The 55,433-nt window shown below is 64.9% G+C and carries 54 protein-coding genes (2 of these 54 cut by a window edge); 27 read left to right on the top strand and 27 right to left on the bottom strand.

The features are described 5' to 3' along the window. Nucleotides 1-272, top strand: the final stretch of a protein-coding gene (gene guaB / locus ACZK4H_RS09565) for an IMP dehydrogenase (protein ID WP_005416248.1). It extends 1,186 nt beyond the left edge of the window; only the last 272 of its 1,458 coding nucleotides appear in the window; its start codon lies off the left edge, out of view; it ends in the stop codon at nt 270-272. A 110-nt stretch (nt 273-382) separates the two neighbouring features. After that, nucleotides 383-1,948, top strand: a complete 1,566-nt coding sequence (gene guaA, locus ACZK4H_RS09570) for a glutamine-hydrolyzing GMP synthase (RefSeq protein ID WP_005413109.1) — start codon at nt 383-385, stop codon at nt 1,946-1,948. A 244-nt stretch (nt 1,949-2,192) separates the two neighbouring features. Here guaA and ACZK4H_RS09575 read toward each other — a convergent pair whose 3' ends face one another. The 3 genes from ACZK4H_RS09575 to ACZK4H_RS09585 all read right to left on the bottom strand — a co-directional run bounded on the left by ACZK4H_RS09575 (nt 2,193) and on the right by ACZK4H_RS09585 (nt 8,321). Continuing rightward, nucleotides 2,193-6,167, bottom strand: coding sequence for a DUF4365 domain-containing protein (locus ACZK4H_RS09575; protein WP_099552914.1), 3,975 nt, complete (start codon nt 6,165-6,167; stop codon nt 2,193-2,195). Between the two features lie 333 nt (nt 6,168-6,500). Then, nucleotides 6,501-6,857, bottom strand: a complete 357-nt coding sequence (locus tag ACZK4H_RS09580) for a hypothetical protein (RefSeq protein WP_099552913.1) — start codon at nt 6,855-6,857, stop codon at nt 6,501-6,503. Nucleotides 6,858-7,397: 540 nt separating this feature from the next. After that, entirely contained in the window at nt 7,398-8,321 is a 924-nt protein-coding gene (locus ACZK4H_RS09585; protein WP_099552912.1) for a LysR family transcriptional regulator, read from the bottom strand. 96 nt (nt 8,322-8,417) lie between these two features. On the opposite strand from ACZK4H_RS09585, the gene ACZK4H_RS09590 reads away from it, so the two are divergent. Together ACZK4H_RS09590 and ACZK4H_RS09595 are read left to right on the top strand one after the other, a co-directional pair. Next, nucleotides 8,418-9,257, top strand: coding sequence for a type 1 glutamine amidotransferase domain-containing protein (locus ACZK4H_RS09590; protein ID WP_099552911.1), 840 nt, complete (start codon nt 8,418-8,420; stop codon nt 9,255-9,257). Between the two features lie 98 nt (nt 9,258-9,355). Then, on the top strand, nt 9,356-10,093 hold the full coding sequence (locus ACZK4H_RS09595) for a hypothetical protein (RefSeq protein ID WP_099552910.1): 738 nt from the start codon (nt 9,356-9,358) through the stop codon (nt 10,091-10,093). Between the two features lie 69 nt (nt 10,094-10,162). Here the strand turns inward: ACZK4H_RS09595 and ACZK4H_RS09600 are convergent, their stop codons facing one another. The 3 genes from ACZK4H_RS09600 to ACZK4H_RS09610 form a co-directional block, all read right to left on the bottom strand. Then, the gene (locus tag ACZK4H_RS09600) at nt 10,163-12,046 is read right to left on the bottom strand and encodes a DUF2075 domain-containing protein (protein ID WP_099552909.1); all 1,884 of its coding nucleotides are present in this window, start codon (nt 12,044-12,046) and stop codon (nt 10,163-10,165) included. After that, entirely contained in the window at nt 12,043-12,417 is a 375-nt protein-coding gene (locus ACZK4H_RS09605) for a nucleotide pyrophosphohydrolase (protein WP_087922329.1), read from the bottom strand. The genes ACZK4H_RS09600 and ACZK4H_RS09605 overlap by 4 nt, the downstream gene beginning before the upstream one ends. A 151-nt stretch (nt 12,418-12,568) precedes the next feature. Continuing rightward, the gene (locus ACZK4H_RS09610) at nt 12,569-13,948 is read right to left on the bottom strand and encodes a gluzincin family metallopeptidase (RefSeq protein ID WP_099552908.1); all 1,380 of its coding nucleotides are present in this window, start codon (nt 13,946-13,948) and stop codon (nt 12,569-12,571) included. Between the two features lie 166 nt (nt 13,949-14,114). Between ACZK4H_RS09610 and ACZK4H_RS09615 the strand changes: the two genes are divergently transcribed. Further along, nucleotides 14,115-14,594, top strand: a complete 480-nt coding sequence (locus ACZK4H_RS09615; protein ID WP_099552907.1) for a tetratricopeptide repeat protein — start codon at nt 14,115-14,117, stop codon at nt 14,592-14,594. Nucleotides 14,595-14,654: 60 nt separating this feature from the next. Further along, a complete protein-coding gene (locus tag ACZK4H_RS09620) occupies nt 14,655-15,437 on the top strand; it encodes a 3-hydroxybutyrate dehydrogenase (protein ID WP_099552906.1) in 783 nt (260 codons plus the stop codon). Here ACZK4H_RS09620 and ACZK4H_RS09625 read toward each other — a convergent pair. From ACZK4H_RS09625 to ACZK4H_RS09640, 4 genes are all read right to left on the bottom strand, one after another. Further along, the gene (locus ACZK4H_RS09625) at nt 15,434-16,198 is read right to left on the bottom strand and encodes a COG4705 family protein (RefSeq protein ID WP_099552905.1); all 765 of its coding nucleotides are present in this window, start codon (nt 16,196-16,198) and stop codon (nt 15,434-15,436) included. The two genes, ACZK4H_RS09620 and ACZK4H_RS09625, sit on opposite strands and share 4 nt — an antisense overlap. Nucleotides 16,199-16,295: 97 nt before the next feature. Then, nucleotides 16,296-16,763 carry an SRPBCC family protein gene (locus ACZK4H_RS09630; RefSeq protein WP_099552904.1) on the bottom strand — a complete coding sequence of 156 codons (468 nt, stop codon included), beginning with the start codon at nt 16,761-16,763 and terminating at the stop codon, nt 16,296-16,298. Between the two features lie 2 nt (nt 16,764-16,765). Continuing rightward, nucleotides 16,766-17,098: an ArsR/SmtB family transcription factor gene (locus ACZK4H_RS09635; protein WP_099552903.1), complete on the bottom strand. Its 333-nt coding sequence runs from the start codon at nt 17,096-17,098 to the stop codon at nt 16,766-16,768. A 10-nt stretch (nt 17,099-17,108) separates the two neighbouring features. Continuing rightward, nucleotides 17,109-17,564, bottom strand: a complete 456-nt coding sequence (locus ACZK4H_RS09640; protein ID WP_099552902.1) for an SRPBCC family protein — start codon at nt 17,562-17,564, stop codon at nt 17,109-17,111. Nucleotides 17,565-17,729: 165 nt separating this feature from the next. On the opposite strand from ACZK4H_RS09640, the gene ACZK4H_RS09645 reads away from it, so the two are divergent. Next, nucleotides 17,730-18,254, top strand: coding sequence for a GNAT family N-acetyltransferase (locus ACZK4H_RS09645; RefSeq protein ID WP_099552901.1), 525 nt, complete (start codon nt 17,730-17,732; stop codon nt 18,252-18,254). Between the two features lie 26 nt (nt 18,255-18,280). Here the strand turns inward: ACZK4H_RS09645 and ACZK4H_RS09650 are convergent, their stop codons facing one another. Further along, entirely contained in the window at nt 18,281-19,120 is an 840-nt protein-coding gene (locus ACZK4H_RS09650) for an oxidoreductase (protein WP_099552900.1), read from the bottom strand. Between the two features lie 102 nt (nt 19,121-19,222). Here ACZK4H_RS09650 and ACZK4H_RS09655 point away from each other — a divergent pair, with 102 nt between their 5' ends. From ACZK4H_RS09655 to ACZK4H_RS09665, 3 genes are all read left to right on the top strand, one after another. Further along, nucleotides 19,223-20,173 carry an AraC family transcriptional regulator gene (locus ACZK4H_RS09655; protein WP_239503742.1) on the top strand — a complete coding sequence of 317 codons (951 nt, stop codon included), beginning with the start codon at nt 19,223-19,225 and terminating at the stop codon, nt 20,171-20,173. 122 nt (nt 20,174-20,295) lie between these two features. Continuing rightward, nucleotides 20,296-20,883 (top strand): TetR/AcrR family transcriptional regulator, encoded by a 588-nt coding sequence (locus tag ACZK4H_RS09660; RefSeq protein WP_099552899.1) that lies wholly within the window; start codon nt 20,296-20,298, stop codon nt 20,881-20,883. Between the two features lie 91 nt (nt 20,884-20,974). Beyond that, nucleotides 20,975-21,469 (top strand): hypothetical protein, encoded by a 495-nt coding sequence (locus ACZK4H_RS09665; protein ID WP_099552898.1) that lies wholly within the window; start codon nt 20,975-20,977, stop codon nt 21,467-21,469. A 34-nt stretch (nt 21,470-21,503) separates the two neighbouring features. Here the strand turns inward: ACZK4H_RS09665 and ftrA are convergent, their stop codons facing one another. Further along, nucleotides 21,504-22,505: a transcriptional regulator FtrA gene (gene ftrA / locus ACZK4H_RS09670; protein WP_099552897.1), complete on the bottom strand. Its 1,002-nt coding sequence runs from the start codon at nt 22,503-22,505 to the stop codon at nt 21,504-21,506. A 262-nt stretch (nt 22,506-22,767) separates the two neighbouring features. Between ftrA and ACZK4H_RS09675 the strand changes: the two genes are divergently transcribed. The 9 genes from ACZK4H_RS09675 (at nt 22,768) to ACZK4H_RS09715 (ending at nt 33,360) form a co-directional block, all read left to right on the top strand. Continuing rightward, a complete protein-coding gene (locus tag ACZK4H_RS09675) occupies nt 22,768-25,344 on the top strand; it encodes a TonB-dependent receptor plug domain-containing protein (protein ID WP_099552896.1) in 2,577 nt (858 codons plus the stop codon). A gap of 52 nt (nt 25,345-25,396) precedes the next feature. Then, nucleotides 25,397-25,978, top strand: coding sequence for an FMN reductase (gene msuE / locus ACZK4H_RS09680; RefSeq protein WP_099552895.1), 582 nt, complete (start codon nt 25,397-25,399; stop codon nt 25,976-25,978). A 156-nt stretch (nt 25,979-26,134) separates the two neighbouring features. Then, nucleotides 26,135-26,497 carry a DUF3088 family protein gene (locus ACZK4H_RS09685; protein WP_032960011.1) on the top strand — a complete coding sequence of 121 codons (363 nt, stop codon included), beginning with the start codon at nt 26,135-26,137 and terminating at the stop codon, nt 26,495-26,497. Nucleotides 26,498-26,511: 14 nt separating this feature from the next. Continuing rightward, the gene (locus ACZK4H_RS09690; protein ID WP_099552894.1) at nt 26,512-27,489 is read left to right on the top strand and encodes an MsnO8 family LLM class oxidoreductase; all 978 of its coding nucleotides are present in this window, start codon (nt 26,512-26,514) and stop codon (nt 27,487-27,489) included. Nucleotides 27,490-27,507: 18 nt separating this feature from the next. Further along, entirely contained in the window at nt 27,508-28,851 is a 1,344-nt protein-coding gene (locus ACZK4H_RS09695) for an LLM class flavin-dependent oxidoreductase (protein WP_478473080.1), read from the top strand. A gap of 4 nt (nt 28,852-28,855) precedes the next feature. Beyond that, entirely contained in the window at nt 28,856-30,076 is a 1,221-nt protein-coding gene (locus ACZK4H_RS09700) for a M20 aminoacylase family protein (RefSeq protein ID WP_099552892.1), read from the top strand. Next, nucleotides 30,073-30,624: a GNAT family N-acetyltransferase gene (locus ACZK4H_RS09705; RefSeq protein ID WP_099552891.1), complete on the top strand. Its 552-nt coding sequence runs from the start codon at nt 30,073-30,075 to the stop codon at nt 30,622-30,624. The genes ACZK4H_RS09700 and ACZK4H_RS09705 overlap by 4 nt, the downstream gene beginning before the upstream one ends. Next, entirely contained in the window at nt 30,621-32,366 is a 1,746-nt protein-coding gene (locus ACZK4H_RS09710; protein ID WP_099552890.1) for an amino acid ABC transporter permease/ATP-binding protein, read from the top strand. The genes ACZK4H_RS09705 and ACZK4H_RS09710 overlap by 4 nt, the downstream gene beginning before the upstream one ends. Nucleotides 32,367-32,382: 16 nt before the next feature. Next, on the top strand, nt 32,383-33,360 hold the full coding sequence (locus tag ACZK4H_RS09715) for an ABC transporter substrate-binding protein (protein WP_099552889.1): 978 nt from the start codon (nt 32,383-32,385) through the stop codon (nt 33,358-33,360). Nucleotides 33,361-33,433: 73 nt separating this feature from the next. On the opposite strand, the gene ACZK4H_RS09720 is transcribed toward ACZK4H_RS09715, so the two are convergent. Continuing rightward, on the bottom strand, nt 33,434-36,553 hold the full coding sequence (locus tag ACZK4H_RS09720; RefSeq protein WP_099552888.1) for a discoidin domain-containing protein: 3,120 nt from the start codon (nt 36,551-36,553) through the stop codon (nt 33,434-33,436). A gap of 223 nt (nt 36,554-36,776) precedes the next feature. Here ACZK4H_RS09720 and ACZK4H_RS09725 point away from each other — a divergent pair, with 223 nt between their 5' ends. Next, nucleotides 36,777-37,076: a hypothetical protein gene (locus tag ACZK4H_RS09725; protein WP_143567647.1), complete on the top strand. Its 300-nt coding sequence runs from the start codon at nt 36,777-36,779 to the stop codon at nt 37,074-37,076. A 78-nt stretch (nt 37,077-37,154) separates the two neighbouring features. On the opposite strand, the gene ACZK4H_RS09730 is transcribed toward ACZK4H_RS09725, so the two are convergent. Next, on the bottom strand, nt 37,155-38,231 hold the full coding sequence (locus ACZK4H_RS09730) for an MBL fold metallo-hydrolase (protein WP_099552887.1): 1,077 nt from the start codon (nt 38,229-38,231) through the stop codon (nt 37,155-37,157). 104 nt (nt 38,232-38,335) lie between these two features. On the opposite strand from ACZK4H_RS09730, the gene ACZK4H_RS09735 reads away from it, so the two are divergent. Next, nucleotides 38,336-38,947, top strand: coding sequence for a TetR/AcrR family transcriptional regulator (locus ACZK4H_RS09735; protein WP_049449635.1), 612 nt, complete (start codon nt 38,336-38,338; stop codon nt 38,945-38,947). On the opposite strand, the gene ACZK4H_RS09740 is transcribed toward ACZK4H_RS09735, so the two are convergent. Then, complete coding sequence (locus tag ACZK4H_RS09740; RefSeq protein WP_099552886.1) at nt 38,944-40,890, bottom strand: EAL domain-containing protein; 1,947 nt, start codon at nt 40,888-40,890, stop codon at nt 38,944-38,946. The genes ACZK4H_RS09735 and ACZK4H_RS09740 overlap by 4 nt on opposite strands. Before the next feature lie 63 nt (nt 40,891-40,953). Beyond that, nucleotides 40,954-41,937, bottom strand: a complete 984-nt coding sequence (locus tag ACZK4H_RS09745) for a LysR substrate-binding domain-containing protein (protein ID WP_239503744.1) — start codon at nt 41,935-41,937, stop codon at nt 40,954-40,956. A 39-nt stretch (nt 41,938-41,976) separates the two neighbouring features. Between ACZK4H_RS09745 and ACZK4H_RS09750 the strand changes: the two genes are divergently transcribed. After that, on the top strand, nt 41,977-43,488 hold the full coding sequence (locus ACZK4H_RS09750) for an MFS transporter (RefSeq protein ID WP_099552884.1): 1,512 nt from the start codon (nt 41,977-41,979) through the stop codon (nt 43,486-43,488). Here ACZK4H_RS09750 and ACZK4H_RS09755 read toward each other — a convergent pair. From ACZK4H_RS09755 to ACZK4H_RS09765, 3 genes are read right to left on the bottom strand one after another with little or no spacing between them, the layout of a single operon-like run. Then, nucleotides 43,482-44,198, bottom strand: a complete 717-nt coding sequence (locus ACZK4H_RS09755) for an SDR family NAD(P)-dependent oxidoreductase (RefSeq protein ID WP_099552883.1) — start codon at nt 44,196-44,198, stop codon at nt 43,482-43,484. The genes ACZK4H_RS09750 and ACZK4H_RS09755 overlap by 7 nt on opposite strands. A gap of 28 nt (nt 44,199-44,226) precedes the next feature. Further along, nucleotides 44,227-44,955: a GNAT family N-acetyltransferase gene (locus tag ACZK4H_RS09760; RefSeq protein ID WP_099552882.1), complete on the bottom strand. Its 729-nt coding sequence runs from the start codon at nt 44,953-44,955 to the stop codon at nt 44,227-44,229. Between the two features lie 14 nt (nt 44,956-44,969). Beyond that, nucleotides 44,970-45,317 (bottom strand): rhodanese-like domain-containing protein, encoded by a 348-nt coding sequence (locus ACZK4H_RS09765; RefSeq protein ID WP_239503745.1) that lies wholly within the window; start codon nt 45,315-45,317, stop codon nt 44,970-44,972. On the opposite strand from ACZK4H_RS09765, the gene ACZK4H_RS09770 reads away from it, so the two are divergent. Then, nucleotides 45,309-45,524, top strand: coding sequence for a DUF2938 family protein (locus ACZK4H_RS09770; protein ID WP_239503746.1), 216 nt, complete (start codon nt 45,309-45,311; stop codon nt 45,522-45,524). The genes ACZK4H_RS09765 and ACZK4H_RS09770 overlap by 9 nt on opposite strands. Before the next feature lie 41 nt (nt 45,525-45,565). Further along, on the top strand, nt 45,566-46,369 hold the full coding sequence (locus ACZK4H_RS09775; RefSeq protein WP_099552881.1) for an APH(3')-II family aminoglycoside O-phosphotransferase: 804 nt from the start codon (nt 45,566-45,568) through the stop codon (nt 46,367-46,369). Here the strand turns inward: ACZK4H_RS09775 and ACZK4H_RS09780 are convergent. Then, nucleotides 46,342-46,767 (bottom strand): DoxX family protein, encoded by a 426-nt coding sequence (locus ACZK4H_RS09780; RefSeq protein WP_099552880.1) that lies wholly within the window; start codon nt 46,765-46,767, stop codon nt 46,342-46,344. The two genes, ACZK4H_RS09775 and ACZK4H_RS09780, sit on opposite strands and share 28 nt — an antisense overlap. 143 nt (nt 46,768-46,910) lie before the next feature. On the opposite strand from ACZK4H_RS09780, the gene ACZK4H_RS09785 reads away from it, so the two are divergent. The 3 genes from ACZK4H_RS09785 (at nt 46,911) to ACZK4H_RS09795 (ending at nt 49,639) form a co-directional block, all read left to right on the top strand. Next, the gene (locus ACZK4H_RS09785) at nt 46,911-47,501 is read left to right on the top strand and encodes a TetR/AcrR family transcriptional regulator (RefSeq protein ID WP_099552879.1); all 591 of its coding nucleotides are present in this window, start codon (nt 46,911-46,913) and stop codon (nt 47,499-47,501) included. Beyond that, nucleotides 47,498-48,532: a DUF418 domain-containing protein gene (locus tag ACZK4H_RS09790; RefSeq protein ID WP_099552878.1), complete on the top strand. Its 1,035-nt coding sequence runs from the start codon at nt 47,498-47,500 to the stop codon at nt 48,530-48,532. Before ACZK4H_RS09785 ends, ACZK4H_RS09790 begins: the two co-directional genes overlap by 4 nt. A gap of 99 nt (nt 48,533-48,631) precedes the next feature. Beyond that, the gene (locus tag ACZK4H_RS09795; protein WP_099552877.1) at nt 48,632-49,639 is read left to right on the top strand and encodes an aminoglycoside phosphotransferase family protein; all 1,008 of its coding nucleotides are present in this window, start codon (nt 48,632-48,634) and stop codon (nt 49,637-49,639) included. A 98-nt stretch (nt 49,640-49,737) separates the two neighbouring features. Here the strand turns inward: ACZK4H_RS09795 and ACZK4H_RS09800 are convergent, their stop codons facing one another. The 7 genes from ACZK4H_RS09800 to amaB form a co-directional block, all read right to left on the bottom strand. Continuing rightward, complete coding sequence (locus tag ACZK4H_RS09800) at nt 49,738-50,625, bottom strand: DMT family transporter (RefSeq protein WP_099552876.1); 888 nt, start codon at nt 50,623-50,625, stop codon at nt 49,738-49,740. A 32-nt stretch (nt 50,626-50,657) separates the two neighbouring features. After that, nucleotides 50,658-51,719, bottom strand: a complete 1,062-nt coding sequence (gene murB / locus ACZK4H_RS09805; protein ID WP_099552875.1) for a UDP-N-acetylmuramate dehydrogenase — start codon at nt 51,717-51,719, stop codon at nt 50,658-50,660. Between the two features lie 8 nt (nt 51,720-51,727). Next, complete coding sequence (locus tag ACZK4H_RS09810) at nt 51,728-52,783, bottom strand: quinone-dependent dihydroorotate dehydrogenase (RefSeq protein ID WP_099552874.1); 1,056 nt, start codon at nt 52,781-52,783, stop codon at nt 51,728-51,730. 8 nt (nt 52,784-52,791) lie between these two features. Continuing rightward, nucleotides 52,792-53,562, bottom strand: a complete 771-nt coding sequence (locus ACZK4H_RS09815; protein ID WP_099552873.1) for a class I SAM-dependent methyltransferase — start codon at nt 53,560-53,562, stop codon at nt 52,792-52,794. 5 nt (nt 53,563-53,567) lie between these two features. Further along, complete coding sequence (locus ACZK4H_RS09820) at nt 53,568-53,852, bottom strand: DUF4190 domain-containing protein (protein ID WP_099552872.1); 285 nt, start codon at nt 53,850-53,852, stop codon at nt 53,568-53,570. A 184-nt stretch (nt 53,853-54,036) separates the two neighbouring features. Continuing rightward, a complete protein-coding gene (locus ACZK4H_RS09825; protein ID WP_099552871.1) occupies nt 54,037-54,840 on the bottom strand; it encodes an SDR family NAD(P)-dependent oxidoreductase in 804 nt (267 codons plus the stop codon). Further along, nucleotides 54,840-55,433, bottom strand: the end of a protein-coding gene (amaB, locus tag ACZK4H_RS09830; RefSeq protein ID WP_049398541.1) for an L-piperidine-6-carboxylate dehydrogenase. It continues 939 nt past the right edge of the window; the window shows 594 of its 1,533 coding nt (coding positions 940-1,533); its start codon lies beyond the right edge, outside the window; its stop codon occupies nt 54,840-54,842. Before amaB ends, ACZK4H_RS09825 begins: the two co-directional genes overlap by 1 nt.

The following is a 55,433-nucleotide window of genomic DNA, read 5'->3' on the forward strand; positions in this document are numbered from 1 at the left end:
GGTCGAAGGACCGCTACTTCCAGGACGCCGCCACCGCCGACAAGCTGGTGCCGGAAGGCATCGAAGGCCGCGTGCCGTACCGCGGCCCGGTGGGCGGCATCATCCACCAGCTGATGGGCGGCCTGCGCGCCACCATGGGCTACGTGGGCTGCGCCACCATCGAAGACATGCGCAGCAAGCCCAAGTTCGTGAAGATCAGCGGCGCCGGCCAGCGTGAGAGCCACGTCCACGACGTGACCATCACCAAAGAGCCGCCGAACTACCGCGCCTGACGCGGGCCGAGCAAAGAGGAACGAGGAAGCTGATTCCCGTTCCTCTTTCTCTATCTGCTGTTGAAAAAGCATTCGAAGTTTCGTTTTCCCTACTGCATTGCCAGGGCGCCATGACCAACATCCATAACGATAAGATCCTGATCCTCGATTTCGGCGCGCAGTACACGCAGCTGATCGCCCGCCGCATCCGCGAGCTGGGCGTCTACTGCGAAATCTGGGCGTGGGACCACAACCCGGCCGAGATCGCGGCGTTTGGCGCCAAGGGCATCATCCTGTCCGGCGGCCCGGAATCGACCACGCTGCCGGGTGCACCGGCCGCGCCGCAGGAAGTGTTCGACAGCGGCCTGCCGATCTTCGGCATCTGCTACGGCATGCAGACCCTGGCTGCGCAGCTGGGCGGTGCCACCGAAGCTGCGGACCAGCGCGAATTCGGCCACGCCGAAGTGAACGTGATCAACCCGGATGCACTGTTCAAGGGCCTGAGCGACCACGGCGGCGAGCCGAAGCTGAATGTCTGGATGAGCCACGGCGACCACGTCTCCGTTGCGCCGCCGGGCTTCACCATCACCGCCACCACCGACCGCATTCCGGTGGCTGCCATGGCCAACGAAGAAAAGCGCTGGTACGGCGTGCAGTTCCACCCGGAAGTGACCCACACCCTGCAGGGCCAGGCGCTGCTGCGCCGCTTCGTGGTGGACGTGTGCGGTTGCCAAACCCTGTGGACCGCCGCCAATATCATCGACGACCAGATCGCCCGTGTGCGCGAACAGGTGGGCGATGACGAAGTGATCCTGGGCCTGTCCGGCGGCGTCGATTCGTCCGTGGTGGCCGCGCTGTTGCACAAGGCCATCGGTGAGAAGCTGACCTGCGTGTTCGTGGATACCGGCCTGCTGCGCTGGCAGGAAGGCGACCAGGTGATGGCGATGTTCGCCGAGCACATGGGCGTGAAGGTGGTGCGCGTGAATGCCGCCGACCGCTACTTCGCCGCACTGGAAGGCGTGAGCGACCCGGAAGCCAAGCGCAAGATCATCGGCAATCTGTTCGTTGAGATCTTCGACGAAGAGTCGAACAAGCTGAAGAACGCCAAGTGGCTGGCGCAGGGCACCATCTACCCGGACGTGATCGAGTCTGCCGGCAGCAAGACCGGCAAGGCGCATGTGATCAAGAGCCACCACAACGTGGGCGGCCTGCCGGAGCACATGAAGCTGGGCCTAGTGGAGCCGCTGCGCGAGCTGTTCAAGGACGAAGTGCGTCGCCTGGGCGTCGAGTTGGGCCTGCCGCGCACCATGGTCTACCGCCATCCGTTCCCGGGCCCGGGCCTGGGCGTGCGTATCCTGGGTGAAGTGAAGCGCGAATACGCCGAACTGCTGGCCAAGGCTGATGCCATCTTCATTGATGAGCTGCGCAAGGCGGACCTGTACGACAAGACCAGCCAGGCGTTTGCCGTGTTCCTGCCGGTGAAGTCTGTGGGCGTGGTGGGCGACGCGCGGGCTTATGAGTGGGTGATTGCGCTAAGGGCCGTGGAGACGATTGATTTCATGACGGCGCATTGGGCGCATCTGCCGTATGAGTTCCTCGGTACGGTGAGCAACCGGATCATCAATGAGTTGCGGGGGGTTTCAAGAGTTGTCTATGACATCTCGGGGAAGCCGCCGGCGACTATTGAGTGGGAGTGAGTTGAAAGAATGAGGGCGCCGAGAGGCGCCCTTGTTTTTTGAGGCGGGGCCTTGCCCCCCGGCGGTCTCGAAGGGGCGCAATCTGGTGGAATTACGCAATTATTCCAGACTGGGTCGTTGGAGGATTCAAGCGGGCTGCGATTTCGCGTGAGTGAGTTGCGTCCTAGATTCAGTGGTACTGCAAGTCCAGTCTGCTTGGTTTGATAATAAAAACTAGCGTTCCAGTCAATTTCTAGAACGCACCTTATTTTGCGCGGATAGCATTGATGGCGGCGCTTGCGCTCGACTGCAAGTATTGATCAGAGTAGATGGCGTCCAGCTGCGCGTTACTATCCAGGCCTGATCGAATGTGCGTGGATACGTCTGCGACGTCGGTGCTCGCTTTTCTTCCCTGTAGATCGCCGAGCATCGCAGCTACTGCTCGTGTTCCGACTATATCTGGATCATCGTGCTGATCAGGGGCAACGCTGGAATGTCCTATTGCGTTCCAGAAGGAAGTCCATAAACGAGCTACGCCCTGTTTTTCGCGAATCCTTTGGGCGGCTAAGATAAAAGCCAATGCCGTCTTCTGTAGAGTGGTAATATTCGGTTTATCCTGTAGTCTAATTGCCGTGATCCAACGCTCCCAAAGTAATGGCAAGGCACCTTGCTGGGCTTCTTCGGGGTCTATATAACTGGAAATTGTCTCTGCAAAGTGTGTAAGTAGATTCTCGAATGGTCTGGTTGGTGTCCATATGCCATTCAATAATTTCGCGAAGCTGCAATTCTGGAAAATGGAGCCGGTGGCAGCTTGCCATGAATCTGATGAGCGCAGTTCGTCGCTGATCGCCGAAAGCAGATAGGTTGTCTCAACTTGAATGCCTATTTTTAGATCGACAAGTTGCGCGAGCTTATCGGGCACCACCTCTGCATTCATTAACCCACATTTGTTCAAGAATGATAGAAATTCCACCGTCGATATACTGGGTGCGTCTGGTTCGATCTCACTAGGGTCGATATGGCAGACCATGATGGATTCAATGATGTCGTCGCAGTAGTAGACGCAGTCGGTTGTTCTTACCGCAAGGTTTTCCTCGGCATGCCACGGTCTCTCCTTATTAATTGAATCGTCCGGCGGGAAATGCGGGTGTCGAATCTTGGGGAGTCGAGCAGTCAGAGCAGTGATGATTCTGCTCGCGCGATCCTTGCCAATGCCTGAGCCGGCCATGCCTCTGGTGTTCTGGAGGGAAATTAGTGTTCCGCGCGCCACGATAACAGTTTCAAAGGTGTCAAGCGCTAGATCTAGAATCTCCAGTTCATCGAGCACCAGCAGAGATACCAAGGAGATTAATACGGGGCCTGTGCGCAGATCTTTCGGTTTCGTCCGCGACAATCCGGCGGCATATGTGCTGAAGTGCCACGCCGCGTTTTCCACTGGGGCTACTTCCCTGAGATGCCACAGAGTCAACACGTCTGGTACGTTTCTTAAGAATATGCGTGGACGCCAAGAGAACGGAACTGGTAGCTCTCCCATCTCAAGTGCGCGTAGCGTTGACTCGTGGCGATGCTGTTCTTCCGGCGTTATGCCAATTGCGGCGTTCAGTGCATCGATCAGATCGCCAGGATGACTTGAGTCAGGCATCTTGAATGATCTGAAGTGCTTTGAATTAGGGAACTTGTCCACGAATGAATCAATTCGAGATCTCAGGTCTAAGACTAGCTGGTCATCCCCTGAATTCTCGCTGCCACTGCTTGCCATTAGTGCAAGTTGCAAGAAAGTCCCTTCCTCTTCCTCGTCATCGCGATCTGAGATGCCGCCGTACTGGTTGGCAATATCCCACAGGACCTTGTTACGACTACTTGAGAGTGACTCGATCTGATAGAGCATTGAGAGTAATTGAAGCCTAACCTTTCGGTCAGTCGCGGACATTAATTGGCCGCGCACGATTGTCTCTGCCTTCTCTGTCAGGCCGAAGCGGACCGCGCCATTGATAAAATTTCTGCAGGTTGATTCGCTCGCGCTGCCGTTGTCGACGAGTTCGGTGAAAATGCTGAATGCACGACTTGGATAGCCACCAAGTTCTAAGGAAATACCAAGTAGAGACATAATTCGTGGGCTCCGGTACTGGCGGGAGCCTTTGGAAAGAACTTCAATGGCTGAGTCATAGTTGTTTAGCGTGAGATAGGATCTGCCTATGGCAAGCACTTGGTCCTCATCAAAGACCGCGTGACCGGACAGATGCTCGCCCATCAGGATTACCCGCTCGGCCTCTTCGCGATCTGAGGTGTCAGAGTTTAGAATGACATGTTTTGCGATCGGATCCGGACGGCCAAGTTTTTCCCATTCGTTAGCAAGATTTTGCAGTGCGTCGACACGAGACAGGGACGAATTTCTTACTGCCACAGTTGCATCGAGCATCGCTCCATAAATCATAGAGCTATTTGAATTTCTCAGTCTCGCGCTGATCTTGGAATATATGTCATTCCGAGACGCTGCATTTGCGGCAGCGCCAATCATAAGGAGTGAAGCCAAATTTATGTCGCTATCTGGGAGTGCCGAAAGATCGGTTGCCCCAACGTATTTAAAGCCAAGAGTTGGATTTCCGATCTGGCAAGCGGCCACGCCGACCGTTAGTTCCTCGTCTGCGGTAAGCGATGCAGGGCCCGCTTTTTCCCTCAGCTTAATAACGAGTGCTGGTTGATCGGAATTCAATGCGAGCCGTGAAACGGTTTGCCGTATCTGATAATCGTGCGCACGTTCAAGGGCGAGTGAAGCAAGCGTTGGCATGATTGCATCAAGTCGACCAAGTGCCATCGCTGAGATCGCAACAACATCGACGATGTAGTTGATTACAGCTGGCCAAGTTAGACCATGTGCTATTAGGAGTGCTCTTCGAGCCAGTTCGTGCGCCTCGCTAAGTTGGTCTAGATCCATACCTTGAATGCCGCTGGGAGGAATGGTCAGTTCGCCTTCTTCGGGCCATGTCAGCTGTCCCATGGATAGCTGAAAGCGCGCGCGCGCTTCAAAAGTAACCAAAGTCAGTTCCTGCAGCCTGGTGAGGCCAGGCAGGGTCGAGGCACTGGTAACCTCGCTAATTACTTTCGGCCAGTCCCCCTCTAAGATTGTAATGGTGACCCTTGCAAGAGCCGCTGCGTTGCTCGAAATGTCTTTGATGGATTCCCTTGCAGCAGAAAAATTCCGCTCCAACGCGTGGAGCTTCGATAGAATTATGCGGCAGCTGGGTCCTGTTGAACTGCTCAGGCGTTCGATAAGCGCGACTCTTAAAGCTACTCCGCTCGGACCTAGAGGAATGTCGTCAAGTTCATTCTGTGCAGTCGCTCCTTTAACGGCGTCCACTTCCGGGGCAAGTAGGGAGGCATTGCTGAGATGGTGATCTGCTTCAGCGTGTTCTCCAGCAAGCGACAGTGATTGATATCGAATGAATTCTGCAATGCCGCGCTCGAGATCGCTAGTCAGGGATGAGTCGTTGATTAAGCTCTCAGATTCGAAAAGTGCGCGCCTGACATCGCCATCTCGAACAATGGTCAACGCCTGTCTTAATTTGCCTGATGATGAGGTGGTGCTTATTATTTCTTCGAGGCCTGCGTCTGCAATTTCGAATAATTGATCTCGCGATCTTGTGCTGTCTCGAGCAATATGTAGAGAGTATGAATCCTGTGCTATTCTGTCCCCGCCGGCATGAATTCGCTCTCGATTCTGTCGTCGCGCCTCATGATATTCGGTGAGATATATGTCAATTTCTTTGGATAGATCAAGGTCCCTTGTGAGGATCTGGCGTCGAGGAATTCGAATGACTGCACTTGCCTGATTTTCAGGTATTCCCGTCAGCAGATCATCGAGTTCGGGGCTTACAAATTTGTAGTAAACGGGCGCTGTTTTCGGGTCTTGCTCGTCTATGAAGTCGACTGCAATGACCACGACCGGCGTGATTGCAGAGTGCCATAGGTTCAGTGTTGCTCGATCAAACGAGTGTGAGAAGTTAATTCCGTCTGAAAGTCGTGCTGAGCTGTTGGTGGTGCCCTTAAGCTGTACCTGGAATATATGTTCGGCAACTTCGTCACAGTTGAAAGAGGTTACTAGGTAGTCAATGCCGTAATCAGCTTCGTTCTGACCACTGATTGCCCATCTTCGGGGCCTACTTGCGCTGAACGCACTAGCTGCATCCTGCCCTATGAGTTGCGAATTGCCTCGGCCCGGTCGATCTGTGCTAGCGCCCATTGCTTCCTCATTCGGTTAGCCGCAGGTAGGGGACTCCGCAGCGTAGCTGTCCTAGCCGAGGACAATAGCAGTAGAAGAGGCATGAGGTGATGCTTCTTAGCTAGGCCGCAATCTAGTCGGGTGATATGGAAAGATAGGCGTGGTCACCGAAGAGGAAATGGCAATGCATGGCTTCGGCGCAGGTGGCAAGAATCTAGTGACTTCGACGAACCGCGTCCGTTGGTATCGCTTTGGTTATAGATTGCTTACGGGCAGATGACGCCAATGGTCGGATGTCTGTAGGGCTGGATTGAGATAGGTGAAATGGGAGAGCAATGTCAGCGCCGCCGGGGTCTATTCCGGCCTCACTTCCCGGCAAGCCCACTCAATCACCCCCCGGCAAGCCAGAAACAACCCATCCACAACCCCCTCATCCAAATGCCGCTCCGGGTCCGCTGCGACCCGGCAGCGGTCTGCCGCGTGTAGCAGCTCCAGCACCGTAAGCGCACCCACCATAGCGCGCTCGCTCCGCGCCAGGCTCACGCGGCGGCCGGGCGAGACATCGGTTTCGGGCCACGGGTGCCCATCTGCACCCTCGCAGCCGCGCATGCGCTTGAGGATGCCTAGGAGGTAGTTCAGGTCGGGCAAGGAAGCGTCGTCGTTGATGGGCTCAGCAACGGTGTAGGCGGAGAGGATGTCAGAATCGTTCATGGCGTCGGTTTCCTTGGCTGTACTTAACAGCGCCACCGCGTGAGCGGGTGGCGGACGGTGCGGGTTGCAAACCGGGACGCAGAGAAGTGACCGGCGGGCCCGAAGGCCCCCACGCACCGCCCGCCATATAGGCCGACGGATTGCCAGCCGGCACCGCCTCAAGGACGGTGCCGACTGGCAAGCGTTTTCACTCTACGTCTCGGGTTTGCACGCCCGGCCACCCGTTGTCGGTGGCGCGTCATGGTGTTTACACCGCCGCTCCGAACGCCAATAGAAAATGGCGAACACGAAGTGGAATTCGAGAGCGAAGAACTATTGTGGCACGCACCATTCGTGCAGCACGCGACACCGCCAGACGTATTCGCGCATCTGCTCTGTTGATTGCGATTCGGAATGACGTAAGCGCCTGCACCACAAGCGAATAGCGCGACGGCCTTCTTTGCAACAGTTCTTAGTCCTGCCCCGCAGGCATCGGCGCCGGATCAGCCTCACACCGCGAAAAGCGGTTCAAACACGACACCGCTAGCGAGCGTCGCAGCCTCAACCCGCACCATCCCCAACCGCCGTCGCATTCCCCACCAGCAACTCAATCATCGCCCGGGCCGCCGCCGACTGCCGCCGATGCGGCGCATAGATCACCGAGAACGGGCGCGATCTCCCGCGCAGTTGCGGCAGCACTTCCACCAACTTCCCACGCAGCAACCGCTCGCGCACGATGAACGCATAGCTCTGGCAGATGCCGATGCCCTGTTCGGCCAGCGACACCACGCCCAGCACATCGTCGGAAGTCTCGATGGACGAGCGCGGCAGCCAGTCCACGTCGTGCCCGCCGTCGCGGAAGATCCACGGCGCCAGCCGCCCGGTGCGCGGCATCACGAAGGGCAGGCACAGGTGCTGCTGCAGGTCGTCCAGCGTCTGCGGCGTGCCGTGGCGCTGCAGGTACTCCGGCGCGGCCACCAGCACTAACGGCGCATCTTCCAGCTTCCGCCCCACCAGCCCGCTGTCCGGCAGCTGGCCCAGGCGGATGGCCAGGTCGAAGCCTTCGGCCACCAGGTCCACGTTGCGGTTGGTGATGTTCAGTTCCACCTGCACCTGCGGGTACTGCTGCGCAAAGCGCGCCAGCACGGGCGGCAACCGGTAGTGGCCATAGGTGGTGGGCACGCTCAGGCGCACGCGGCCGGCCAGCGCACCGTCCTGGGCCAGTACGTCGCGCTCGGCGTCGTCGAGCAGCCCGAAGGCGGTGCGCACCTGTTCCAGATAGAGCCGCCCGGCGTCGGTCAGGCCCACGCGGCGGGTGGTCCGCTGCAGCAGCTGCCGGCCCAGCCGTGCTTCCAGCCGGGTGACCGCACGGCTCAGCACCGAGGGCGTGGTGGACAGCGCCACCGCGCCGGCAGTGAACGAGCCATGCTCGACCACCGCCAGGAACACTTCTACATCGCCCAGGTAGTCGAACTTGCGGCTCATTTGCCTCTCCGGGGAACAGATGTTTTGCGATGGAGCCAATTTATCGCCGCTGGGGCGATGAATAAAGTGGCGGCCATTCCCCGATAGGAGCTCCCCATGAACCTGATGACTCAGCTGGCCGCTGCGCTGGCCCTGACCCTGGCCGCGACCGGCGCGCATGCGGCCAACGTGCTGGTGGTGCTGTCCGACGAAAGCCACCTGGACCTGAAGGACGGCAAGGTGCTGTCCACCGGCTTCTATCTCAACGAGCTGATGCAGCCGGTCAAGCTGCTGCTGGACGCGGGCCACGAGGTGACCTTCGCCACGCCGCAGGGGCGGCCGCCGACGGTGGATGCGTCCTCGGTGACGGCGGCGTACTTCGGCAACGATGCCGCGCAGCTGACGCTGCACAAGGAGCTGCTGGAGAAACTTGCACTGACCTCGCCGACGGCGTCGCCGGTGGTCAGCCTGGCGCGCGTCGAACAGCAAGGCTACGCGCGTTTCGATGCGGTCTACATTCCCGGTGGCCACGCGCCGATGCAGGACCTGCTGAAGAGCCCGGCGCTGGGCCGGCTGCTTGCCGACTTCCACCAGCGCAACAAGACCACCGCGCTGGTCTGCCACGGGCCGATCGCGCTGCTGTCCACGCTGCCGGATGCTGCGGGTTTCGTGGCAAAGCTGGACGCGGGTGCGATGCCGGCCACGCCGGAGTGGATCTACAGCGGCTACCAGATGACGGTGATCAGCAACCAGGAAGAAGAGCAGGCCAAGCCGATGCTGGGGGGCGGTGAGATGAAGTTCTACCCGCAGACTGCGTTGCAGCGGGCGGGTGCGAAGTTCAGCAGCAATGCCGCGTCGTGGACCGGGCATGTGGTGGTGGACCGCGAGTTGATTACCGGGCAGAACCCGGCTTCGGCGCTGGAGGTGGGGCAGCGGTTGGTGGAGCGGTTGAAGTAAGGCGGGCCCTGCATCGCATGCGGTGCCGTGGCACCATGGTGGACTGGTCTCGTCCTTATGGGTGGGGCCGGTTTTCCAGGGAAGCCATTCAACACGACATGCGAACGTCCATCCTTTTCATTCTTTCGGTCCTGTGCCTGACCCTGTTGTCTGGCTGCGCCAGTGGGCCGGATTACCACCATTCCAATCGCGAGATCACCAGCGCATTCGTGGCCGACGACGGCAAGCTGTACCTGCTGCCGGTCTATGACGAGCCGATGCGCTTCGACGCCGCGCCGTTCCGTGATTACCGCGCCCTGATGGACAGCCCGCTGCGCGAGGCCGTGGTCTGCGCGCAGCTGTACTTCCGTGAGGACTGGCGCGTGCCGGCCGACAGGAGCAAGGTGCATGGCAGCTACGCGCTGCTGCTGCGGCCGGAGCAGGTGACGCCGGAACAGGCGGCGCAGTTCAAGCTGGAGCGGTTGGAGATCAGCCCGCGGGTGGCCAAGGCCATCGATGCGTTGACGCGCCGGCCGTACATCCTTGAAGCGCGGAGCCGTTACGAGCTGGCGGCCAACCCGGACTGCAACCTTTCCAGGCAGGGTGGCAGCTATTACAGCGCGCTGTTCGAGAGTGATGGCGAGCGGGTGAAATTGCCGGACGCTGCGGCGCTGGCCGCGAAGGCGAAGCTGCCGCAGTCGATCACCGCGAGGGCTGAGCGGATCCGGCCGGACGATACGGATAAGCCTGGGGTTGGGACGGCCGCCGGCAAGGTGCTGGGCGCGGCGTTGATTCCTGTGGCGGTTCCGGTGTTTGTGTTGAGCCTGCCGTTCCTGGGGCCGGATCATTGGAAGTGATGGGGCGTTGAGAGAGAGCATCCGTGCGTGGCATGGATCTACCTCTGGTCAGCTGTCAGGTGGAGGCGATTACGCCTCTACTTCAACCGCCTGTTCGACGGCTGCCTGTCGCTGCAGTCGGGCTGCGAAATAGGCGGCAACTTGTGGATCTGTCGCGTAGACGTAGCAGCCCTTCATCCCTCGGGTCATCAAGGTGCGGTAGGTGTTCTTGATGATGGTGTCCGCAAGCTCGGCGGCATGGGCGGGATGGGACTTTGAGAGCTTCACGTACCCCAACATGGTCTTGTCGTGCCGAGCGCGCGCGCGTGGCACTGTCTTGAGGGCGCCGTTTTCCATGACGAGGTCCGGTCCGATGATTACCCCGATGTAGTCGACTTCCAGCCCCTGGCTGGTGTGGATGCAACCCACCTGGTCAATCGAGTCTGGGGAGACGATCCAAGGGATTTCAGCGTCGTTGAGGTTCCATTGCCGCTGATAGCTGCCGATGACAATATCCATTTCCTTATCGTTCTTCTTACTTTTCCATGGCCAACAGTAGCCGGCTACAACACGCGCGCGGTTGGCGGTATTCTTCGCTTCGATGGCGGCATGAAGCGCGGACGGGTCGTTGAAAATCTGGAAGTCGTAACTGATCTCGTCCAGCGTGGTGTTTGCGGTTGGGCGGATTTGAAGCACGTCATCCAGCCATGCCAGATAGCCGTCCGAGCCTGCACAGCGGAACTGCGAAGACAGCGCGTATTCCTCTACGGTGGCACCACGGGCGACCGCAAATTTCCGAATGGCTTCCTTGGTGCCAATATCCTTGAGCGTGACCCGTTGGTCTTCATCAATGAAGAACACACTGCACCGGGCGGCATTGATCAGCTCCATGATCTGGTTCTTGCCCTCGTTTCCGTAGAATCCGCCTTGCTCGGTAAGCCGGTGCGCTTCATCGACGATCAGAGCGTCAAAGTCGTTCTGAGGGGAATCGATGAACTGGCCGGAGCCGTCAAAAAGCTGGTGCAGGTGTGCGTTGTCTTTTGATTTTCCGAGCGAGCGACTGTAGACCGCGCGTGGTGCGGCATTCTTCGAGACGTACCTGACGTTCAGGCCATTACGCAGCGTGGCAAGAAGATTCACGGCGACGACTGACTTGCCCGTGCCCGGACCACCCTCAACGATGATGACACGAGGTTTTCCGTCAGCATGTGCTTGCGTGCATGCTGCCTTGGCGGCTTCGAACACATGCTTCTGTTCGTCAAGCAAGGTAAAAGCGTTGTTTCCAGACAGCAGTCGATACACTTCGTCGGCGAGCACCTTGGAGGGACGGATACGGCCGCTGTCCAGTTCGGCCAGTACCGGAAGGCCATTGCCCTTGCTTGTGTATCGATTGATGAAGCTGCGCAGACGCTCAAGTTCAGGCGTGCCTTTGAGGAAGAGCGGGGCGCGCTGGATGTAGGGCCGATAGTGCGGTGAGTTGATGACGCCGTCTGGCTCGTACTCGTGCAAGTAGGCGCAAGGGTGCAGTTGGAGCCTTCCTTCATGGACAGCCTCGTTGAAGCCTTCCAGGAACGCTGCGTAGGACCAGGCCTGATAGCTTGGATGGACGCGCAGGTTTCCGGTGTGCAGCTCGATCATGGCGTCGCGACTGGACGGCTTGACGGCTGACCACTGCTTGAGTTCTACGATGATGACGTGGGGCGAACCATCTTCGGCATGCCCGGTCAGGACAACATCGATGCGCTTTCGCGATTGCGGAAGAATGAATTCCACTGCCACGCCGATGTCACCGGGGATGGAAGGGTCGTTCAGCGCACGCGCGACGTATCCCAGCGAGGCGCGCCAGGATTTGACTTCGGAATCGCTGACCTTGGTGTTGGTCGCTGCCTTGTAGCTGGCGAGGATGACCTGGTCGATCTCCTGATCGTTGCACTGACGAAGGAAGGTGTCCTTGTCTGCCTGATAGACGATCATGGCTGCACCAGCTTGTTGTACTTGGTGCTGACGCCACGCGAGAGGTCGACCGGGTACTTGGCGGCATTCATGGCCAGCTTGCTGCTGACGGCTTCATTCAGGTCGATGCCGAGCACGTCCGACAGCCGGATGAGGTACAGGGCTACATCGGCGATCTCATCGCGCACCGCCTTGGCGGTGGCTTCAGAGGACGCTGCCTTGAAGGAGTCGGCCTCGGTCATCCACTGGAATATTTCGTTCAGCTCTCCAACTTCGCCAGAGAGGGCCATGACAAGGTTCTTGGGGGAGTGGAACTGCGCCCAATCACGGGCTTCGGCAAATTCCTTGAGCGCTTGGGCAGCGCCCTGAACCTCGACAAGAGGGTGTTCCATGGCATGGCCTTATACGACACGATTTGGCCAATTCTACCCATCCCGACGGGGCGTAAGCGACACTTCGCTCTTGATATCCAGGCAAGCAGCAAGGGCGCCGATGGGCGCCCTTGTGGGTGGTGCGATCAGGCGACGGTTGGCCGCCGAGGTGTCAACCTTGGCACCTCTGCCTACCACCAGCTACACAGCTGGCCCGCCAATTCTCCCAGGCCTTGGCATCGATGCCGGCCTTCAATGCGATGCCTTGCAGCTCCGACCAGTTCCTCGGCGAAGGCGCGGCCAGCAACCTGCGCATGAAGGCCTGCATCTTCGCTTCGCCCACCTGCTTCTCCAGCGAGAGCAGCAACAAGGGGCCGTAGCCATAGCGGTACAGTTCGCCCAGATCCGAGCTGCCGTCGATGGCATCGAACGCCGGCAGCGGCTTCTCCTGCTTTTCGATGGCCGATTGCAGTCGCGCGATGTAGCGATCCGCCGCGGCATCCCCACTGATCTCACGCAGCGCCTTGATCGACAGGAACTCTGCGCTGGATTCCAGCAGCACCCAGAAGTACGGTCCCTGCGGACGGTTGAGCGTACCGAAGTAGTAGTGGGCCATTTCGTGCGCGATGTACTGCACGCGTCGCTCGGCCTTTTCGCCACCAGCCAGCAGTGAGTCGGCCACGTTGCCGATGCTGCCGCTCATGGCGATGGTGGGCCAGGTGGCAAAGCCCCACTCGCTCCCCTCCCGGTCGCGCTCGATCTGGTTGAGCGTGACCATGCGCAGGAAGGTGGGACGGTCGGCCAGCGGCACGCCCATGTAGCGGCTGTGCACGTCGGCTACCTTCTGCACGGTGCCGGAAAGAGCATCGACCTTGGCCGTGGGCAGCGTCTCGTTGAGGATCGTGACCTGCGCAGTGCGGGTGATCGGGCCGCTGCCGCCGAACAGCAGGATCGGCCGCGCGTTGTCGCTGCGGAAGCGGCCCCGTGCGCCTTCGATGGCCGGGCTGCCGTTGAGATACAGGAAGCGGCAGCCGGCGCACTCCACCTGCAGGTCGTAGCGGCTTTGGCTGCTGCGCACGCGGGCCTTGGGGTCGAACGCCTGCGGCAACCACGCGGACTGCTCGGTGAAGCGCGCGCTGTCGCCGTTGAAGGCCATCATGCCTTTGAAGTCGCCCAGGGCATCGTATTTCGGGTACAGCGGGAACGCGCCGACGTACTGCACGCAGAGCGTGGTGGTGGGTTCGGCCAGGGTGTAGACGCGCGCTTCGCCATCCACGCCCGGGTCGTACCAGCCGTCGAACCCTACGGGCTTGCCCTCGCCATCTGTGACCCGTGCGACGTTGAGGCCGGCGTTGAGCACGAACGCGCCCCTTGATTCGGCTGGGAGGTTGGACATGCAGACCTCGCCCTCGACGCGGCCGCTGACAATATCCAGCCGCACGCTGCCGGTGGTGAGCGGTGCGGCCGGTTGTGCGGTCGGTGCGGCCACGCTGGTAGCGGGGGCGAGCAGCGCGATCAGGGCGGCGGGCAGCAGGGCGTTGCAGGGGTTCATCGGGCCATCCTTGGGTGGATGGCGTTGACTATAGGGCCAACATCGATGGACGCGGAGAGTCTTCTGGTCACCCGGCCTTGTGGGGCTGGCGGAATGCCCTGGCATGGTGCAGGCATAATGCCAGCGGGGCGAACGGATGCCCACGAACAGGAAGGACACCTGCGCCATGACGAACATGCCAACCCAGCTCACGACTGACTTCGATGCGGTGCTCGACCGTGGTGACATTGCCGAGGCGCGGCGGCTGTTGGCCCCGCAGCTTGCACGCGGCTGTGCCGAAGCGTTGTTTCTCTCTTCCTCGATGCCCGTTGGGGAGGACGACGCCCATGCCGAGGCGGACAGCTTTGCGACCCTCAAGCAGGCCGCAGAGAAGGGCTATATCCCGGCAATCCATGCGCTGGGACTGCGACTGCTGACGGGTGACGGCGTCGAGCAGGACGTCATGCGGGCGGCCGCGCATTTTGAGTGGGCATCGGAGGCCGGCTATCCGTCGGCCATGTACGAGTTTGGCCTGGCGCTGTTCCATGGCAAGGGTGTCGCCAGCGACGTGCCACGTGCGGTGTACCTGATCCGCGCGTCGGCGCAGGGTGGGAACGAGTACGCCAGGGAATTTCTGCTGACGTACTCGTTGGACGTGGGCACGTAGGAGGAGGGTGCGTAGTCCGGTAACGCTACACTGGCGGCCTACCCCGATGGAAGCTCACCCATGTTCAGTGGAAAAGTCGCGGTGGTTACCGGCTCCACCAGCGGTATCGGTCTTGGCATTGCCACCGCGCTGGCGCGGCAAGGGGCCGACATCGTGCTGAATGGCTTTGGCGATGCGGCAGAGATCGAACGCATCCGTATCAATCTGGAAGCCGAGTTCGGCGTGCGGGTGGCGCATGACGGCGCCGACCTGTCCATGGGCGAGGCGGTGCGCGGTCTGATCGCCCAAGCCGTCGCGACGATGGGTCGCATCGACATCCTGGTGAACAACGCGGGCATCCAGCACACAGCATCGATCGAGGAATTTCCTGTCGAGAAGTGGGATGCGATCCTGGCGCTGAATCTCTCGGCGGTGTTCCATGCAACGGCGGCGGCCTTGCCGCACATGAAGCAGCAGGGTGCCGGCCGCATCATCAATATTGCATCGGTACATGGGCTGGTGGGCTCGGTGAACAAGTCGGCCTATGTGGCGGCCAAGCATGGCGTGGTGGGGTTCACCAAGGTGACCGCGCTGGAGAATGCGGGCACCGGCATTACCGCCAATGCGATCTGCCCGGGGTGGGTGCGAACGGCGCTGGTCGAGCAGCAGATCACCGCGTTGGCCGAGCGCGAAGGCACGGATCAGGAGACCGCGGCGCGTGCGCTGCTGGCCGAGAAGCAGCCGTCGTTGCAATTTGTAACGCCCGAGCAGCTGGGCGAGATGGTGGTGTTCCTGGCCTCGGATGCCGCTGCCCAGATCACCGGCACGGCGCTGCCGGTGGATGGGGGCTGGACGGCGCGCTAGCTGGCTGGCTGCGCCTTACGCTGCAGCATCGGCAGCGCCACCAGCGTGGCAAGGATCGTGAACAGCACCAGCGACGAGCCGACCGTGCCGAAGCCCAGGCCGCCCTTTTCCAGCGGCTTGGTGAGCAGGTCGCCGAAGGTGGCGCCGAATGGGCGGGTGAGCACGAAGGCGATCCAGAACAGGATGACCCGGTTGATGCCCTTGATGCGGCTGGCCAGTGCGGTGAGCGCGATGAGGCTGCCGATCAGCAGTGCGCCGCCGGTGAAGCCCAGCCCGGAATCGTCGGCGAGGAAGTCGCCCAGTGCGGTGCCGAGCGTGTTGGAGAACAGCACGGCGGTCCAGTAGAAGCCTTCGGCGCGGCGCGATTCGATGTTGCTGACCGAGATCGACTTCTCCGACATGCGCCATGCCAGCAACACCAGCGCCAGGCAGCCGGCCAGCAGGCTGGCGCCGGTGGCGTAGCCCAGGCCGAGCGTGCGGTCGATCAGGTCCGACAGGGTGGTGCCGGCGGTGCTGGTGGCCAGCACCACCGACCAGAACAGCACCGGGTGGAAACGCCGCGCCGACAGTTGCAGGGCCAACAGGGCGGCGAAGATCGCCAGCAGGATGGCCGAGCTGGCCACGTAGCCCAGGTTGAGCGTCATCGACAGCAGGTCGCCGGCGGTCTCGCCGAGCGTGGTGGCGGCGATCTTCATCACCCAGAAGCCGAGGGTGACCGCCGCCACTTTGCTGTGCAGGGAATCTGCGTCTGAAGCACTCATCGAACGTCGCCAGGGATGCCTGTGGGCGATCGTGTCGGTGCGCGCGTCGGAACGCGGTCGTAGCAGTCTTCGTTCTGTGTCAACCGAATGCCGCGATTCAGCTGGTAGCACTCGGCTTGGCAAACACATCCAGCCCCTTGCCCGTCTCCAACAACGACTTCAGGCTCGACAGCACGATCGGCCAGCCCTGGCGGATGCCGGTATCCATGCCGCTGCCGGGTTCCAGTTCGTCGTGAGTGACGGTCAGGCGCACCATGTCCTGGTAGGGCACGATGTCGAAGGTGACGCGGCTGTAGGCATCCGGGTTGTCGGCCTGCGAGGCGGCGGCCCAGGTGATGACCAGGCGCGAGGGCGGGATGCTTTCCACCACTTCGCCGACCAGCTCGACCGAGCGCGCTTCGTTGGCGCGCACGTGCTGCCAGCGCGAGCCGGGCTTCCAGTCCGAGACGTTTTCGTGACCCCAGTAGCGGCTGGCGATCTCGGGCCGGGTGATGGCCTCGAACACCTTCTGCGGTGTGGAGGCGATATAGATCACGTGGATGAAGCGGGTGGACTCTGCGGACATCGTCATTTTCCTTCCAGTTCTCGTTTCAGGTCATGCAGCAGGCTCAGGCGCTGCTGCTCGAACTTGCGTACCCAGCGCTCATAGACTTCATGCAGCGGCACCGGGTTGATGAAGTGCAGCTTCTCGCGGCCACGGCGCACGGTGCTGATCAGGTTGGCGTCTTCCAGCAGGCCCAGGTGCTGGGTGACCGATTGCCGGGCCATGTCCAGGTGCTCGCACAACTGGCCGAGCGTCTGGCCGTTGTCTTCGCAGAGCAGATCCAGCAGCGTGCGGCGCGTGGGATCGGCCAGTGCCTTGAAAACTTTGTCTGCGTCGCGCACGTGGTCTATTGCCATGGGGAGGTCTTCAATTCCAGTTGTCGATCCTGACGTCGTGTGGGTTGGGCTGGCCCTTGCCGGTTTCCAGCAGCGCCTTCAGGCTCATCAGGAACACCGCCCACTTGGTGCTGCAGTGGGAGGTGAACTCGACGCGCTCTTTCCAGCCTTCGTGGGTGAACAGGACGATGCAGTAGTCGCCTTCCTGCTTCAGCACGAAGCGCGCGTGGGTGCCGATCCATTCGGCAGGTCCGGCAAGGAACCGCCACAGCACGAGCTCGCTGGGGATGAGCTGTTCCAGCTTCATTTCCATGGCGCCGATTTCCTGGCCGTTGTTCGTGAAGCGCACCTTGACCGTGCCGCCAGCTTCGCGGTCGCCCTGTGTGTCTTCGGCCCACCAGGCGGCCACGCCTTCGGGGGTGGCCAGGGCCTGGTACACCTGGCTTGCGGGGGCCTTGATGCCGACCCTGTGTGCGATATCCACCATTGCAGGTTCCTCGCGATGGGCCGGCAGGCGCCGCCCTTGGGATGGACTATATGCAGTTAAATGCCTGCATGTCAAATCCGGCCCACGGACTTCCGGCCTTGGTAGTGCCGGCCGCTGGCCGGCATCCTCGTGGCAGTTGATTGACGCGTTGAAAGGAGTGCGCGCATGACTGAAACAGGAAAGGACACCTTGAACATCCGCCGCGCCAGCGTGGCCGATGCGCCTGCAGTGCTGGCATTGTTCGATGAGGTGATCGAATGGTTCGTGTCGATCGGTAATCTGCAGCAATGGGGCAGTGAACCGTGGTCGACGATGCCGCGCCGGATCACACAGGTGACCGATGCGTGCGCGCTGCCGGGTGCATGGGTGGCGCAGGACCAGCAGGGCGGGGTGCACGCATTCCTGGCGCTGGGCGAGTCGATGCCCTACGTGCCTGCGCCCATCGGGCCGGAGCTGTATGTGCGGGTACTGGTGGCCTCGCGTGAGGTGCGCGTGCGAGGCATTGGCCGCCGCCTGATGGCGTTTGCCGACGAGCAGGCGCGCGCTGCCGGTCTCGATCATCTGCGTGTGGACTGCTACGGCGGAGGCAGCGGCGACCTGGTGCGCTTCTATGAGTCCTGCGGCTACACGCGCATCGCGCCGTTCAATGTGGACGGCTGGCCGGGGATGTTGCTGGCGCGAAAGCTCTGACGTGGTAGCGCGGTTACCGCTTGAACTCAGCCCGGGCCGTCAGTCGAACGGCTCAGCTGTTCCCACGCGTCGATGCTGCCGGCCATCGACGCCAGCTTCGCCCGCACCAGTTGCAGTGCATCACTGCCCAGCAGCAGATGGGTGGGCGGGGCGTCGCTGTCGATGACCTGCAGCATGGCCTGCGCAGCCTTCACTGGATCACCGAGCTGGTGGCCACTCTTTGCCTCGCGCGCGCTGCGGATGGGATCGAACAATGCGTCGTAGTCGTCAATGCTGCGCGGCGCCCGCGCCATCGAGCGGCCTGCCCAGTCGGTGCGGAATGAGCCCGGTGCGACGGCCGTGACGTGGATACCAAACGGCGCGACTTCCTTGCCAAGCACTTCGCTGATGCCCTCCAGCGCGAACTTGCTGCCGCAGTACCAGGCGATGCCCGGCATCGTGATGAAACCGCCCATGGAGGTGATGTTGAGGATATGGCCGCGGCGCCGCGCGCGCATGTGCGGCAGCACCGCTTTGATCAGCGCGGCCGGAGCGAACACGTTTACTTCGAACTGCTGCCGCAGCTCGGCGAGCGTGGATTCTTCGAGGATGCCTTCGTGGCCGTAGCCAGCGTTGTTGACCAGCACGTCGATGCTGCCGATGTTGGTTTCGATATCGGCGACGACTGCATCGATGGCGGCGATATCGGTTACGTCCAGCAGGCGGCCGAATGCGCGGCCGGGCGCCAGCGCTTCGAACGCCTGGCGGGCGGTTTCGTTGCGCACGGTGCCGACCACGCGATGGCCGGCCAGCAGGGCCTGCTGGGCAAGGGCGCGGCCGAAGCCGCTGCTGACACCGGTGATGAGGAGAAGGCGGGAAGAGGTCATGAGGGAGCGTTCGTGGTGGGCAGGGCTTGCACGTTAGTGCTTGAACGACCGGGAACACAGGCCTAGGATTCGGCCATTCTTGCCTATTCCTCTGGAGTGCCCGTGCGGGTAGTCAATTCCCTGCAACGGCAGGTGCAGGCACGCATGGTCGGCCTGCTGAAGACGCTGGCGGTGGAGGAGGGCTATACGCTCACGCCCCTGCCGGGGGTGCGGTTGCTGCGATCCGACCGACCACTGGCACGTACGCCGGTGCTGTATGACCCCGGCATCGTGATCGTCTGCCAAGGCGTGAAACGGGGTTATCTGGGTGGGCAGGTCTACCAGTACGACGCGCAGCACTACCTGGCGGTTTCGGTGCCGGTGCCGTTCACCATGGAAACCGATGCATCGGCAGAGGCGCCACTGCTGGCGATCTACCTGCATCTGGATCTGCAGCTGGCGGTGGATCTGCTGATCGAACTGGGCGAACAGGCAGGCACCTCGGAGACACCGGCGCAGAGCATGATGTCCAGCCCGATGCAGGCGCCGATGCAGGCCACGGTGCTGCGCCTGTTGGAGGCGCTGACCGACCCGTTGGAGGCTGCCGTGCTCGGCCCTGCGTTGGTGCGCGAGGTGTACTTCCGCGTGCTGACCGGTGCGCAGGGCGGCGCAATGCGCGAGGCGCTGGCCATGCGCGGGCGCTTCGGCCGCATCGGCCGGGTGCTGCGCACGATCCATGGCGGATATGCCACCGCCCTGGACGTGGGGCAACTGGCCACCGAAGCGGGCATGAGTGTGGCGACCTTCCACGACCACTTCCGCGCGATTACCGGCACGTCGCCGATGCAGTACGTGAAGTCGACCCGCTTGCACCAGGCACGGTTGCTGATGCTGCGGCAGGGGATGACTGCCGAAGCGGCAGCGCTGGCGGTGGGGTATGCCAGCCCGTCCCAGTTCAACCGTGAGTTCAAGCGCCTGTTCGCGTTGCCGCCGGCGGCCGAGGTGGCGCGGATGCGGCGCAGTTTCTCGCTGCCACCTCCGCCCGCCGATGCGGTGTACGTGTCTTCGCATTGAGGGGGCATTCGAAGGTCACGTTGCCAGCAAGCCGGCCTGCCGCCGTCTCTACCGGGGCGATGCCCGGCGGGTGCAGCAGAGAGTGGTTGACAGGGAGTCTACCTACTAGTAGGTTAATTGCCATGAAAGAGTCGCTCTCGCCCAAAGCCCAGGAGATCCTGGCGCATGCCCGATCGCTGCTGGAAGCCGGTGGTTACAACGGTTTCAGCTATGCCGACGTGTCGGCGCGGGTGAACATCAGCAAGGCCAGCATCCACCACCACTTCCCCAGCAAGGCGGACCTGGTGCGCACGGTGGTTGAACTGTACCGGGCCGAGGCGCGTGAAGGCCTGGCGCTGCTGGACCGGCAGTTGGGCGACCCGTTGCAGGAACTCAATGCCTATGTGGATTACTGGTCCAGCTGCATTGCAGGGGGGACGTCCTCGTTCTGCATCTGCGCGATGCTGGCCGCCGAAGCGCCGATGATTCCGGACGAAATTGCCGAGGAAGTGCGCGGCCATTTCGAGGACCTGAGTGGCTGGCTGGCGGTGACGCTGGAGAAGGGCGCTGCCATGGGCCAGCTGCAGTTGCAGGCCTCGGCGGCCGATGAGGCCAAGGCGTTCATGTCCTCGGTGCATGGCGCCATGCTGGCTGCGCGCGGTTTCGGTGATGCGGCCACGTTCGCGACGCTGGCCCGGCTGGCCATCGCGCGGGTGAGCGCAGCCGCCTGACGTTTGTGTGATGGGCCTGCGGCTATGCGGGCCTTCTTTTCAGCCCATTAGCCTACCTACTAGTAGGTTCAACTCATCAGCGGAGATACCGATGGCACATCCCCTTACCCTACCCGGAGCGATCCATACCGCTATCAGCCTGGTGCCGATCCTGGCCGGCCTGTATGGCTTCATCCGCCACCGGGCGATCGATCCCGGCACGCGTTCGGGCAGGATCTATCTGGTTGGCCTGGTGCTGTCGGTGGCGACCTCGTTCACCGTGTCCAGCACCGGTGGGCTCAATCCCGGCCACGCCTTCGGCGTGATCGTGCTGCTGGTGGCGTTCGGCGGTGTTCTGGCTTTGCGACTGCGTTTCCTCGGACGGCTGGCGGCCTACCTGTCGACCTTTGCGCTGTCTTTCAGCTTCCTGCTGTCGCTGGTGCCCGGCGTGAATGAAACGCTGACGCGGTTGCCGGTGGCACACCCGCTGGCGGCGGCGCCGATGGCACCGGTGGTGTTGCAGACCTTGCTCGGCTGCCTGGTAGTGTTCGTGATCGGGTTTGCCGGGCAGTGCTGGCGGGTCCATCGGCGCACCACCCCGTTGTGAGCGACGCAGGCCCGCAGCACGACGTACGGCAGAATCAGCAGCCGACCAGCCGATCCGCGCCAAGACCGCCGCGATGCTGGCTGCGGTACTCGGTAGGGCTCGCATCGACCTGACCACGGAAGTGCCGACGGAAGGATTCCTGCGAACCAAAGCCGGCCTGCTCGGCGATCCACTGCAGCGGCCGGTCGGTGGTTTCCAGCAACTCACGCGCGAAAGCTACGCGCTCGCGGATCAGCCAGTCGATCGGCGACAGGCCGGTGGCTTCCAGGAACTGCCGCTGCAGGGTGCGCTGGCTGAGCGCGGCCTGCTCGGCGAGGCTGCCAAGTGAGTGTGGCTCGCGCAGATTGCGGCGCATCCATTCCATCAGCTTTGCCAACCGCGTGGGCTCGCCGTTGGGGATGGCCCGGCTGACGCGCTGGCTGCGTTCGGCATCACGCCACGGCGCCAGCACCAGCCGTTCGGCTACAAGGTTGGCCACGCGCGCGCCGTAGTCCTTGCGCACCATGTGCAGCATCATGTCCATGCCGGTGGCCGAGCCGGCCGAGGTGATGATGCTGCCGGTATCTACGTAGAGCACATCCTCGCGCACATCGATGCGCGGGAAGTCGCGCGCCAGCGCTTCAGTGAGGCGCCAGTGGGTGGTGGCCTGGCGGCCATCGAGCAGCCCTGCCCATGCCAGCACGAACGCACCGGAGCAGATCGAGGCGATGCGCGCGCCGCGTGCGTGGGCACGGATGAGTGCATCAAGCAGCGCCTGTGGCGGACGCTCGCTGGGTTCGCGCCAACCGGGGATGACGATGATGTTGGCATCATCGACGCTGCTGAGATCGTAGGGGAGTTGGACCTGCGTTCCACCGAGCATGCGCAGCGCACCCGGTTCTCCCGCGCACAGCTGGGTGCGGTACCAGGCGACGCCGAGTTCCGGCCGCACCGGTGCGAACAGGCCTACCGCGCAGCCGAATTCGAACAGCCCCTGGCCGTGGCAGGCCACGATGGCAACGAGTGGCGCGGTGGGATCGGCAGGTGGGCTGGGCATGGCTTGATGCTACGGGTGGCGGTGCGTTGCGCTGAGTGGTGCGCGGGCATGAGGTGATACCGGGTAGGTATATGGAGGCTGGGGTCGGAGCCCTTTCCTTTGGAAAAGGATCCCACCCCGTGCGTGTGGGCTGCCTAACGTCATTACCAGCGGTCATGTGGGTGGCCGGATATGACGGTTGGGTGACGTGATCCCGCCTGTCGCACCAGGTGAACAGGCCCTTGAATGGAAGCGTGTTTCCGGCCCACTCCCACGAGCCCCCATGCCTGCCGCCCACGCCCCTGTCCTGAGTACTCTCGCCGTCCTGATCCCGGCTGTCCTCGCCGCCTCGCCCAGCCATGCGGCTGAAGCCAATGCAGATCCTGCTGCCACCGCCGCGACGGCCAACGTGGCAGCGTCCACGTTGGATGCCGTGGTGGTCACCGGCTCACGCACCAGCACGCGCACGGTGAAGAACAGTTCCACACCGATCGATGTGATTTCCGCAGAGGACCTTGCTGCGACCGGCCAGGGCAACCTGCTGGAAGCGCTGCAGCGCAGCCTGCCGTCGCTGAGCCAGATCGGCGGCTACCAGAGCGACCAGGAAAGCCTGATCCGCGGCTACCAGCTGCGCAACCTGTCGCCGGGCTACACGCTGGTGCTGGTGAACGGCAAGCGCCGCAATGCCAGTGCCTATGTGAGCGGGGCCAACGGTGGTGGCTTTCCGGGGCACGCCTGGGCTGACCTGGCGCTGATTCCAGTGTCGGCCATCGACCATGTGGAAGTGCTGCGCGATGGCGCTTCGGCCATCTATGGCTCGGATGCGATCACCGGCGTGGTCAACGTGATCCTGAAATCGCAGGCACACGGTGGCGATGTGTCGGTGGAAAGCGGGCAGAGCACCGACGGCGATGGCTCGCGCACCAGCGTGCGCGCCAACGTGGGCCTGCCGTGGGGCCAGGATGGCTTCGTCAACCTGGCCGGCGAGAGCACGCGGCAGCACCACGCGATCCGTACCCGCCGCTACATCGATGGCTATCTGAGCTATCCGGCGGTGGATGCCAACGGCAATCTGGTGGCGTTGCGGCCAAACAACCGGCTGCCGGCCGGCGCCTCGCCCAACCCGGCAGAAGCCAGTCGCAATGCCGAGGCCAACACGATTCTCAGTTCCCCGTCGTATGCGCTGAAGGCGTTTGCGGTGAACGTGGGCCATGGCCTGGGCGACAGCGCGCAGTTCTACGCCAATGCCACGGCCAGTGACCGTACCGCGCAGGCGATCCAGAACTTCCGCCTGCCGGCGACCATCTTCACCACCTACAAGGCGCCCGGTGTTCTGAGCGTGTTTCCCGATGGCTTCCTGCCGGTGCTGGAAACCAAGGAGAAGCAGTACACCGGCACTGCCGGTGTGAAAGGCCAGATCGCGGGCTGGGACTACGACGCCAGCCTGACCGGCAACCGCAGCACGGTACGTACCTATACCCGCAACTCGGTGAACTACTCGTTGCCGTACCCCGGCTCGCCCACGGATTTCTATGACGGCAAGCTGGACTACCAGCAGGGCATCGCCAACCTGGACCTGCGACGTGGCTTCGAGGTGGCGGCATTTGCTTCGCCGCTGGAAGTGAGCGCAGGCGCCGAATACCAGCATGAACAGTATGAGCGTGGGGCGGGGCAGTGGGAGTCGTACACCGGCTTTGGTGCTGCGGCCTTCGTCGGCTATTCCACTGCGGACGCGGTGAAGGCTACCCGCAACAGCAAGGCGGTGTACGTGGGTGCGGCCACCAACATCACCTCGCGCTGGTATCTGGATGCGGCCGCGCGCTGGGAAGACCATTCCGACTTCGGCAGTGTCTCCACCGGCCGCCTGACCACGCGCTTCGACTTCACCGATGCGCTGGGCGTGCGCGCCACGGTCAGCAACGGCTTCCACGCGCCCAGCCTGGGTGCGCAGTTCTACCAGGCCACTGGCAGCTGCCCGTGCGGCACCACGCTGGTGGCGCAGGTGTCTTCGCCGGCGGCGATCGCGCTGGGTGCCACGCCGCTGAAGCCGGAAAAGGCCACCAACTACAGCCTGGGCGTGACCTGGGACCCGAGCCCGGCGTTCCACCTGGCAGTGGACGCCTATCAGATCGACATCCGTGGCCAGCTCGGCCAGTCCAGCCAGATCGGCTACAACGCGCAGGATCCTGCACGCGTCACCGACAACAGCGGCACGGTGCTGAGCGCGGCGCAGAAGAGCACCATCGATACGCTGCTGGGTACGGCCGGCATCAGCATCCTGCCGGGTGATGCCTTCTATGCCAGCTATTTCACCAACGTGGGCAACACCCGCACGCGCGGTGTCGAACTGACCCTGGAGGCGAACCAGGAAACGTCGTGGGGCAAGCTGCGCTGGAGCTACGCGGCCAACGTCGGCCGTACCACCATCCAGAAGGTCAGCGACATTCCGGGGGCGCTGCAGGGGCTGCCGAACATCAACCTGCTGACCAAGACCAGCGAGTACGCGCTGCGCTTCCGCACGCCCAGCTACACGCAGGTGGCTGGGTTGGGCTGGCAGAACGGGCGCTGGCGCTCGAACCTGGATTTCACGTACTACGGCCCGATCAAGCGCCTGAACAACGGTGTGGAGTACAAGCAGCCGCCGGTGCTGGTGACCAACCTGTCCGGTGGCGTGGAACTGGGTGCGGGTTGGAGCGCGGCGCTGGGCATCAACAACGTGTTCGACAAGCGCACCCGCAAGGTGCCCGAGTACGCGCGCAGTGCCACCGATGTGGCCAGCATCGAGACGACGTGGGATAGCGGCGATGTGTTGAGCAACGTCGGTGCGTACTGGTACGGGCGGGTCAGTTACCGGTTCTGAGGTTCACGCCAAAGACGGCCGGACGTAGTTCGGCATCATCGAGGAGCAGTTCATGTCTTCTGCATTGAAGGTGGTTGCAGTGGTGGGGTCGCCGACCAGTTCGGCGACATCGCGCACGTTGCTGCTGGTGCGGCACCTGCTGGCGTCGTTGCAGCAGCGGGTGCATGCCAGCGTGGAGCTGGTGGAGCTGGCGCCGATCGCGCGCTCGCTGGGCCAGTCATTGTCGCGCGGTGAGGTGGAACCGGCGGTGGAACAGGCGCTGCAGACCATCGAGGCCGCCGAACTGCTGGTGGTGGCCGCGCCGGTGCATCGCGGTTCGTATCCGGGGCTGTTCAAGCACCTGGTCGATTTCATCGAGCTGGAGGCGCTGGTGGATACACCGGTGCTGCTGGCGGCGACCGGTGGCAGCGAGCGCCATGCGCTGGTGATCGACCACCAGCTGCGGCCGTTGTTCAGTTTCCTGCAGGCGCACACGCTGCCGATCGGCGTGTATGCCACGCCGGCCGACTTCGATGGCGAGCACATCAACAGTGCAGCGTTGCAGGCCCGCATCGCGCTGGCGACCGAGCGTGCGGCCGGGCATCTGGCTACGCAGGCGCTGGCGGTAGCGGCGCCGCTGCGACGCATCGCCTGATGCCATAACCGGCGGCGCTTTGCATATGGCCAAGGCGCATCTGCGTGGCCGGATCTGACCGCCGATTGTCGCCAGGCAGCGCTATGGCAGCCGCTGGCATCTCTAGCATCGATATCGAAGCGGCATCGCATTGCCGGCACAGATGAGGACCCCCCAGTGACGCTCGACGCAGCAAGCAAACCCATCCTGTTCCTGCTCGACCGCGAATTCGAGGACGGCCAGATTCCCGGTCAGCGCTTCTTCTGCCGGCACAGCCTGTTGCTGGAAGGGGCGCTGTCGAGCATCGACGGCCTCGACGCGCAGCTGGATGTACGCCGCATCGGTTTCGCGCGGCCGCGCCGCGAGGTGATCGCCGAGATCGGCGAGCAGGACCAGTCGCTGCCGAAGCTGGTGCTGCCGCAGGGCGTGCGCAGCGACCTGGCCAGCGGCGCGCACCAGGACCGCCAGTACATCTCCGGTGCCGAGCCGATCCTGGCCGCACTGAACGGGTTGCTCGGCATTCCCGTGGCCCATCCCTGAGCGAGGACGCGACCATGAGTTATCAGATCAGCGTGCTGGACAAGAGCCCGGTGGCCGAAGGTGCCTCGCCGGAGCAGGCGCTGCGCAACAGCCTGCAGCTGGCGCAGCGTGCCGAGCAGCTGGGCTACCACCGCTACTGGTTCGCCGAACACCACGCAGCCCCGACCTTGGCCAGCCCGGCGCCGGAAGTGCTGGCGGCCTGGGTGCTGGCGCAGACCCGGCGCATTCGCATCGGCAGCGGCGGGGTGATGCTGCGCCACTACGCGCCGTACAAGGTCGCGGAGAACTTCAACCTGCTGGCGGCGTTGGCGCCAGGGCGCGTGGACCTGGGCGTGGGCAAGGCACCCGGCGGCCTGCCGGCATCGACCGAGGCGCTGGCGGCTGGGCGCCCGGCGTTCGCCGACTTCGACCAGCAACTGCGCGACCTGGAGGGCTATCTGTCCGCTGCCGAAGCCGAGGCATTGGCGCGGCCGGTTCCGCAGCAGGCGCCGGAGCGCTTCCTGCTCGGTGCCAGCCCGCAGAGTGCGCAGCAGGCGGCCGAGTTGGGTTGGCGCTTCGTCTACGCCGCGCACTTCGATGGCGACCCGAAGCACATCGAGGCCGCGTTCGATGCCTACCGCAGCGCCTCCTCGCAGCCGCCGCTGCTGGCCACGGTGGCCTTTGCCGCGCCGACTGCCGAAGCCGCAGCGCGTCATATCGGTGCGCTGCGCGTCTACAAGCTGCACCTTGGTCCCGGGCAGACGGTGAACCTGCCCAGCTCAGAGGCGGCTGCCGAGTACGCGCGCCAGGTGGGCGTGGCCGACTTCCGCATCGAGGAAACACGCCCAAGCGTGTTGTCCGGTGATGCGCAGCACGTGCGTGACGAACTGGATGCGTTGCACCGGCGCTTCGGCGTGGGCGAGTTCATTCTCGATGCGCCCGTGGCCGACCTCGACGCGCGCCTGACATCCCTTGAACTGCTGTCGCCCGCGCCGCGCGCGGCGGTGGCCTGACCTGCAGGAGCGATTCCCATGAGCACGACCCCGCGCCACATTCCGTTCGGCATCATGCTGCAGGGCCCCGGCAGCCACATGCATGCCTGGAAGCATCCCTCCAACCCGGCCGATGCCAGCGTCAACCTGCAGTTCTACATCGACATCGCGCGCACTGCCGAGGACAACGGCATCGCCTTCGGCTTCGTGGCCGATGGCCTCTACATCAACGAGAAGTCGATCCCGCACTTCCTCAACCGCTTCGAGCCGATCTCGCTGCTGTCGGCGCTGGCCACGGCGACGAAGAAGATCGGCCTGGCCGGCACGCTGTCGACCTCCTACAGCGACCCGTTCACCGTTGCCCGCCAGTTCGCCTCGCTGCACCTGCTCAGCGGCGGCCGCGCCGGCTGGAACGTGGTGACCTCGCCACTGGAGGGCTCGGGCCGCAACTATGGCCGGCCGCACCCGGAGCATGCGCTGCGCTACCAGATCGCCGACGAGTATCTGGACGTGGTGCAGGGGCTGTGGGATTCCTGGGATGACGATGCCTTCGTGCGCGAGCGCGACAGCGGCACGTTCTTCGCGCCGGAAAAGTTCCGCCGGCTCGACCACAAGGGCCGCTTTTTCCAGGTGGAAGGTCCGCTCAACATCCAGCGCTCGCCACAGGGCCAGCCGGTGATCTTCCAGGCCGGTTCGTCCGATGATGGCATTGCGTTGGCCGGCAAGTACGCCGATGCGGTGTTCACCCATTCGCCATCGCTGGAAGAAACCCGCGCGTTCACCCAGAAGGTGAAGAACTCGGCGATCGCGCACGGCCGCAGCGGCAATGACGTGAAGATCTTCCCGGGCATCGGCCCCATCATCGGCCGCACCGCCGAGGAGGCCGAGGCCAAGTACCAGGCAATCGCCGCACTGGCCACGCTTGAGGATGCGCTGGCCTATCTCGGCCGCTTCTTCGATCACCACGATTTCAGCCAGTACGATCCGGATGCGCCCTTCCCGGAGCTGGGTGACATCGGCAGCAATTCGTTCCGTTCAACCACTGACCGCATCAAGCAGGATGCGCGTGAGAAGGGCCTGAGCCTGCGCCAGGTGGCACTGGAAGCAGTGAGCCCGCGACCGAACTTCATCGGCACCCCGGAGCATGTGGCCGATGAGCTGATCCGCTGGTTCGATGCCGGGGCCAGCGATGGCTTCATCCTCGGCTTCGCGGCGCAGCGCGAAGGCCTGGACGATTTCGTGACCCAGGTGCTGCCGATCCTGCAGGCGCGCGGCTACCACCAGCGCGAGCTGGAGGGACAGACCCTGCGCGAGCATCTGGGCCTGCCGTACAAGGCCAGCCGCCATGCGACCGACGCCGAACCGGCGCGGAAGGTGGGGTAAGGCGATGAGCGGAGAGTCCGCAGTAGCGCCGGGCCATGCCCGGCGGAAATCCCAAACGACGGGCGTATTGCCGGAGATCGCGGCGCGCGCCGAGGCGGCCATCGCGATCCGTCATGACCTGCACCGGCACCCGGAGCTGGCCTTCGAGGAGCACCGCACCAGCGCCCGAGTGGCCGAACTGCTGCAGCAGTGGGGCTATGAGGTGACTACCGGCCTCGGTGGCACCGGCGTGGTCGGTACGCTGCAGCGCGGGCAGGGCAGCCGTCGTCTCGGCCTGCGCGCCGACATCGATGCACTGCCGATCCACGAGGCGTCCGGGCTGGCCTACGCCAGCCAGACCGAGGGGCTGATGCATGCCTGTGGCCACGATGGGCATACCGCCATCCTGCTGTCCGCCGCGCATTACCTGGCCCATCACGGCGATATCGACGGCACCCTGCAGCTGGTGTTCCAGCCGGCCGAGGAGACGGGTTCGGGCGCGTCGAAGATGATTGCCGACGGCCTGTTCGAGCGTTTCCCGGTGGATGCGATCTATGGCCTGCACAACTGGCCGGGCGTGCCGGTGGGCCACTTCGGCTTTGTCGATGGCCCGGCGATGGCGTCGGTGGACTGGGCGCGGCTGAAGGTGATCGGCAAGGGCGGCCACGGTGCCGAGCCGCAGGGCAGCGTCGACCCGATCCTGGCGGCGGCGCACATCGTCACCGCGCTGCAGAGCGTAGTGTCGCGCAACGTCGATCCGCGGCAGATGGGCGTGGTCACGGTCGGTTCGATCCACGGCGGGCAGGCGGCCAATGTGATCCCGGACGTGGTCGAGCTGAAGCTGACCGTGCGCGCCTACCTGCCGGAGGTCCGTGACATCCTGCGGCGCCGGGTCACCGAGGTCGCCGAGCAGACCGCCGCGGCATTTGGCGCGCGCGCCGAGATCGAGTTCCCGCGCGGTTTCCCCAGCGTGATCAACCACCCGCAGCAGACCGCCTACATCCGCGAGGTGGCGCTGCAGGGCTTCGGCAGCGAACACCTAGTGCCCGGATTCGCGCCGCGCACCGCCAGTGAGGATTTCGCCTTCCTGCTGCAGGCGCGGCCGGGCAGCTTCGTGTTCGTCGGAAACGGCGACAGCGCGCCGCTGCACAGCCCGCGCTACGTGTTCAACGATGCGGCCATCGCGCCGGCCGCCAGCCTGTGGGCGCGGCTGGCCGAAGACTATCTGGTGAAGGACGTGGCATGAGCAGCAACGAACGCTTCCTCTATACCTCGGTGGATGATCCGCTGGCGCGGCCGCTGTTTGATGGCCTGGAACAGGAGTACGACAGCCGCTACGCCGACGTGCGCCGACGCATCGGTGGCAGCGCCCGCGAGGAGCTGCAGCGCTACCCGGCGCAGGCCTTTGCTGCCCCGGTCGGTGCCTTCGTGCTGCTGCTGCGCGACGATGTGGCGATTTCCGGCGGTGCCTTCATGCCGCACCGCGATCCGGATACCGCCGAGTTCAAGCGCATCTGGACGCTGCCTGGATTGCGCCGCCAGGGCATCGCGCGGCGCGTGCTGCAGGAGCTGGAAGATCAGGCGGCACGGCAGGGCTATCGGCGGGTGTTCCTGACCACCGGCTTCCGCCAGCCTGAAGCTGTTGGCCTGTACCTCAGCCACGGTTACACCGCGCTGTTCGATCTGGATGCGGACCCGGAAACGGTTGCGCATCTGCCGTTCGAAAAGCACCTGCGGGCAGCGGCGCCTGTCGTTGCGCCTGCGCAGGCCGCGCTGCATGGAGCCCACGCATGAGCACGCCGTCGACTGCACTGGACGGGATCACCACGCGGCCGGCGCCCGCACCGGCGCTGAAGATCGTGCCGGCCCGGCATCCGCTGCAGGTCTTCGGCACGGTGCTGGCACTGGCGCTGATCCTGATCGGGCTGCAATCCGTGCTGGGTAATCCACGCTGGGGCTGGGGCACCTTCGCCGAGTGGTTCTTCGCACGCCCGGTGCTGGAAGGCCTGGGCCGTACGCTGCTGCTGACCGCGCTCGGTACCGGTCTCGGCTTCGCGCTGGGCACCTTGCTTGCGCTGGCCCGGGTGTCCGGTTCACCGCTGCTGTCGGCGGTGTCGTGGGGCTATGTGTGGCTGTTCCGCTCGATCCCACTGCTGGTGCTGTTGTTGCTGTTGAACAACCTGGGCTACCTGTACAGCACCATCGAGCTGGGCGTGCCGTTCACCGGTATCAGCCTGTTCTCGTACCCGACCACCCAGCTGATTGGCGTGTTCACTGCGGCAGTACTGGGTTTGACCCTCAACCAGGCGGCGTTCTCGGCGGAGGTGATCCGTGGCGGCATCCTGTCTGTGGACCATGGGCAGTATGAGGCGGCCGCCGCGCTTGGCCTGCCGCGTGGCCGCCAGGTGCGGCGCATCATCCTGCCGCAGGCGATGCGCTCGATCCTGCCGGCCGCGTTCAACGATGTGATCGGCCTGGCCAAGAGCACCTCGGTGGTCTACGTGCTGGCGCTGCCTGAGCTGTTCTACACGGTGCAGGTGATCTACCGCCGCAATCTGGAGGTGGTGCCGCTGCTGATGGTGGCCACGGTCTGGTACCTGGTGATCCTGACCGTGCTGTCGCTGCTGCAGCGGCGCGTGGAGCAGCGCTTTGCGCGCGGCCAGCTGCTGCGTGAGCGCTCGGTGTCGCGTGTGTCATCGTCCCCGCGCGTGCAGAGCGATGGTGCGCCGCGCGTGATCAACCGCCCGCGCATCGCCACCCAGGTGGAAGCGGGCGAGGGTGCGGCGGTGTCGCTGCACGGTGTGGGCAAAGTGTTCGGCGATCAGCCGGTGCTGGAAGACGTGAACCTGGATCTGCGCGCTGGAAGCGTGACGGTGCTGATAGGCCCATCCGGCGCCGGCAAGTCCACGCTGCTGCGACTGATCAATCATCTGGAACGCGCCGACAGCGGTTACGTGACTGTCGGCGGCCAGCTGATCGGCTACCGCCGCGATGGCGACACCCTGTACGAGCTGCCCGAGCGCGAGATCCGCCGCCGTCGTGCGGAAGTGGGCATGGTGTTCCAGGGCTTCAACCTGTTCCCGCACTTGACCGCGCTGGAGAACATCATCGAGGCGCCAATCGCGGTGCGTGGTGTATCGCGCGCGCAGGCCGAGCAGCAGGCGCGCACGCTGCTGGAGCGGGTCGGCCTGGCCGACAAGGCCGATGCCTTCCCGCGCCAGTTGTCCGGTGGCCAGCAGCAGCGCATCGCGATCGCCCGCGCACTGGCGCTGCAACCGAAGGTGCTGCTGTTCGATGAGCCTACCTCGGCACTGGACCCGGAACTGGTCGCTGAAGTGCTCAGCGTGATCGAGGAGCTGGCCCGTTCCGGCACCACGCTGGTGATCGTCACCCATGAACTGAGCTTCGCCCGCCGCGTGGCCGACCACGTGGTGATGATGGACCAGGGCCGGGTGATCGAGCAGGGCACGCCCGAGGCCCTGTTCGAGCGCCCACGCCAGCAACGCACCGCCGATTTCCTGGCCAAGACCCTGTAACCCCGGAAGGAACACCATGAGCCCTGCAGCACCGCGTCGAATCTCACGCAGCGCCCTGTTGATCGGAGGCGTTCTGGTCATCGGTATCGCCGGCATCGTCTATTCGCGCGTGCGCCAGGCACCGGATGCCGGCGTCGCGGCCGCGACCAGCCTGGCCGGTGTGAACACCTCTGTGCTGAAGGGCACGCTAGATCCCAAGGCGCAGGCCTTGATTCCCGCCGGCTACCGCTTCGTTACGCCGGGGGCGTTCACTGTGGCGACCCACCCGGGACAGTTGCCACTGGCCGACTACGGCGCCGACAGCAAGGACGTGGTCGGCATCGAGCCAGACATCGCGCGGCTGATCGCCGATGCGCTGGGCCTGAAGCTGGTGATCGTGCCGGTGGCCTGGGCCGACTGGCCGCTGGGGCTGGAGTCGGGCAAGTACGATGCGGTGCTGTCGAATGTGACGGTCACCGAAGAGCGCAAGAAGAAGTTCGATTTCTCCAGCTACCGTTACGACCTGCTGGGCATCTACACGCGCACTGATGGGCCGATCCAGAAGATCGAGAAGCCGGCGGATGTGGCGGGGCTGAAGGTGGTGGTGGGTGCCAGCACCAACCAGGACCAGATCCTGCGGCAGTGGGACCAGCAGAACATTGCGGCCGGCTTGAAGCCGGTGGAGTACCAGTACTTCGATGACGCGGTGGTCGGCCGGTTGGCGGTGATCACCGGGCGGGCCGATGTCTCGTTCGAGCCCAATGCCACCGGCGCCTATTCGGCGCGCGATGGCAAGGTGCGGCGCGTGGGCCTGTTCCCCGGCGGCTGGCCGAACGCCGCGGCGATCTCGGTGACCACGCGCAAGGGCAGTGGCCTTGCGGACGCGGTGACGCAGGCGCTGAACACGCAGATTGGCAGCGGCACCTATGCGCAGGCGCTGAAGCGGTGGAATGTGGCCGAGGAAGCGGTGCCGCAGTCGCAGACCAATCCGCCGGGGTTGCCGACGCTGCAATGACGCCGGGCCAATGACGCCGGGCGTGGCCCGGCGCTACCGCTGCTTTTGTAGAGCCGTGCCATGCTCGGCTGCTCTACCAACGCGCCTCCAGCGTCTTGAACGGCCTTGCCAAGCGCACACCCTCGGCATCGAAGTTGGAAACGATACGTCCATCCACACGCACCGTTTTCGGCGTCGTGCGCGTCGGCCACCAGACCTTCACCGCCGTCTCGTTGCGCAGCCCCGCGCCGAGCGTGACTGTCAGCGTGCGTTCGCGCTGCCTTGCCTGCATCTGCAATGTGCCGTAGGCCGTCGGCAGGCGTTCCACCGCCAATCCATCCCCCGCCACCCACGACGGTGGCGTACCTGGCAGCAGCGACAACGCATCATCGTCCTCGCGCATCAGCATGCCGAACAGCGTGCGGCCGTACTCGGCGCCGATCCAGGTGTGCGGCATGTCGCCGAGATAGCGCGGGAAACGCAGCCGCGAATGCACCACTTCGGCCAGCACCTGCCACTCAAGCGGGCGTCGATCATGCAGCAGCCCCTGCAGCAGCTCGTCGGCCACCTGTGGCTGGCCAAGGTGCACGTAACTCAGCACGTTGCGGATCTCGTACGGCGTATAGGCGTACAGCGCACCGGGCTGGCTGCGCCTGCGCACATCGTCCAGGTAGCGTTCGAAGGTGGTACGCAGGGCTTCTGCGGGCAGTACGCTCTGCGCTCCGGTGGGGTCCAAGGCGATCGATACCCCGGTTGGGTCGCCATCGCCCAGGTCGGCCGAGGAGGGTATGAAGTCGATGCCCTTCCACGCCATCGTCGCCCGGATCGAGGCGTGCAGCGCGTCGTAGAGCAGCTTGTACTGCCCGCGCGCCCACATTGCGGTCTCGTGGTCGCCCAGCGATTCGGCCAGCCACGCGCCGTCGTGCCAGCCCTTCAGTCCCCAGTAGTCATCCCAGTAGCTGTGGGTGGGCGAGGGGTAGCCCTCGTGGCTGATCGACGGCGCAAGAATGCCCGCGAAGCGTTCCGGTGCCGGCTGGTCGGCCTTGTAGCCGGGCACCAGCGTGCGCTCGCGCAGTTCCTGCAGGAAGTGCAGCGCGGCTTTCACTTTCGGCAGGTAGTCACGCACCGACTCGGGCCCGCCATCCAGGCGCGCGACATCGGCCACCAGCGCGACGTACTGGCCCTGGCTGTCGTACTCGATGTCCGATCCAAAGCCGGTGTTGACGCTGCCATCGTCGTTGAGGATCGGCGAAACCAGACCGTTGGGATGCACGCCGTGTTCGCTGTACCAGGCCAGGTAGTCGCGGGCGACGCGGGCTTCGCCCATGCGCAGCAGCACCGCCGAGGTGGCCATGCCGTCGCGGATGAAGGAACGGTTGTAGTTGCGCGGGCCGGGCTGCATGGCCGGGCCGGTCTGGTTGATCAGCATGTAGGCGGCCTGCGCACGCAGCATGTCCACCAGTGAGGGATCGGGCAGGCGCAGGCCGACCTGGCCCAGCCGTGCTTGCCAGTCCGCAGAGGCCTGCGTGGCCAGGGAATCGAATGCTGCATTGGCATCGCGGGGCAGCGCGGCCAGATCGAGCGCAGGCGCTTCGGGCAGTGCGCCCTTGGTATCGGCGGCGGCAGTACCCAGCGGGAACGCGACCACGATGGCATCGCTGGCGCCTGGTGCCAGTGACACGCGGTAGTTCAACGCAGCCGAGGCAAGACCGTCGTCGTCGTGCGCCTGTTGCGTGGAGGGCAGCTGGCCGGCAGCGAGGGTCGCGGTGATTTCCGTTGCGCCATCCCTGCCAAACGGCGCCGCGCCGGACACAGCCAGCGGCGTGAGCGAGTGCAGCAGCGTGCGTCCGTTGATGCGCACGGCCTGTCCATCGATGGTCACATCGCGGATCGGTGACAGCCCGCCGTTCTGCCACGGTGGATTCATCTGCATCGGGCGCACGACCAGGCTGAGCGTGCCGTCGATGCGGGTCTTTCCGGTGTTGTGCAGGCGATGGCGGAGGAAGGTGACCGGTTGCCCGTCGCGTTCGATGGCGAACACTTCGCTGCGCAGCTCCAGGCCGGGCTGCGGTGACCAGGTGGCGGAGGGCATCGGCTTCCAGCCATCACGCAATGCATGCTGCACGTTCTGCCCGGTGGCACCTGCGGCACGCCCGTCAGCGCTACGCCAGAGTGGCTGCACCAGTGGCGCGCCCTTGAAGGCTTCCAGGTTGCCGTATTCGTCGAAGATCGATTTCTGTCGCCCCGCGTGCACGCCGACGGCGGTCCAATAGGTCTGCTGCATCTGCAGCGAGGCCGGGAACAACGCGCGCTGCGCGCCGCTGGCGGCGATCTGATAGCGCTTCATCGGCGTCATCACCGCTTTGGGGCCGAGCAGGCGCAGTCGCGCGACCTGCGGTGCGGCGCCGTCCACGCTCAGCCGGAATGCACGCAGCGGCTGCGCCGTGTCAGCCGCCAGCCAACTCTGTCTGCGGCTGGCCGCCTGCGCATCATGTGCGAGGTCCTGCCAGCGGCCTTGCGCGTCCTGCGCCTGCAATCGAGCAGCGCCGCGCGCGCCTTCCGCCCATTCCACTACAAGGCCAGCCGTGGACTGCGCGCGGGGCAGGGTGATCTCGAACGCGTGAGCGCCTGCTTTTCCGGGCGGAACCGCAACGGCGCCACCGCCTTGCCAGAGCGCTGCTGCCTGCGCTGCATCCACACCGCCGATGCGTGCACTGAGCGAGTCGTCCAGTGGCTCCATCTCGAAGATCGACACGCCCCAATCGGAGGTGCGCTGTGGGCTGGCCAGCCGCAGGTAGCGCGCCTGCCGTGGTGCAAAGTACAGCGTTTCCACATCGCCCAGTGAGTCGGCCATCGTGTACGCGGTCTGCCACTGCGTGCCGTCGAGTGAGGTCTGCAGTGAATAGCCTTCCGGGTTGGAGACATCCCAGGTGAGGCGCGCGCCAGCCAGCAGGGTGGGCGCGCCCAGATCGATCTGGAACCAGTGGCCGGGGCTGAAGGCACCGCCGGTGACGGTCTTCGGGTCACCGTCGATCAGGTGGCTGATCGCCATCGCCGGTACCTGCTGCGAGGAGCTGCTGGCCTGCCATTGGCTGCGCGGGGGGAGGGTCTGTGCCTGTGCGCTGGAGGCCAGGGCGGCCAACAGCAGGGCAGTGGCAGATCGCCACGGGATGGCTGAGCGGGAGACCTTGGAACGTTCGGCGCGCAACGTCATTACGGACAGCCTCGCAGGTTCGACCGGAATCGGGCGAGCGCTACGCTAGCAAGGGATGTAATCGGTTACATGACGCACTGCAATAGGTTGTGGATGATGGCCGGTCGCCTCGATCGCCGGTTTGAGTCACGATCACCATCAATGGGGTTGACGGATGTGGCCCTGGACGGCCGTCGGCCAGGCCATACGCTATTGGTAGCGACCTCGGATCTGGAATGGATTGATGATGGAATTCAGTTTCACGCTGATGTACCGAGTGTCCGATATCGGGGAAGGTCTCAGTGCATTTGAGCGAAGTTTCGCAGAGTCGGGATGTGACGATGCGCTGCCGGGTAGTGGTTTGCCGGGTATCTTGGCGTTGCGATTCCAGAGAGAGGGAACGGTCGCAAACGAAGTCGCGCGTGATACATGCGTGCAGGTCCAAAATGCGCTTCCGGAAGCCGGGTTGATAGCCGTGCATTTCGATGTCAGCAATGCTGCCAGTATCTCTACTTGCGGTGCCTCCAGAGCTGGGCTTGTTTGACTTCCACGGAACACTTTTGAGAAGCAGCCGAGCATGGCTCGGCTCTACATGGTTTCCGGCAGGTCAAGCGCCCCCCTGTTACAGCTCCACCGTCTCCCACCAGCGGCTACCCGCCTGCGGCGCCTGCATGTCCAGCGCTTCGCCCATCATCGGCGTGGCCACCGGAACATTCTTCGCTGCGGCCAACGTGGTGATCCGTTCGAACGGCTGCTGCCACTCGTGCAGGGCCAGGTCGAAGGTGCCATTGTGGATCGGCAGCAGCCACTTGCCGCGCAGGTCCAGGTGCGCCTGCAGTGTTTGTTCCGGCTGCATGTGCACGAACGCCCAACGCGGGTCGTAGGCACCGGTCTCGATCATCGTCAGGTCGAACGGGCCGTACTTTTCGCCGATGGCCTTGAAGCCGTCGAAGTAGCCGGTGTCGCCGCTGAAGAAGATGCGGAAGTCGCCGTCCTGGATCACCCATGACGCCCACAGGCTGCGATCACTGTCGCCCAGCCCGCGGCCGGAGAAGTGCTGGCCCGGGGTGGCGGTCAGGCGCAGGCCGCTGGCTTCGGTCGATTGCCACCAGTCCAGCTGTTCCACCTTGCTGGCGTCCACACCCCAGGCAATCAGCTGGTCACCCACGCCGAGCGGGGCAATGAAGCGCGCGGTCTTGCCGGCCAGCTGCATCACTGCGGCATGGTCCAGGTGGTCATAGTGGTTGTGGGAGAGGATCACGCCGGCGATCGGCGGCAGCGCGTCGATGCTGATCGGTGGCGCATGGAAGCGTGCCGGCCCCATCCACTGCACCGGCGATGCGCGCTCGGAGAACACCGGGTCGGTCAGCCAGTACTGGCCACGCAGTTTCAGCAGGATCGTGGAGTGCCCCAGCCGGAACAGGCTGCGGTCCGGCGCGGCGTCGAGGGTGGCGCGGTCCAGCGGCTGCACCGGAATCGGGTGGGCGGGCACGGTGCCCTTGGGCTTGTTGAAGAGGAACGTCCACCAGATCTCCGCACCGTCGCGCAGGCCCATTGCTGGTCGGGGCAGGGCATTGCGGAACTTGCCGTCGCGATACTGCGGCGAATCGGGGAAGTCGGGGAGGGACCAGGACTTGCAGAAGGTGTAGGCGGTCACGGCGAGGATTCCAAGCAAAAGGACAAGGAGCAGGCGCTTCATGGGTGACGTCCGCTGAGTACACTGCACAGTGTAGTTTCGTGTTTTTCAAAAGTACACTCCCGGGTGTAAAATGGTGGCGTCCGTTCAGTTGTCCGGTTCCCGCCATGCCCCGTGCCCCACAACGCCTGACCGACCGTAAACGCGACGCCATCGTGCGCGCGGCGGTGGAGGAGTTCCGTGCATCCGGCTACGAGGCGACCAGCATGGACCGCATCGCAGAGGCGGCCGGGGTCTCCAAGCGCACCGTCTACAACCACTTCCCGAGCAAGGAAGCGTTGTTCTCGATGATCCTGGAGGAGCTGTGGGAACGCAGCGTGGCCAGCGACGCATTGCCGTACCGCGCCGACCAGCCGCTGCAGGCGCAGCTGCTGCAGCTGCTGGGCCAGAAGCTGGAACTGCTCAGCGATGCCAATTTCATCGATCTGGCGCGGGTGGCGATGGCCGAGATCATCCACTCACCGGAGCGGGCGCAGGCCATCGTCTGCCGCATGGGCGAGAAGGAAAGTGGCGAGAGTGCGTGGATCCGCGCGGCAATCGCCGATGGCCGGTTGCGCGAGGTCGATCCGGAGTTCGCCGGCCACCAGCTGCACGGGTTGGTGAAGAGCTTTGCGTTCTGGCCACAGGTGACGATGGGGCAGGCACCGTTGAACGCACAGGAGCGTGCACGTGTGGCCGAATCGGCGGTGGCGATGTTCCTGGGTTTCTACGCGGTCTAGCTGGCGGCGAAGCGGCGGAACTCGTCGGCCGGCAGCGCTGCCGAGTACAGATAGCCCTGGCCGACATCCACGCCCAGTGCACGCAGTTGTTGTTCCTGCGCCAGGGTCTCGGTGCCCTCGGCCACGACAACCGCACCGCAGCGGTGCGCGACTTCGACGATGAAGCGTACGATCGACTGCGACTTGGCGTCGGACAGCGTGGCGATCAGCGCCTGTTCGATCTTGACCTCGGCGATGGCCAACTGCGAAAGCAGGATCAGGGTTGAATAGCCGGCACCGAAATCATCCAGTGACAGGGTGACCTCCGCCGCCAGCAGCTGTGCGATGTTGGCATCGACCACGTCGCGCTCGACGATCTCGGTCCATTCGACGATCTCCAGGCGCAGCATCGCGCCAGGTACATCGTGCAGTGCCAGCAGTTCCTGCAGTCGCAGGCCGAAGTCGGGCAGGCGCAGTGACTCGGCCGAAACGTTCACGGCGATCTTCAGCTGCGTGCCATCGCGTCGGCACTGCTGCAGGAAGTGGACGGCCGACTGCAGCGTGGCCCATTCCAGTTCAGCCAGCCGCCCCTGCCGGCGCAGCAGCGAGATGACCCGCATCGGCGCGATCAGCCGGCCCTCGCCGTCGCGCATGCGCAGCAGTGCTTCGGCGCCGACCAGCTGGCGGTCCTGCAGGCGATGCTTGGGCTGGTAGCAGAGCGGTGCGTCGCCCTGCTGCAGCCAGCGTTCGAGGGCGACTTCGATCAGGGCGTCGATCTCGCTGTCACGCTGGATCGGGTCGTCGAAGAACACGACGCCGGATTCGATCGCACTCAGTGCCACGGTGATTGCCCGGAAAGGCAGGTGGCCATCGTCTGCGGCGGCCGGTGGCTTCAGTTCGACCACCGCACAGCGGAACAGCGGCCGGAAGCCTGGCCAATCGCGGCCGACACGATCGGCCAGGTTGCTGGCCAGCTCGGTGATCTGCGGTTGCGTGCGCAGTTCGGACAAGGTCAGGTCGCGCACCAGGATCGCCAGCGCGGCATCGCCGAACTGGTAGATCTCCAGCCGCCCGGCCGGCAGCGAGGGCAGCAGCCGATGCACCTCTTCGGTACTGTCGCGTTGCCACAGGCCGTTGTCCTGAAGCGGACCATAGCGCAGGCGCAGATCGCGCAGGTTGCCCATCTCTGCCACGATCAGGCAGGCCTTGCCGATGCCGTCGTTGTCGCGCCAGTAATGCTGCAGGCGTTCGCCGAGCGCGCGCATGTTGGGCAGGCCACTGATCGGATCGATGCGCAGCCAGGCCTGTTCGCGCTGGCGCTGTGCATCGATCTGCGCATCGTTGTAGACCAGTGCGAACACCGCGCCCAGCATCAGCAGCGATAGTGGCAGTGCCAGCAGGCGCTGGATTGCCAACTCCTCCACAGGCAGCTGATTGGCGCCGATGATTGCTACGCCCAGTGCCAGGCCCAACGCAGTGACGACAATACGCACGCCCCAGGCCTGCAGGATCATGCGCAGCGAGAGTTCGTTGAGCATGCGCGGGTGCAGGCGCCTGCGCAGCCAGACGCCAGCCAGCATCTGCAACATGGCCTCGAGGCCGGCCGGCAGGAAGTACTGGGTGCCGACGAACTGGTAGCGTGCCAGCAGGCTTGCGCCCAGGCAGGCCAGCCCACCGCGCCAGCCGCCAAGCAGGCCGCTGACCAGCAGGATGTCGAAACCCAGGTGGAGCTTGACCACGCCCTGGGTGTAGCGGGCCACGAACCAGGCGTTGAACAGGTAGATCAGGCCCAGCGCCACGCCCACGTACAGGCGGCGGCCTTCAATGGCATGGCCGGCGCGACGGGTGGCGATCAGCAGCACGCCGATCATGCCGATCACCGCCGTGGCCTGCAGCAGGTACAGCGGCAGGCTGGGCAGGGCGCTGTCCAGGACCTGGGCCGCAACCCGTGAAAGCGCATCCATAGCAGGTTCCCGCCTGTGACCGACGGCCAGTGACGATCAGCGTAGTCGCAGCAGGGCGCAGGTTCAATTGCGCTGGCTGCGTTCGGGCAGGAGGTGTTCGGCCATGAAATCCACGAACGCGCGTACACGCGGCTGCTGATGGCGATGGCTTGGCCAGAGGGCCCAGAAGGTGCTTCGCTCGGTGCTCCATGGGTCCAGGACACTGACGAGCACACCGCGGTCCAGCGCATCACGCGTGGCGAAGTCGGGCAGGCACGCAATGCCATGGCCATCGATGGCCATGTGCAGGATCGTCTCAAGATGATTGGCGGTCATCGCCGGTGCCAGGCGCGTTTCCTGACCGCCCGCATGCATTGTCAGTGGCCAACGTTCGAGCAGGCCGGTGCCGGGAAAGCGATGGAGGACGCAGGCGTGGGCACTCAGCTCATCCGGGTGCTGCGGCGTGCCGCGCTGGGCGAAGTATGCAGGGGCACCCACGCACAGCAGGCGGGTACTGCCCAGGTTGCGACCGTGCAGCCGGGAGTCGGCGGGGCTGCCTGTGCGGACGACGGCGTCGAAGCCCTCCTCGATGACATCGACCAGGCGGTCGCTGAAGTGCAGGTCGAGTTCGATGGCGGGGAAGCGGTGCGCAAACGCCGAAAGCACCGGCAGCATCAGACCGCTGGCGAGTGGAAGACTGACCTTCAGGCGTCCGCTGGGCGCGGCCTGGGCATCGGTCAGCTCGCGTTCTGCCGCAGCGACCTCGATCATGATGCGGCGGCAACGTTCAAGGAACTGCTCGCCTTCGGCAGTCAGGCTGACGCTGCGGGTATTGCGATTCAGCAGGCGGGCGCCCAGGCGCTCTTCCAGCCGGGCGATGGTCTTGCTTGCTGCCGAAGGGGTGATGCCACGCTGTCGCGCTGCGGCCGCGAAGCTGCGTGCCTCGGCGACCAGAACGAAGAGGCTGAGACCGGCAAAGCTGTCCATGACGTGGCCATTGATGACGTTTTTGTCATTAAAGCATGGACAGAATGACGGATTCTTACGCAATAACGTCGCCGATAGCATCAATGCGGTGGCGCTTGGCCACGCTCGAGTTTCATCGACATGTCTGTTGCCTCTGCTGAGACGGCCGGATCATCACGCTTTGGAGTGGTGCTGGCAGGCTGCCTGACCGCGCTCACCATTCCCTTGAGCATTGCCAGCCCCGCGGTGGGCATTCCCGCCATCCGGGACGCGCTGGGCGGTTCCCCTGCGGCGTTGTCCTGGATCATCAATGCCTACCTGTTGACCTACGGCTGCACCACGCTGGTGGCCGGTGGACTGGCCGATCTGCATGGCCGGCGCCGGATCTGGATCCTGGGCGGCGCGTCGTTTGCGCTCGTCACCGGCCTGATTCCCCTGATGCCAAATGTGGCGTGGATCAATGCCCTGCGACTGCTTCAGGGGATGGCGGCGTCGGCAGCGTTTGCCGGCGCGATGGCGTCGCTGGCGCAGGTGTTCGACGGCCAGGCGCGGGCAAGGGTTTTCAGCCTGATCGGTACCACCTTTGGTGCAGGGGCCGCAGGTGGTCCGCTGCTGGCAGGCGGGTTGATCGATGCGCTGGGCTGGGAATGGGTGTTCTTCCTGCCTGCGTTGCTGGCCGCCCTGACCGTACCGCTGGTCGCCCTGTCATCCGTCGAATCGGGAAATGCCGGTTCGCCACGCCTGGATTGGCTGGGGGCCATCACCTTCATGCTGGCGTTGGGCTCACTCACCTACGCCATGATCGTGCTGCCGGAACGTGGCCTGTTGCATCCGCAGACGCTGGTACTGCTGGCGCTCTCGGTGGTGTTGCTGGGCGGGTTCATTGCCGTTGAGCGCTCCCATCGCACACCCTTGCTGGATCTCGGCCTGTTCCGCAACCGGCGCTTTGTTGGCGTGCAGATTCTGGCCGCTGCCCCTGCGTTCTCCTACGTCGTCCTTCTGGTCGTGCTGCCGGCTGGCTTCATCGGTGTTGAAGGACTGCGGCCCACCGAGGCTGGGCTGGCGATGGCAGCACTGTCTGCACCCTTGCTGGTTGTTCCCCTGGTTGCCGGTTGCCTGCTGCGCTGGATTCCGGCGCGGACGCTGTGCTGTGTGGGCCTGCTGATCGGCGCCCTTGGGCTGGCATGGCTGGCGCAGGTGTTCCCGTTCCCGTCGGTGCGCTGGATGCCGATGCTGGTCATCGGGATCGGCATCGGCCTTCCCTGGGGGATCATGGATGGCCTGGCGGTCAGCGTGGTCGGCAAGGAGCAGGCCGGCATGGCCGCTGGCATCTTCAATGCGATGCGACTGGCAGGCGATTCCATTGCCCTCGCGCTTGTCGGCATCATGCTCTCGGCCCGGATTGGCGGGAACATGACGCTGGAGGCCGGCGCCGTGGCCCGTGCCGCCGTGCACAGGCTGTCCATGGGCGACCTCGGTGGAGCGGTGGAGGCGTTGCACGGCGTTTCGGGAACGGTGCTGGCCCAGGCGTACATGGAGGCCGTCCGTGGCCAGCTGTTTGTCCTGGCGATGGCGACCGTGCTGACCGCCATCGTGCTGGGGTACCTGTTGCGCGAAGAGGCCGAGCCTGGCCAGCGCAGCGGTAGTCAGTAGCGCGGGTCGGCGATGGCCGGCAGCACCAGTTCGCGCACGAAGCCGGAGGGCGACAACTGCAGCAACGCGCGCACCATCGCAACGACGTCATGCACGGGCACCAGTTCGCCGTCGCCGCGCGCTGCGGCCTCTGCCACCGGCACCGACAGTGCATCATCGGTGTTGAGGTAGCCCAGCTGCAGGCTGGTCACCGCCAGGCGGCGATCGCGGAAACCCTCGCGCAGTGCATCGGCGATGCCGTTGAGCGCGAACTTGGATGCGCCGAATGCCACTTCCGGGCGGCCGCTGCGTGGCAGTGCCGAGGTCGAGCCGGTCAGCACCAGCTGCGGGCGTGGCGCGCCGAGCACTCGCGGCAGCAGGCGCTGCAGCAGCACCAGGGTCGCGGTGATGTTGACGTCGACCAGTTGGGTGAGCGCGGCATCACTCTCGTCGAGGAAGGCGTACTCGTCGCTGAAGGCGGTTTCTTCCCAGATGCCCAGGTTGTGGATCAGCACATCCAGATCGGCCGGTGCCTGCGCTGCGATGTGATTGGCAGCCAGGGTGGGCTGGGACAGGTCGGCTTCGATCCACTGCAGGGTGACACCCTCCGGGCATTCAAGATCGCGTGGACGCTTGCGCGAAACGCCGATGACGGTGTCGCCCGCGCTGCACAGGCCTTCCACGAACGCCCGACCCAGGCCCCTGCTGGCGCCGATGACCATCAATTTCATGTTGCTTCCTTGTTGTACTGCGGCAGCCTCAATCGGCTGCCAGAACGGTGTCCCAGTCGGCGAACGCACGCAGGCCGCTGCGCTCGGCGGTAATGATCGAGGCGGTGTTGTCGAGCTGGCAGCGGTATTGAGGCTGCAGCCCGGCCGCCTGCGCGGACACGGCCATGGCGTGTACCAGCTGGCGCGCGTGCCCGCGACCGCGGGCCTCGGGCAGGGTCAGCACGCCCATGTCGGCCAGGGCTGGATCCAGGCTCCACGGGTACATGCTTGCCGCGGCAACCAGCTGCTCGCCATCGAAGGCACCGAACACCTGCCAGTGATCCAGTTCAACCCAGGCCGCATCCAGATCCTCTTCGCTGGCGCTGGCCTGGAACATGGCGAACGCGGCTGCGTCGGCCGGGTCGAGACGGCGGACATGTGGCGGTAGAGGGCGATCGGCCAAGGCCGCAAGTTCTGCGGCAGGGAAGTAGAAGACGCGATCCGCGCCATGCGTGCGCTGGTCGAGCTGCTGCAGACGCTGTTGCAGCTGCGCCAGCGTCCAGTGCGGTTGTACTGGCAGTTGCAGGCGAGCCGCCAGGGCAGGGCGCAGCAGTGCGCGCGCAGGGCCGACGAGTGGCTGCAGCAGCATGCCATCCTCACCCTCATCGAAATCATCGCTGCACGCCAACTGCAGCAGTGGATCATCCTGCAGCGTGCGCTGCCCGGAGAACACGCCGCGCCAGGTCGCATCGATCAACGGGGCAAACACATCATCCATGACCGGTGTCTCGCTCAGTGCCGGGGCAGGTCCACCTGCAGGCCGGCGGCCTTCCATTCGGGGTAACCGGCAGCGAGCCGCTGCGCGGTCAGTCCGGCCTCGCGCAGCATCGCCACCGCATCGTTGGACAGCACGCAGTAGGGACCGCGGCAGTACGCGACAATGTGGACGGCACGCGGCAGTTCGTCCATCCGTGCACGCAGTTCCGTAACGGGAATGTTCAGCGCGCCGGGCAGGTGGCCCAGATCGAATTCCTCGCGCGGCCGCACATCCAGCAGTACCACGCTGCTGCGTTGTTCCAGCAGCTGCTCGACGGTCAGCCCCTCCAACGCATCGCGGCGCTGCAGGCTGTCGTGGATCACGCCCTGCATCTCGCTGCGCTGGCCTTCGGCACCCTCAGTGTTGCCGCGCCGTTCCTTATCCTGCAGCCGGGCATGGGTGCCGGCCTTGCCGCTTCGAAGACCCCGGCGCCGGGCAAGGCGCGCCTGCGCAGCCTGGTGGCGCACAGCGTGTTCGGCGCAGGCATGTACCTTTCCGCGCTGCTGTTGGCCGCGATCCGTGCAGGATGAGCGAGAATCCGTGGGGTCACCGGCAACAGGAACACCCCGGCATGGAAGCACCCGATCCCTCCACTGATGGCATGCCGCTACCGTGGGCATGGCAGGAAACGTTGGCCGATGCGCGCATCGAGCGCCAGTCGATCGGTGTTTCGCGCGCGGATGTAGCCCGTGTGCAACGGCCGGGGCAGGCCGATGCCTTCGTGAAGTCGGAAGTGATCGACGCCTTCAGTGAGCTGGGCGATGAGATCGCGCGCCTGCGCTGGCTGCAGGCACAGGGACAACCGGCGCCGACGGTGATTGCCACCGCCGAAGAAGCGGGCCGGCGCTGGTTGCTGATGAGCGCGCTGCCCGGCCGCGACCTGGCTTCGTCGCCTGAACTCGCGCCGCAGGAACTGGTGGAACTGCTGGCCGACGCGCTGCGCGGGTTGCATGCGTTGCCGGTGGCAGCCTGTCCGTTCGACCAGCGACTGGCCTCGCGCCTGCAGGCGGCGCAGGCACGGGTCGAGGCGGGCATGGTCGACGCTGACGACTTCGATGACGAGCGCCTGGGCCAGAGTCCGCAGCAGGTCTTCGCCGAACTGTGCAGCACCCGGCCCGATCATGAAGACCTGGTGGTCAGCCATGGCGATGCCTGCCTGCCGAACCTGATGGTGGTCGAGGGGCGTTTCAGCGGTTTCATCGACTGTGGGCGACTGGGTGTTGCCGACCGCTACCAGGACCTGGAGCTGGCCGCGCGCAGCCTGGTCCACAACTTCGGCGACACGCGTTGGGTCGCGCCGTTGTTCCAGCGCTACGGCGCGGTGGCCGACGAGCGCCGGCTGGCGTTCTACCGGTTGCTCGACGAGTTCTTCTGAGCCCGCGCGTGGCTGGCGATGGCCGCGCAGATCAGGCCGCCGACCACGCTCAGGTGCTCCAGCGCGAAGAACAGGGCCAGCTGCTGTTCCGCACCGTGCTTGGTCCAGAAGGTATGCACGATGACGATGGTCAGCAGCATGAACACCGCCAGCGCACCGCTGCCCAGCCAGAGCAGGCGGTCAAGCAGCAGGCACAGTGAGCCGCCCAGCAGCACCACGGCGCTGGCGAGGTTGAACAGCACAGGCGGTTGCAGCCCGGCCGCCTGCATTTCGGCCACGCTGTTGTCCCACGCCAGCAGCTTGGCCAGGCCCGAGGACAGGAACACCACGGCCAGCAGCAGTCGGGCGAGGAGCCACAGCACGCGGCTGTCGAGCAGGGTGGTGATCATCCTTGGCATGCAGGAACTCCGGGTTGAGCATGGGACAGGCCGCGCAGCATCGGGCCTCAACAGCGGTTGAGGTCAAGGCTGGCTGAACGAAGCCCGATGGTGGTCGGGTTGCCGTCTTCTAATTGGACGAACGTTCGTTCACTATTTGCGCCATGAACCGAGCCTACCGCAACGAGCAACGCATCGCGCAGATCCTGCAGGCCGCTCTGCAGTGCTTTCTCGCAAAGGGATTCCACCAGACCAGCATGCGTGACATCGCGCAGGCGGCCGGTGTCAGCCTGGGCAATCTCTACAACCACTTCCCGGGCAAGGAAGCGATCATCCTTGCCGTGGCGGTGGCCGAGAGCGAAGAACTGGCACCGTTGCTGCAGCGCCTGGCTGCGTCCGATGGCGAGCGCGCACAGGTGCTGGTGTTCCTTCAGGACTTCCACGCACTATGCCGGCAGCCGGAATGGGCGACGCTCGCCGTCGAAGTATTGGCCGAGAGCGCACGCAATCCTGCCGTGGCCGAGGCATTCGCGGCCAATCGCAGGCAATTGCAGGCGACGCTGGCCGAAGCCCTGCAGCACGTTGCGCAGCGCGAACGTCGGCGCCCGGCGTTGACACCGGCATTGCAGTCGCAGGTGCTGCTGGACGCCATCGAGAGCGACGCGCTGCGGCGGGGGCTGGGCGAAGCCGATGGCACCGATGAGGCTTCGCTGGATCTGGGTCTGCTCGCGCTGCTGCTTGGGGCACGCGCTTGAGCGCCGTCGACCGGCGATTGCACGGCCTTGATCTTGCGCGCTACCTGGCGCTGGCCGGCATGGTGCTGGTCAACTTCCGCCTGGCGATGGCCGTGCCGGCAGAGGGTGAGGGTTGGCTGGCAGGGTTCTTCCATCTGCTGGAGGGCAAGGCCTCGGCGACGTTCGTTACGCTGGCCGGTCTTGGCCTGGTACTGGCCACGCAGCGGCAGGGTTGGTGGCTGGCCAGTGTGCAGACCTGGCGGCGCGCACTGTTCCTGCTGGTGCTGGGCCTGCTCAACCTGACCCTGTTCCCGGCCGATATCCTGCATTACTACGCGGTGTATTTCGCATTGGCCGTGGTGTGGTTGCGTGCTTCGCCGCGGGTGTTGCTGGCCAGCATCGTGGGCCTGGCGGCCTGTTCGTTCTGGGCGTTGCTGCACTGGGACTACAGCCAGGGATGGAACTGGCAGACGCTGGAATACGCCGGTCTGTGGCAATGGCCGGGCGCGGTCCGCAACCTCCTGTTCAACGGCTTCCATCCGCTGCTGCCCTGGTTGTGCTTCTTCCTGCTGGGGATGCTGCTGGCACGGCTGCAGCTGTCGCAACCGCGGGTGCAGCGTGCACTGCTGGTGCTGGGCGTGCTGTTGGTTGGTGCCGGCCAGGGCGTGCAGCAGCTTGCCCAGGGAACGCCATGGCAGGCGTGGCTGGGAACGCAGCCGATGCCGCCGGGACCGGCCTACGTACTCACCGGTGCGGGCGCGGCGTGCAGTGTCATTGCCGCCTGCCTGTGGCTGGCGCGTGTGCGATCGGGTGACTGGCTGGCGCCGTTCACGGCGGCAGGGCGCATGACCCTCACGCTTTATGTCGGCCACATCCTGCTGGGCATGGGAACACTGGAAAGCCTCGGCCTGCTTGACGGACGTGCGTCGCTTGCCTCGGTGCTGTTGTGGGCGCTGTTGTTCCTGATGCTGGCGACAGGCGCGGCGTGGCTGTGGTCGTGGCAGTTCGCACGCGGTCCACTGGAAGCGATGATGCGGCGCATCGCGGGCTAGTCCTTTGGTCGCGCCGAGGTGATGTTGTGACGGACATGTCTGTGTCGCGGCGAACGCATCTGCGATAGTGGCGGCAGGTATTACTTTCCGCTTGCATCCATGTCATTCGCTTCGGCGCAGCATCTCGGCGAAGTCCTGCAACAATCCTATGGCATTACCGCCACCGCTGTGGTGCCGCGCCCGGTGGGTGCCGACGCCAATGCCAGCGTGTATCGTGTCGACGCGCGCCACGGTCAATGGTGGCTGAAATGCCGCACGTACCAGGTTGATCCGGCGGTATGGGACAGCCTGCACTGGCTGCGCGGTACGCTGGGCATCGATGAAATCGTGGCCCCATGGCCGGCGCTGACCGGTGGTGCGTCGGTGCAGCGTTGGGGACTGCAGTTCACCCTGTTCCCCTACATAGAAGGCCAGTCCGGGTTCGAGGCGGCGTTGAGCCATAGGCAGTGGCGACGCCTGGGCGAGGTGCTGCGGCGCCTGCACGCGTCGCCGCTGCCGACCGAACTGCAGCGTGGGCTACCGACCGTGCGGCTGGAAACTGCGGCACTTGAGACCGTTGGGCAGTGGCTGGCGGGCGAGGGCCTTGCCGCCGCAAAGGATGGGCTGGGCCGTGCATTCGTTTCCGTATGGGACCGGCAGCATGCGCGCATCACCGCGCTGCATGCGCAGGCACTGCAGCTGCACGCGGCATTGCAGGAGGTTCCGGCTGACCTGCACCTGTGCCATACCGACCTGCATGCCGGCAATCTGCTGATGGGCAATGACGGTGGCCTGCACCTGATCGACTGGGATGGCCTGTCGCTGGCCCCGCGCGAGCGTGACCTGATGTTCATCGGTGCCGCTGTCGGCGGGCGCTGGGGCCGCGAGAATCCACTGGGGTTCGAAGACGGCTACGGCAGTGACCGTGGCGATCCGCGCTGGATCGCCTGGTACCGGCACTGGCGCATCCTCCAGGACCTGATCGAGTTCCAGCAGGTGCTGCTGGGGAGCGATGGAGAGGAGCGTTCGCCTCCATTGCGGCGGCAGTCGCTGCACTATCTGGGCGAACAGTTCGCGCCGGGCAATGTGTTCGATGCGGCGGAGCGTGCGTATCGCGCGCTGGGTTAGTTCCCGGGCCGTTGCCAGGATCGCCCCCGGTAGAGTCGACTGTTAGTTGTGACTTCCCGGTAGGTTGTTCACCCATGGCGTGTCCATGCAGGTGGTTTCTATTCCGCGGGCTTGGCCGCTGCCGAGGCCGCGGCACTGGCGGCACGACGCGACAGCACGGCCTCGCGATGGGCGATGTAGGCGTTGGCGGCGAGGATGATGCCGGCACCAATGATCGTCCAGCGATCCACCGTTTCGTTGAACAGCAGCCAGCCGCACAGCGTTACCAGCGGCAGCTGCAGGAAGCTGATCGGGGTCAGGGCGGAGACTTCGCCCAGGCGCAGTGCGCGCGTCCACAGCAGCTGGCCGATGGTGCCAAGCACGCCGGTGGCCAGCAGCCACAGCCACGCCATGCCGGTGGGCCAGACCCAGACGAACAGTGCCGGGACCAGCGACAGCGGCACCCAGAACACGTAGGTGTAGAGCACCACGGTGTCGGCACTGTCGACGCGGGTCAGCTGCTTGATCTGGATCGCCACCAATGAGCTGAGCACGGCGGCAGCCACCGCCACCAGGCTTCCCGCGGTGAAGCCGGCGGTACCGGGGCGCACGATCACCAGCACGCCGATGAAGCCGACCACCACCGCGGCCCAGCGGCGCACGCGCACGGTCTCACCCAGCCAGAGCACGGCAGCAATGGTGACGAACAGCGGCGTGGAGTACGAGAGCGATACCGCCTGCGCCAATGGCAGGTGGCCCAGCGCCCAGAACGCGCACAGCATCGAGCCCAGGCCGATCGCACTGCGCACGAAATAGCGCGGCAGCTGCTGGGTCTTCAGTGGTGCGTGGCCGGGGCGCAGCAGCATCGGCAACAGCGCGAGCAGGCCGAAGGCGTTGCGGAAGAACGCCACTTCCTGGGTCGGTACGTAGCGCGTGGCGTAGCGGATCGCCACGGCCATCAGGCCGAATGCCATCGTGCTGCCGAGCATCAACAGCGCCGCCCGCATCGGGGTGGCGCTGGGGGAGAGGGCGGGGCTGTTCACCACTGTGCGCCGAGCAGGCGGGGCTCCGGTTCGATCGGCACGCCGAACTTCTCCAGCACCGAGGCGGAGATGCGTCGCGCCAGCGCCAGCAGCGCAGCACCGGTGGCGTTACCGTGGTTGACCAGCACCAGTGCATGGCTCGGGGCCACGCCGGCATCGCCTTCGCGGAAGCCCTTCCAGCCGCAGGACTCGATCATCCAGGCCGCCGAGACCTTGCGTTTTCCGTCCTGGTCGGACGGGAACACCGGCAGCTCGGGGAAGTGCTGCAGCAGCACGTCAACCTGTTCCAGCGGCAGCACCGGGTTCTTGAAGAAGCTGCCGGCATTGCCCAGCACGTCCGGATCGGGCAGTTTGCGGCGGCGGATCGCGATCACCGCATTGGCCACGTCTACCGCACCCGGCAGTTCCACGCCCTGTGCCTGCAGTTCCTCGCGGATGCCGGCGTAGTCCATGCGCAGGTCGTGCAGCAATGGCAGCTTCAGCTCGATGGCGGTGATCAGGTAGCGGTCCATCTGCTGCTTGAACACGCTGTCGCGGTAGGCGAAGCCACACTGTTCGTTGTCCAGCCGCACCCAGGCCTGTTCCTGGCAGTCCCAGGCTTCGACGGCCTGGATGAACTCGCCAACCTGCGCGCCATAGGCACCGATGTTCTGGATCGGCGCAGCACCGGCCGTACCGGGAATCAGCGCCAGGTTCTCCAGTCCGGACAGGCCTTCCTGCAGCGACCACATCACCAGGCCATGCCAGGGCACGCCGGCGCCGGCGCGGATCACTGCATGGTCGGCGCGGTGTTCCAGGAAGCTGATGTCGCGGTTGCCGAACACCAGCACGGTGCCGGGCAGGTCTTCGGCGATCAGTACGTTGCTGCCGCTGCCCAGCACCAGCAGTGGGCCGCTGGCCACTTCGGGCAGCGCCAGCACTTCCGGCAGCAGCGTGGGGTCGTGCAGTTCCAGCAGCTGCGCTGCACTGGCCTGCACATGGAAGGTGTTCAGCGCCTGCAGCGGTGCATTGCGGGTGAGCGTCCAGCGCAGCGGGGCGTTGCCGTCGACGGTATCCATGGGCGCGCTCACAGTGGGGCCACCGCGCCGCGGCTGGGCGCTTCGCGGCGGCGACGGATCGCCTCCACACATTCGGAGACCAGCGCCGGGCCACGGAAGATCAGGCCGCTGTAGCACTGCACCAGCGCGGCGCCGGCGGCCATCTTGGCCACGGCATCGGCACCGGACAGGATGCCGCCGACGCCGATCAGCGGCACCGATTCGGGCAGGCGCGAGCGCAGGCGGCGCAGCACCAGGGTGGACTGCTCCAGCACCGGCGCGCCGGACAGTCCACCGGCCTCATTGGCCAGCGGATCGCCGGCCACCTTGCTGTGGTCGATGGTGGTGTTGGTGGCGATCACGCCGTCCACCTGCAGTTCGCCCAGCACACGGGCGGCGGCATCGATGTCGCGCTCGCTGAGGTCGGGCGCCACCTTCACCAGCATCGGCACGCGGCGACCATGCTGCGCAGCCAGGGCTTCCTGGCGGTCACGCAGCTGGCTGACAAGCTGGCGCAGTGCGGTCTCTTCCTGCAGCTCACGCAGGCCGGCGGTGTTGGGCGAGGAGATGTTGACCGTGATGTAGTCGGCCAGCGGATACACCTTGTCCAGGCAGGCGATGTAATCGTCCACGGCCTGTTCGTTGGGGGTGTCCTTGTTCTTGCCGATGTTGATGCCGAGCAGGCCGCGACGGTTGCGCGCGCGCTCGACATTGCGCACCAGTGCATCCACGCCCGCGTTGTTGAAGCCCATGCGGTTGATGATCGCGTTGTGTTCCGGCAGGCGGAACAGGCGCGGCTGCGGATTGCCAGCCTGCGGGCGCGGGGTGATGGTGCCGATCTCGACGAAGCCGAAGCCGAGCGCGAACAGCGCATCGATGTGCTCGCCGTTCTTGTCCAGGCCGGCAGCGAGGCCGACCGGATTGGGGAACGTCAGCCCGAACACGGTGCTCGGCATCGGCGCGATGCGGGCGGCCAGCAGCGGCGTGGTGCCGGTGCGATAGGCCAGGTCCAGTGCGGACAGGCCGAGGCCGTGGGCGCGCTCGGCGTCGAGCGAGAACAGGAAGGGGCGGGCAAGCGAATACATGCGTCGGTTCAGTCCAGCGTGCCGAGGAAGGCTCGGGTTCGATATTCAAAAGCAACCTGGCCGTCGACCGCGTGGGCGGCGAACAGGTCCTGCAGAGCGGCGATCATCGGCGCATGGCGCGGGTGACCGGGCTGGGGGGCATAGGAGGAGGACAGCAGGCGCCCTTGCAGCGCATCCAGATCCAGGTACTGCACGTTCGGCAGCTGCACCATGCCGCGCAGCCCGGCGCCGAACCAGGCCTGCATGGTGGCGTCGTCCTGGTAGCGCTCGGCCACGGCGGTGTAGTCGGTGCCGTAGTCCAGCAGCAGTTGTTCGTAGCCGACCAGGAACGGGCTGGCATCGAGCAGGCGTGAATTCCAGTAGATCAGTGCCAGGCCACCTGGGCGCAGGATGCGCTGCCACTCGGCGCGCACCGCCACGGTGTCGAACCAGTGGAAGGCCTGCGCGACGCTGACCAGGTCAACGCTGGCCTCGTCCAGCCCGGTGGCCTCGGCGCGGCCGTCGATGGCGCTGAACTGCGGATACTGCGGCGCCAGCCACTGTTCGGAGGCGGCGCGCATGGCGGCGTTCGGTTCCACCGCAATGACCGGATGGCCGGTGGCCAGGAACTGGCGGCTGGAAATGCCGGTGCCGGCGCCGATGTCGGCGACCACGGCCTCGTGGCTGACGCCCATGGGGCCATGCAGCCACTCCAGCAGGGCGGGCGGGTAGTCGGGCCGGTAGCGGACGTAGTCGGCGACGCGGCTGCTGAAGCGTTCAGTGCTGTCGGAAGTGGTCATGGCGATCAGTTCGACATCGCGGCGAGCCAGGCCAGGCCGCCGAAGAACAGGATGAAGACCAGGATGGCGGCGATAGCGGCGCCGACCATCACCCAGCCCAGTACAAGGCCAGTGACGGCCAAACCGTCGCCTTCCAGTTCCTGCGGGCGACGGCGGATCTCGGCGCGGGCCATGTGGCCGGTGACGATGGCCACGATGCTGGCCACGAAGGGCAGGACGGTCCAGCTGGCGATGCCCATGACCAGGCTGACTACGGCCAGGGCGCTTGTCTGTCGGGGTGCCACGCTCATCGGGGTCCTCCTTGGCAGTGTGCACATGATAGTGCGTCTGCCCAGGCAATCCCATGCCCGGCAAGTGCAAGGATGCGGTAGGCGTCGACCTTGGTCGACGAACGAGGTGCCAGCCCTGGTAGGCGTCGACCTTGGTCGACGAAAGGCATGCCAACCAAGGTTGGCAGCTACCGAAGTGCCGGTATCAGCCCATCAACACCTGGCCTCCATCCACGTTGAGCACGCTGCCGGTGACCCAGCGCGCCAGCGGCGAGCACAGGAACAGGGCGGCGTCGGCGATCTCGCGCGGGTGTCCGAAGCGGCCGAACGGGATCTTCGCCAGGGTGCCGTGGTACAGCGTCGGATCTTCGGTGCGGCGGCGATCCCACAGGCCATCGTCGAATTCGATCGAACCGGGGGCGATGGCGTTGACCCGGATCCGGTCCTTGGCCAGCGCCAGTGCCTGCGAGGTGGTGTAGTGCGACAGCGCGGCCTTTGCGGCGGCGTAGGGCGCGCCACCGGGGCGCGGCTGCTGTGAGGCGATCGAGGACAGGTTGAGGATGCAGGCATCGCTGGATGCGCGCAACCACGGCAGTGCCAGGCGCGACGCCCGTACCGCCGCCATCAGGTCGATCTGCAGGCTGGCGGCCCAGCCATCCTCGTCATCGGCCATGCCGTAGCCGGTGGCGTTGTTGACCAGCACATCGATGCCGCCGAGTGCATCGGCAGCGGCCTGCAGCCAGGCCTGGATCTGGCCGGCATCGGCCAGATCGGCGGAGACGGTATGCAGCGGGGTGCCCTGTGCCTGCGCATCGGCGCGCAGGGCATCCAGTCCGGCCTGGCCGCGGGCGCAGACCGAGACCTGCGCACCGGCGCCGGCAAATGCCAGCGCCATTTCACGACCGATGCCTTTGCTGCCACCGGCGATGAGTACGCGGCGGCCGCTGAAGTCGAGGGTCGGAGCCCCTGCGGGGATCCGACCCACAGACGTCTCGGCGTCGTTTGCCATCACAGATCGAACTTGATGCCCTGGGCCAGCGGCAGCGAGTCCGAGTAGTTGATGGTGTTGGTCTGGCGGCGCATGTAGACCTTCCACGCATCCGAACCGGACTCGCGGCCACCGCCGGTGTCCTTCTCGCCACCGAAGGCGCCGCCGATCTCCGCACCGGACGTGCCGATGTTGATGTTGGCGATGCCGCAGTCGCTGCCGGCGGCCGACAGGAACTTCTCGGCGGTCTTCAGGTTCTGGGTGAAGATCGAGGACGACAGGCCCTGCGGCACGCCGTTCTGCATGTCGATGGCTTCGTCGATGCTGTCGTACGGCATGACGTACAGGATCGGCGCGAAGGTCTCGTGCTGGACCACGGCGTCGCTGTTCTTCAGGCCGGAGACGATGGCCGGCAGCACGAAGTTGCCTGCGCGGTCGATGCGGGTGCCGCCGGTTTCGATGGTGCCGCCGGCGGCCTTGGCCTGGGCGATGGCATCGAGGAACTGCTGCACGGCACCGTCGCTGTTCAGCGGGCCCATCAGGTTGGCGGCATCGGTCGGATCACCGATCTTGCCTTCCACCTGCTTGTAGGCCTTGACCAGGGTGGCCAGCAC

This window comes from Stenotrophomonas sp. 78350_Sma (genome assembly GCF_056482105.1).

Coding starts and splice junctions, on each gene's coding strand:
- guaA (WP_005413109.1), top strand. CDS start 383: ATGACCAACATCCATAACGATAAGATCCTGATCCTCGATTTCGGCGCG.
- ACZK4H_RS09575 (WP_099552914.1), bottom strand. CDS start 6,167: ATGGGCGCTAGCACAGATCGACCGGGCCGAGGCAATTCGCAACTCATA.
- ACZK4H_RS09580 (WP_099552913.1), bottom strand. CDS start 6,857: ATGAACGATTCTGACATCCTCTCCGCCTACACCGTTGCTGAGCCCATC.
- ACZK4H_RS09585 (WP_099552912.1), bottom strand. CDS start 8,321: ATGAGCCGCAAGTTCGACTACCTGGGCGATGTAGAAGTGTTCCTGGCG.
- ACZK4H_RS09590 (WP_099552911.1), top strand. CDS start 8,418: ATGAACCTGATGACTCAGCTGGCCGCTGCGCTGGCCCTGACCCTGGCC.
- ACZK4H_RS09595 (WP_099552910.1), top strand. CDS start 9,356: ATGCGAACGTCCATCCTTTTCATTCTTTCGGTCCTGTGCCTGACCCTG.
- ACZK4H_RS09600 (WP_099552909.1), bottom strand. CDS start 12,046: ATGATCGTCTATCAGGCAGACAAGGACACCTTCCTTCGTCAGTGCAAC.
- ACZK4H_RS09605 (WP_087922329.1), bottom strand. CDS start 12,417: ATGGAACACCCTCTTGTCGAGGTTCAGGGCGCTGCCCAAGCGCTCAAG.
- ACZK4H_RS09610 (WP_099552908.1), bottom strand. CDS start 13,948: ATGAACCCCTGCAACGCCCTGCTGCCCGCCGCCCTGATCGCGCTGCTC.
- ACZK4H_RS09615 (WP_099552907.1), top strand. CDS start 14,115: ATGACGAACATGCCAACCCAGCTCACGACTGACTTCGATGCGGTGCTC.
- ACZK4H_RS09620 (WP_099552906.1), top strand. CDS start 14,655: ATGTTCAGTGGAAAAGTCGCGGTGGTTACCGGCTCCACCAGCGGTATC.
- ACZK4H_RS09625 (WP_099552905.1), bottom strand. CDS start 16,198: ATGAGTGCTTCAGACGCAGATTCCCTGCACAGCAAAGTGGCGGCGGTC.
- ACZK4H_RS09630 (WP_099552904.1), bottom strand. CDS start 16,763: ATGTCCGCAGAGTCCACCCGCTTCATCCACGTGATCTATATCGCCTCC.
- ACZK4H_RS09635 (WP_099552903.1), bottom strand. CDS start 17,098: ATGGCAATAGACCACGTGCGCGACGCAGACAAAGTTTTCAAGGCACTG.
- ACZK4H_RS09640 (WP_099552902.1), bottom strand. CDS start 17,564: ATGGTGGATATCGCACACAGGGTCGGCATCAAGGCCCCCGCAAGCCAG.
- ACZK4H_RS09645 (WP_099552901.1), top strand. CDS start 17,730: ATGACTGAAACAGGAAAGGACACCTTGAACATCCGCCGCGCCAGCGTG.
- ACZK4H_RS09650 (WP_099552900.1), bottom strand. CDS start 19,120: ATGACCTCTTCCCGCCTTCTCCTCATCACCGGTGTCAGCAGCGGCTTC.
- ACZK4H_RS09660 (WP_099552899.1), top strand. CDS start 20,296: ATGAAAGAGTCGCTCTCGCCCAAAGCCCAGGAGATCCTGGCGCATGCC.
- ACZK4H_RS09665 (WP_099552898.1), top strand. CDS start 20,975: ATGGCACATCCCCTTACCCTACCCGGAGCGATCCATACCGCTATCAGC.
- ftrA (WP_099552897.1), bottom strand. CDS start 22,505: ATGCCCAGCCCACCTGCCGATCCCACCGCGCCACTCGTTGCCATCGTG.
- ACZK4H_RS09675 (WP_099552896.1), top strand. CDS start 22,768: ATGCCTGCCGCCCACGCCCCTGTCCTGAGTACTCTCGCCGTCCTGATC.
- msuE (WP_099552895.1), top strand. CDS start 25,397: ATGTCTTCTGCATTGAAGGTGGTTGCAGTGGTGGGGTCGCCGACCAGT.
- ACZK4H_RS09690 (WP_099552894.1), top strand. CDS start 26,512: ATGAGTTATCAGATCAGCGTGCTGGACAAGAGCCCGGTGGCCGAAGGT.
- ACZK4H_RS09695 (WP_478473080.1), top strand. CDS start 27,508: ATGAGCACGACCCCGCGCCACATTCCGTTCGGCATCATGCTGCAGGGC.
- ACZK4H_RS09700 (WP_099552892.1), top strand. CDS start 28,856: ATGAGCGGAGAGTCCGCAGTAGCGCCGGGCCATGCCCGGCGGAAATCC.
- ACZK4H_RS09705 (WP_099552891.1), top strand. CDS start 30,073: ATGAGCAGCAACGAACGCTTCCTCTATACCTCGGTGGATGATCCGCTG.
- ACZK4H_RS09710 (WP_099552890.1), top strand. CDS start 30,621: ATGAGCACGCCGTCGACTGCACTGGACGGGATCACCACGCGGCCGGCG.
- ACZK4H_RS09715 (WP_099552889.1), top strand. CDS start 32,383: ATGAGCCCTGCAGCACCGCGTCGAATCTCACGCAGCGCCCTGTTGATC.
- ACZK4H_RS09720 (WP_099552888.1), bottom strand. CDS start 36,553: ATGACGTTGCGCGCCGAACGTTCCAAGGTCTCCCGCTCAGCCATCCCG.
- ACZK4H_RS09725 (WP_143567647.1), top strand. CDS start 36,777: ATGATGGAATTCAGTTTCACGCTGATGTACCGAGTGTCCGATATCGGG.
- ACZK4H_RS09730 (WP_099552887.1), bottom strand. CDS start 38,231: ATGAAGCGCCTGCTCCTTGTCCTTTTGCTTGGAATCCTCGCCGTGACC.
- ACZK4H_RS09735 (WP_049449635.1), top strand. CDS start 38,336: ATGCCCCGTGCCCCACAACGCCTGACCGACCGTAAACGCGACGCCATC.
- ACZK4H_RS09740 (WP_099552886.1), bottom strand. CDS start 40,890: ATGGATGCGCTTTCACGGGTTGCGGCCCAGGTCCTGGACAGCGCCCTG.
- ACZK4H_RS09745 (WP_239503744.1), bottom strand. CDS start 41,937: ATGCTATCGGCGACGTTATTGCGTAAGAATCCGTCATTCTGTCCATGC.
- ACZK4H_RS09750 (WP_099552884.1), top strand. CDS start 41,977: ATGTCTGTTGCCTCTGCTGAGACGGCCGGATCATCACGCTTTGGAGTG.
- ACZK4H_RS09755 (WP_099552883.1), bottom strand. CDS start 44,198: ATGAAATTGATGGTCATCGGCGCCAGCAGGGGCCTGGGTCGGGCGTTC.
- ACZK4H_RS09760 (WP_099552882.1), bottom strand. CDS start 44,955: ATGGATGATGTGTTTGCCCCGTTGATCGATGCGACCTGGCGCGGCGTG.
- ACZK4H_RS09775 (WP_099552881.1), top strand. CDS start 45,566: ATGGAAGCACCCGATCCCTCCACTGATGGCATGCCGCTACCGTGGGCA.
- ACZK4H_RS09780 (WP_099552880.1), bottom strand. CDS start 46,767: ATGCCAAGGATGATCACCACCCTGCTCGACAGCCGCGTGCTGTGGCTC.
- ACZK4H_RS09785 (WP_099552879.1), top strand. CDS start 46,911: ATGAACCGAGCCTACCGCAACGAGCAACGCATCGCGCAGATCCTGCAG.
- ACZK4H_RS09795 (WP_099552877.1), top strand. CDS start 48,632: ATGTCATTCGCTTCGGCGCAGCATCTCGGCGAAGTCCTGCAACAATCC.
- ACZK4H_RS09800 (WP_099552876.1), bottom strand. CDS start 50,625: ATGCGGGCGGCGCTGTTGATGCTCGGCAGCACGATGGCATTCGGCCTG.
- murB (WP_099552875.1), bottom strand. CDS start 51,719: ATGGATACCGTCGACGGCAACGCCCCGCTGCGCTGGACGCTCACCCGC.
- ACZK4H_RS09810 (WP_099552874.1), bottom strand. CDS start 52,783: ATGTATTCGCTTGCCCGCCCCTTCCTGTTCTCGCTCGACGCCGAGCGC.
- ACZK4H_RS09815 (WP_099552873.1), bottom strand. CDS start 53,562: ATGACCACTTCCGACAGCACTGAACGCTTCAGCAGCCGCGTCGCCGAC.
- ACZK4H_RS09820 (WP_099552872.1), bottom strand. CDS start 53,852: ATGAGCGTGGCACCCCGACAGACAAGCGCCCTGGCCGTAGTCAGCCTG.
- ACZK4H_RS09825 (WP_099552871.1), bottom strand. CDS start 54,840: ATGGCAAACGACGCCGAGACGTCTGTGGGTCGGATCCCCGCAGGGGCT.